This is a genomic window from Liquorilactobacillus ghanensis DSM 18630 (genome assembly GCF_001435235.1).
Classification (GTDB): Bacteria; Bacillota; Bacilli; order Lactobacillales; family Lactobacillaceae; genus Liquorilactobacillus; species Liquorilactobacillus ghanensis.
Genome location: NZ_AZGB01000001.1, coordinates 57,672 through 115,342, shown reverse-complemented (window position 1 = coordinate 115,342; position 57,671 = coordinate 57,672). Strand labels below are relative to the sequence as shown.

Here is a 57,671-nt window from a genome sequence, read left to right as displayed (position 1 = left end):
GAAGTTGATGTTAAAACAGTTCATGGTGATGTTAAATTGAAAATTCCAGCGGGGACTCAGTCTGGGACAACATTTAGATTACGTGGTAAAGGTGCCCCGCATTTGCGCAGTCAAACAAGAGGCGATGAGGAAGTTACTGTTGAAGTGGTTACTCCTAAGAGTTTAAATGCTCGGCAAAGGGCAGCTTTGAAAGATTTTGCAGCAGCTAGCGGAGAAAACGTTAGTGGTGAAACATCGATTTTTGAACGTTTTAAAAAGCGTAATAAACGCTAGTAGTTTTGAAAAAAGTGTAATCTAGGTTGATTTTAACCTCTGAGTTAAGCGGCAAAAGCAATGAATTTGATTGTTTTTGCCGCTTTTATATAGCTGGAAATCGTTCTGATCGGTGGTGTGATTGTATTCAAGAAACACGACTGGTATAATTTTAATAGATAAACGTGGAAGAAAGCAGGCACAAACATGAATTTAACAGAGATGCAGGAACGACAACGGCGAATTCGCAATTTTTCAATTGTAGCGCATATCGATCATGGAAAATCGACTTTGGCTGATCGAATTCTAGAACTGACGGACACCGTTTCTAAACGCGAGATGCAAGATCAGCTGCTGGATTCAATGGACCTTGAACGAGAACGAGGAATCACTATCAAATTGAATGCAGTGGAATTGCATTATCATGCTGATGATGGTGAAACTTATATTTTTCATTTAATTGATACACCAGGGCATGTTGATTTTTCCTATGAAGTTTCTCGCAGTTTGGCAGCTTGTGAAGGAGCAGTATTGGTAGTTGATGCGGCACAGGGAGTTGAAGCTCAGACGCTGGCTAATGTTTACCTGGCAATTGATGATGACTTAGAAATTGTTCCCGTAATTAATAAAATTGATCTGCCTTCCGCTCAACCAGAAGTTGTGCGCCAGCAAATCGAGGATGTTATTGGAATCGATGCTTCTGGAGCAGTTTTGGCAAGTGCAAAACAGGGAATAGGTATTAAAGAAATTTTAGAAAAAATTGTTCATCAAGTTCCAGCCCCAACTGGAGATCTAACCGCCCCACTGAAGGCACTGATTTTTGATTCGATTTATGATGACTATCGTGGAGTAGTTTTAAGTATTCGAGTGGTTGATGGAACTGTCAAACCTGGTGATCGGATCAAATTGATGAACGGCCAAACGGAATATGAGGTTACTGAAGTGGGTGTTAATTCACCTAAACCACTTAAACGCGACTTGCTAATGGCAGGTGATGTTGGTTATTTAACCGCCAGTATCAAAGACATTCAAGATACACGGGTCGGTGATACGGTGACACTGGCTGCCAATCCTGCTGATAAGGCTTTGGTAGGCTATCGAGTAATGAATCCAATGGTCTATTCTGGATTGTATCCAACTGATAATGCTAAATATAATGATTTGCGGGAAGCTTTGGAAAAATTAAAACTTAATGATGCAGCCTTGGAGTTTGAACCGGAAACTTCGCAAGCTTTAGGTTTTGGATTTCGTTGCGGTTTTTTGGGCTTATTGCACATGGATGTGGTGCAGGAACGCTTAGAACGTGAATTTAATATGGATTTAATTACGACTGCACCAACTGTTACCTATGATGTTGAATTGACAGACGGAAAGCATATTAAGGTTTCCAATCCATCTGAATTACCGGAAAGTTCACAGATCAAACAAATTAATGAGCCGTTTGTCAAAGCGACGATTATGGTTCCAAATGATTATGTTGGTGCTGTAATGGAACTTTGTCAGCGCAAGCGCGGTCAGTTTGTGACGATGAATTATCTTGATGATTATCGAGTTGATGTTATTTATCAAATGCCGTTAGCTGAAATAATTTTTGACTTTTTTGATCGTTTGAAGTCTAGTACACGTGGCTATGCATCATTGGATTACGAGGTTAGTGGGCAGCAGCCAAGTGATCTAGTTAAAATTGATATTTTACTAAATACCAAAAAAATTGATGCATTGAGCTTTATTACCCATCGGCAAACAGCCCAACAACGGGGGCGAGAAATTACAAATAAACTTAAAAAGATTATCCCACGGCAGAATTTTGAAATTCCAATTCAAGCTGCAATTGGAGCTAAAATTATTGCTCGTACCAATATTAAAGCTTATCGTAAAGATGTTACTTCCCGGATTCATACTGGTGATCCGGATCGACGGGCAAAATTATTGGAAAAGCAAAAACGTGGAAAGAAACGGATGAAATCAGTTGGCAATGTTGTTGTTCCGCAAGAGGCATTTATGGCTATTTTAAAAACAGATGAAGAAGAATAATCTAGTCATCAAAAAAGATCAGCAAAGATTTATTTGCCGATCTTTTTCCATACATAACTATAATTGCTTATAAATGGTATAAAATAGCACTGCTGACAGCAGCTAATAAGATACCAACCAGACTTAGTGCAGCAACACTATAAAAATTTCGTAGTTTAAAATGTTTGATTAGTCCGCAAAATAGGATTAATAGCAGGCCACTGATCAAAACCAGCAGATAAAAGGTTTTAAGATCTAAAGTTATTTCGCAAAGCAGTATTGCTAAGATCAATATCCAATTTCGAGAATTACGGTACCAAGGGAGATTACCAAAAAAGAGCTCTTTGTAAGATAGCTGTTTAGTTTTAACTGCATGCCGCAGTTTGAAAAAAAGCAAAATTATCCAAATTAAATATAATACTAAACCAGTAATTTTCAGCATCAACTATTTCCTCCCTAGGACATAGAAATAAATAGGAGTTATTTTCTTTCCCCAATTAAATTTTAATTTAATTCTAGCAAAGTTTTTACTGATTTTCCAGTAGTTAAATAAATTATGGCTTTGTGTCTGAAAAGATTGTCAGGATCGCTACGAAATATTAATATGTAATTAGCAACAATTTATTCAGGAGGTGGCATGGTTGAAGCAGACTTTACCGGATTTTTTAGCAAAAGGGATTGAACAGCTCGATTTTGATGGTGATGTTCAGTTAACTTGGAATGAAAATAAACGGACTTTTAATTTAGAATTAACTTTTTTTGCGCAAAACAATTTACACGATGCAATTTTTGATTTGACTGGGGTTGAATCAGATGAGCCGATTGTTACCTTTGTAGATGCAATTTTAATTTATGATCGAACAAGTTTTGATCCAGCGCAGATAACTAATGATTATTTGGTTTGTCTGCCATTTGCTGGCAAAGAAGGATGGTCGCTGGCAATGGGGCGCGCCTTTTTCCGTTATTTGCAGATTGTATTAGATAACGGCGAGTCTGATTTGCTTGACTTTTTAAATGATCAAGAAGTAGCAGTATTTGAATTAGAGTGGTCACCTAGTGAGTTTGAAGAAATTTTGCAACATTATAAACACGAAAGCACACAACGACTGACTATTCCTGAATAAATGGAGGAACATGGTTTGCAGTGGCAAAAATTAACGATTAAAGTAAATAATCAAGCACAGCCTGCAGTTGAGAATATTTTAGTTGAAGCCGGCAGTTTAGGCAATCAATTAGTTACCATCCAACCGGCAAAAAGGGTAGCAGTAATTGGTTATTTTGATGAGAATGAGAAACTGACGGAAAAATTAGCTGCAATTAAAAGAAAGGTAATTGCATTAAAAAATTTTGGTCTTGATCCCGGCTCAGTCCAATTGCAGCTGGAACAAGTAGACGAAACGAGTTGGGCACATCAGTGGGAAAAATATTATCATGTTCAGCATATAAGTCGTTTTTTGACGATCGTTCCACGCTGGCAAGATTATCAAGCGCGCGATCAGCGGGAAATTATTATGCGGTTGGATCCCGGCAAATCTTTTGGTACTGGAATGCATCCCACGACCGTTTTGGCATTGCATCAGCTGGAATTTCTGCTGTCTCCCGGGGCTAGTGTTTTTGATGTGGGAGCTGGTTCGGGTATTTTGAGTATTGCGGCCAGTTTGTTTGGTGCCGGCCGGACAGCAGCATTTGAAAATGATTTGGCGGCTTTGCAGGCTGCCAAACGCAATCTGCAGTTAAATCCGGCAGCGCAAGCCGTTACTTTCCAACGAAGTGATTTATTGGCAGCAGCTAGCGGCAAAGCAGATTTGTTGTTGGCAAATATTTTGCCGGAAGTTTTATTACGATTGATTCCGACTGCTAAGCAGTATTTGCAGCTAAATGGTCGTTTTATATTATCGGGGATTAATCTAGCTAAACGAGAATTAATTATCCAAACTTTAAATGCCAACGGTTTTTTAATTGAAAATTGCAGTCAAATGGGCGATTGGTGTGCATTGGTTGCTAAAATTAATCAGGACTAAAGGAGTTTTAAATGCAGCGTTATTTCATTCAACAGACAAGCGTTCCGCAAGACTATCAGTTGGAACCGGAAGTTTTTAAACATGCAATCAGAGTATTGCGGCTTAAAGTCGGTGATCATTTTGAATTGACAGATCAGCAGCAGCAAGTTGCTGAAATGGAATTAGTTGAAATCAATGCTTCACAAGCCCGAGCCAAGCGGCTTAAAACGACTAGGCCGCAAGTTGAATTGCCGATAGCAGTGACGATCGCCTGTGGCTTATCTAAAAATGCCAAGCCAGAGATAATTGTTCAAAAAGCAACTGAATTAGGGGCAGCTCGAATTGTTTTTTTTAATAGTGCGTATTCGATTGCTCAGTGGCAGGCAGGAAAGGTTCCTAAAAAATTGCAACGGCTGCAAAAAATAGCTCAAGCAGCAGCCGAACAGTCACATCGGACACAAATTCCAACGATTGACTTTTACCCGCAATTGGCAGCTGTACCATTTGCAGATTATAACGTTAAATTAGTTGCATATGAAGAAGCAGCTAAGCAAGGTGAAAAGCAAACACTATATCAAGTTGCACAAAAATTGCAGCAGCTGATCGAACTCGGTTCTAATAACTTGTTGGCGGTATTTGGACCAGAAGGGGGAATTTCTGCAGCCGAAATTGATTTTTTGCAGCAGCAGGGATGTCAGCCAGCCGGACTGGGTCCACGGATTTTACGAGCAGAGACAGCTCCGTGGTATTTACTTTCGGTGCTTTCTTTTGTTCTAGAATTAGGTTAAAATAGTAGCAATCATGAGTAATGGAAATTGGAGAGTTCTTTATGAATAAAAGCAGTTTTTTTTCGTTAACAACTTTATGGTATGCGGCATTTGCTGCTGCACTTTCATTTGTAGTTCCGATTATTTTTATTGAATTAGATATAACTGATATTCAGCGGATGGGAATTATTCTTTTCGGAATTAATGTTTTGTATGCTTTGGCGAGCGGTTTACTTGTCGGTTTTAAGTCACAACCACTAGTTTATCTGATCTTTTTCCCACTACTTTTTTTAATCGGGGTTCATTTCTTTTTTGCTAGTTTTGCTTATTACTTTGCAGCAATTTATGCAATTTTTGCTTTTTTAGCTTGTGGAATGGTTCGCCGATAATTTAGCAGATTGAAGCGGCAACTAGCAGCCGCTTTTTTATTTAGTTGGGGGAGTGGAATAATTGGAAAAAGAGACAATTTGGACAGCTGAAGATGTTTTTAAGATGGTTCGGCATTATATGAATGACGAACATGTTGAGTTGGTAAAGAAAGCTTATAGCTTTGCGGCATATGTTCATCATGATCAGCGCCGCCAGTCTGGTGAACCTTATATTATCCATCCGATTCAAGTAGCGGGAATTTTAGCTGATTTGAAGATGGATCCGGCAACTGTTTGTGCTGGCTTTTTGCATGATGTAGTTGAAGATACCAATGTAACTTTAGGCGATGTCAAAGAACTTTTTGGCAGAGAAGTAGAAGTGATCGTTGACGGAGTTACCAAACTTAGTAAAATCAGGTATAAGTCGCACCGCGAACAATTGGCTGAGAATCATCGCAAACTACTGTTGGCCATGTCAAAAGATTTGCGGGTAATTATCGTTAAATTGGCGGATCGACTGCATAATATGCGGACATTAAATCATTTACGGCCGGATAAGCAACGGCGAATTGCCAATGAAACTTTGGAAATTTATGCTCCGTTGGCAGACCGTTTAGGAATTAGTACAATTAAATGGGAACTGGAAGATGTTTCATTGCGCTACTTGAATCCCCAACAGTACTATCGTATTGTGCATTTGATGAATTCTAAGCGGACAGAACGAGTCGAATATATTGAACATGCAATTGTTGAAATTAAAGCAGCCATAGCTGATCTTGACTTGGATTGCGAAATTTATGGTCGTCCGAAACATATTTATTCGATTTATCGAAAAATGAAGGATCAGCATAAACAATTCAGTCAAATTTATGATTTGCTGGCGGTTAGAGTAATTGTTCATTCAATTAAAGATTGCTACGCTGTTTTAGGGGCAATTCATACCAAATGGAAACCAATGCCCGGTCGGTTTAAAGATTACATCGCCATGCCGAAAGCAAATATGTACCAATCCTTGCATACCACAGTTATTGGACCAAACGGCAAACCATTTGAAGTGCAGATTCGGACTAAAGAAATGCATCGGGTAGCTGAATATGGGGTTGCTGCACATTGGGCCTATAAAGAAGGCAAGACGGATGGCATTAAACAAGATGAAACCGGCAATAAACTGAATTGGTTTAAAGAAATTGTTGAATTGCAGGATGAAAGCGATGATGCGGCTGAATTTATGGAAAGTGTCAAAGGCGATTTATTCGGAGACCGGGTTTATGTATTTACTCCTAAAGGCGATGTTTTGGAATTGCCTAAAGGAGCTGGTCCATTGGATATGGCGTATTCAATTCATACTGAAATCGGCAACCAAACTGTGGGGGCTAAAGTCAATGGCAAAATTGTACCACTGGATTATCAAATCAAAAATGGTGAAATTGTTGATATTTTAACTTCAACCAATTCAGCTGGACCTAGTCGGGATTGGTTAAAATTAGTTCATACTAATAAGGCACGCAATAAAATAAGACGCTTTTTCAAGCAGCGTGATCGGGTTGAAAATATTGAAAAAGGCAAGGAAATTTTAAATACTAATTTAATTGAAATGGGTTATGAGCCCAAAAAAGTTTTACTTGCAGAAAATTTACAGAAAGTTCTGCAGAAAAAGAAATTTTCGGCCGTCGATGATTTGTATGCAGCGTTGGGCTTTGGCGAACTGGCCCCACTAGGTGTAATCAACATTTTAACCGAAAAGATTCGGCAAAAAATTGAGGTCAATCGCAAGCGTGAAGCGGAAAAAGCTTTATTGGAGGATCACCAAGAAATTTCTCATGAACCGGCACCAACTGAAGAAAAAGGCAAGAAAGCAGCTGTAATAATTGCTGGGGTCGACAATTTACTGGTGCGGTTAAGCCATTGCTGCAATCCGATTCCTGGTGACAAAATTGTTGGCTATATCACCAAGGGACGAGGAGTTTCAATTCATCGGCTTGATTGTCCAAATGTTAAACATGCTGAAAAAAATGGCGATCGGCTGATTGAAGTTGCTTGGAATTCGGTTTCTGACAATCAGAGCTATTATAATACCGATTTACAAATTCAAGGCTACAATCGTTCGGGGCTATTAAATGATATATTGCAGGCTTTAAACAACAGCACGCGCCAGTTGAATTCGGTCAATGGCCGGGTCGATCACAATAAGTTGGCAACGATGGATGTGACAGTTGGTATCCGTGATCGTGTTCATTTACAGCGGGTAGTTGATAATATTAAAAAAGTTCCTGATGTTTATGTAGTTAAACGGGTAATTCATTAGAAGGCAGGTTGAATTTATGCGAGTAGTTTTACAACGGGTTAAACGGGCCAGTGTCAGCGTTGACCAGCAGACAGTCGGCAAGATTGATCAGGGATATTTGCTGTTAGTCGGTTTTGCACCAGCAGATGGTCAAAAAGAAATTGATTATTTAGTGCATAAGATCAGTAATTTACGAATCTTTTCCGATGATGAAGGTAAATTGAATTTTGATATTCATCAAATTGGCGGTCAAATTCTGTCGGTTTCGCAGTTTACTTTATACGCGGCTTTGCGTAAAGGAAATCGACCGGGATTTTCCTTAGCGCAGGATCCGGCCGTTGCTAAAATTAATTATCAAAAGTTCAATCAGGCTTTGCGTGCAGAAAAAATTACCGTTGCAGAAGGAATTTTTGGCGCTGATATGCAAGTCTCATTAGTAAATGATGGCCCGGTGACGCTGATTTATGATACAGAGCATATGCTTTAGTTTTAAAATTAATGTTGAATGAAGAAGGTGAGGTAATGCAGTTAATTTCACTTGAACCGACAGCAAAGCGTTTTTGTGCGCAAAGACAAAATATTTTTGTACCGACGACAATTGGTTTAACGGTTCTACGGCAACAATTGGTGATGGATCAACGAACGCCGGTCTATCTTCATTCAGTAATTTTTCATGATCGAACGATTGATCTGGGTGAAAAACTAGGAAAATTACCAATTAGAATTTTATTGCCTGATAATTTGAAACCGCAAGAAAAAATTCCCACCTTACTCTATTTTCATGGAGGACAGTTTGTAACTGGAGGAATAAATTCATATGATAAATTATTGCGAGAGCTGGTCAAACGGGCCCGAGTAGGAATTATTTTTCCGCAGTATGCTTTGGCACCTGAGAAACGGGCTCCATTTCAATTAGAGCAGCTGCAGCAGCTATTTAAGCAACTGCCACAAATTATCGCTACGGAACCGTTGACGCTTAAACGGTTGCTGCTGGCTGGAGATGACACCGGAGCTGCACTGGGATTGGGTTTGGTTTTACGTGAAGCGAGTGCTCAAGCAGCAATTTATAAAATGCTGTTTTTCTGTCCGGTAGTCAATGCAAACTTTGATACGAATTCATATCATCAATTTGCCGGCGGCTATGATTTGACGCGCGAACAGATGAAATTTTGTTGGCAGCAATATTTAACAGCTGAGCAGCTGGCTAAGCACGACAGCAGTTTGCTGCCGCTACAAGCATCGCTAAAAGAACTAAAATCTCTTCCCGAGACATTGATTATTACGGCAGAAGCTGATCCAGTGCGGGATGAAGGCGAAGCAATGGGCCGAAAACTGCGGGATGCCGGGGTAGAGATCGCTCAGATTCGTTTTCAGGGAACAATACATGATTTTACTGTGAAGAACCAGCTTGATCAGTCGAATGCTTGTCGATTGGCGATGAATGTCGCCGTTGATTGGTTAAAAAAGAGGAGATGACTTACAAATATGCAGCCAGTTTTAAAAAACTTTTGTTGGGATTTTGATGGAACTTTATTTGATACTTATCCGGAAATGACCGTCAGTTTTCAAGAAGCTGCCGCCCAGCTTGGTCTGACTTTGGCTTCTGAAGAGGTTTATCGGCATTTACGGCAAACTTCAGTCAGTGAGACCATTGAATTTTTTACGGGACAAGGACCGCAGACAACTTTAATGAAACAAAAATTTCATGCAATTGAGGCTAAAAATTGTTTACAGGCACGCCCGTTTCCTGATGTTAAAGATTTTTGTAGCTCCTTGGCCGCCCAGGGTTGTCGGCAATTTTTACTGACACATCGGAATAAGTTTGCTTGGGAACTTTTACAGCGAGCCGATTTAACGGCATATTTTACGGGCGGGGTAACGGCTGAGATGGGTTTTGCCCGCAAACCGGATCCGCAATCTTTAAATTATCTCTGTCAAAAGTTTGCGCTTGATCCAACAGCTTCCGTTATGATCGGTGATCGACCGCTTGATATAATTGCCGGGCAGCGGGCCGGTTTTCAAGGTTGGCTGTTTGATTCCGATGGGCTGATTCCGACAGGCAGTGAAAATCAGCGCTTTACCAGTTATCGCGAACTGCAATTGGAACTGGCTGGTCGCTGATCTAATTGCCATCAAAGTATTTGCTTAAGCCAGCGACAACATCTTTTGCTACCGTAGTACGATAATGGGCATTGTTGATTTGCTGGAAGTCACGGTCAGTGTTAATATAGCCCATCTCTAATAAAATGGCTGGAAAATCATTATCGCGGATCACTTCAAAATTTCCAAACTCGATACCGCGGTTCTCCAAACTGATATTGTTGAAACGGTGATTGATGGAGCTGGCTAGCCGATAAGATAACTGGCGATGATAATAGTAAGTCGTGACCCCGGAAGCTGAATTTTCAATTGGTGATGAATCAAAGTGGAAACTAATAAAGGCGTCGGCGTGGACTTGGTTGGAGAGTGCCGGTCGTGCTGCCAGACTGACAAAATGATCACTGCTGCGCGTTAGGTAGACTTTAGTTCCGCGCGAGCGCAGCCGGCGAGCAACATCTTTAGCCAGCTTCAACGTATAAGTTTTCTCCATCTTTCCATTACTTGAGAGCGCACCAGAATCTGAACCACCATGTCCCGGATCGAGTACAATAGTGGCATCGCTTAAATGATGGACTTTTTTGGGACCTTGAGGCTGTAGATTCCAGTTAGCTACCCAGCCGAAGTTATTCTGACTGGTGCGGACATAGTACCAATGGTATTTGCTGCGAATAACTGTTAAACGGCTTCCATGTTTTAGCTGTTTAATTTTTTGGTATTCGACTCCGGGACCTTTGCGCAAAGTGGTTTGATTGACGTTAACTTTGACTTGTTTGAAATAAGCGAAAGTCCGACTGATAATAATTCCCATCAGTGCAGCAATAATTAAGATGAGAATTGCTAAATTAGTGAATTTGAATGATGAATGTTGTTTTTTGCTTCTTCTCATAATTAAATTAGACTCCAATAAACTTTTTTTAACCAGTTTATTATACCAAATAAATGTTGCCAGCGTTTAACAACTGTGAATTGAAACTTGATTATTTTGCTGAGCTTGACTTGAAGACAAATATCGGGTATCTTTACTACAGTGTCTAAAAACCGAACGGAAGAAGAGTAGCTTGTTTTCTCAGTCAGCGAAGGGAGTTTTGGTGCGAGTCCCATTGAGTGTTGCAAGTGAAAGACACTTTCGAGGTGTACGGGCGACCGTACCGCTGCTGGGGCGTTATCCAAAAGCATAAATAAAGGTGGTACCGTGCTCTTTAAGCGCCCTTGTCGAAATTCGGCAGGGCTTTTTTTATTTTATTTTTAGGGGGAAACAAACAATGAAGTATCAGCGTCCAAAAGGTACGAATGATATTATTCCGGGCGAGTCGGAAAAGTGGCAGCAAATTGAAGAAACTGCCCGCAAAGTTTTTCAAAAATATCGTTATCAGGAAATCAGAACGCCGATTTTTGAAAATTTTGAAGTTTTTTCACGAACATCGGGAGAAACTTCAGATATTGTTACCAAAGAAATGTATGATTTTTATGATAAAGGTGAGCGCCATATTACATTGCGACCGGAAGGAACGGCCGGAGTTGTACGGGCATATGTTGAAAATAAACTTTATGGGCCAGAAATTCCCCGTCCATTCAAAACTTATTACATGGGCCCAATGTTTCGCTATGAGCGACCACAATCAGGCCGGTTACGGCAATTTCATCAAATTGGAGTTGAAGCTTTCGGTGTTGACAGCCCGGCTTTAGATGTTGAAGTGATTGCCATGGCGATGAATTTGCTGAATGATCTGGGAATCAAGCAAGTAAAATTAACTTTAAATACTTTGGGAGATCAAGCAACGCGGCAAGCTTATCATCAAGCCTTGGTTGATTACTTGACCCCATATGCGGCGGAACTGAGCAAGGATTCACAAACTAGATTGAAGAAAAATCCCTTGCGGGTACTTGACAGCAAAGATCCACATGATCAAGAAATTGTAGCAGCGGCTCCGCAGATCGTTGATTATCTGACACCGGCTGCACAAGAGCATTTTGCTGCTGTGCAGCAATTGCTGACCGATTTAAAGTTGCCATTTGAACTTGATGCGACCATGGTTCGCGGCTTGGATTACTATAATCATACGATTTTTGAAATTATGAGTAATTCAACTGCTTTTGCTGGCAAATGGACGACAGTTTGTGCCGGTGGCCGGTATAACGGCTTAGTTGAACAACTTGGTGGTCCGGAAGTTCCGGGGATCGGTTTCGGCTTAGGTGTTGAGCGGCTGTTATTGATTTTGGCTGCCGAAAAATATCAGCAATGGCAAGCAGCACCGTTGGATGTTTATGTAGTCGGAATTGGTGCGGAAACAAATTCGGCGGCTTTAAAATTGGTCCAAGCAATTCGCCAAGCCGGCTTTACTGCTGATCGGGATTATTTACAGCGCAAGCCTAAAAGCCAGTTCAAAACGGCCAGCCGGTTAAAAGCTAAGTATACTTTGATAATTGGTGAAAGTGAATTGGCTAGTCAGACAGCTAAATTAAAACAGATGGCAACTGGAACGGAAAAAACGGTCAGTTTGACTGATGTTTTCCAAAATTTTGCTAAAATTTGGCAACAATTTGAATAAGAGGGAGTAACAAAAAAATGAAAAGAACAACCTATTGTGGCTTAGTTAATGAGAGCTTTTTGGATCAGCGAGTTTGTCTGCAGGGCTGGGTACAAAAACGGCGTGATCTTGGTAAATTGATTTTTATTGATTTACGCGATCGGACTGGAATTGTGCAGTTGGTTTTCAGTCATGAATTTGATCCAGAAGCCTTGGCAATTGCTGATCAGCTGCGTAGTGAATATGTAATTGAAATTGCCGGCGCGGTGGTTCGTCGTTCGGATGCTGAAATCAATCCTAAGATGAAAACCGGTACGATCGAGGTAGAAGTTCACCAAGTTAAGATCTTAAATAAAGCTAAGACGCCGCCATTTTATATTGAAAATAACATCAATGTAACGGATGATTTGCGTTTGAAGTATCGTTATTTGGATCTACGCCGGCCAGAAATGCAACAGGCGATTATTTTGCGCAGCAAGATCACCCAAGCGGTTCATCGTTATTTAGATGAACAGGATTTCATTAATATTGAAACGCCTTATCTGACCAAATCAACACCTGAAGGCGCGCGTGATTATTTGGTACCTTCACGCGTTTATCCGGGGCATTTCTATGCTTTGCCGCAATCACCGCAGTTATTCAAACAGTTATTAATGGGAGCTGGTTTTGATCGTTATTATCAAATTGCTCGTTGCTTCCGTGATGAAGATCTGCGTGGCGATCGGCAGCCGGAATTTACACAAATTGATTTAGAAACATCATTTTTGACGGCAGAAGACATTCAAAAAATTACTGAAGGCTTGTTGCAGCGTGTAATGAAAGATGTTTTGGGTATTGATATCAAATTCCCGTTACCACGAATTACTTGGGATGAAGCAATGGATCGTTTTGGTTCAGATAAACCGGATACACGCTTTGGAATGGAATTAACAGATATGGCACCAGCCGTTAAGGATGTTGATTTCAAGGTCTTCCAGACAGTCTTGGAAAAAGGCGGTCAGGTTAAAGCAATTGTGGTTCCCGGTGGTGCTGAGAAATATTCACGCAAGGAAATTGATGCAAAACAAGATTATATTAAACGCTTCGGTGCCAAGGGCTTAGCTTGGCTGAAAGTAACGGATGACGGTTTCTCAGGTCCGGTAGCGAAGTTCTTTAAAGATTCAGTTGAAGTGATCAGACAAACGGCTCATGCTAAAACTGGCGATTTAATTTTGTTTGTAGCTGATACACGCAAAGTGGTAGCCGATGCCTTGGGGTATTTACGAATCAGCATTGCACATGAAATGGATATGATCGATAAATCAAAATTCAATTTCTTGTGGGTAGTTGATTGGCCATTATTTGAATATAGTGAAGAATTCCATCGCTATATCGCAGCTCATCATCCATTTACAATGCCGAATGAAGAAGATATTGGCTTGTTGGATACTGATCCGCATCAGGCTCATGCACAAAGCTATGATATTGTTTTAAATGGTTTTGAATTGGGCGGCGGTTCGATTCGTATTCACCAGCGCGATATTCAAGAGAAAATGTTTAAGGCACTTGGATTCACTAAAGAACGTGCAGAAAAACAATTTGGTTTCTTCTTAGATGCTTTGGATTATGGTTTTCCACCACATGGCGGCTTGGCAATTGGTTTGGACCGTTTTGCAATGCTGTTATCCGGCAAAGAAAATATTCGTGAGGTAATTGCCTTTCCGAAGAACTCGAAAGCTTCTGAGCCGTTGACCAATGCACCATCAACTGTTGTTCAAAAACAGTTGGATGAATTAGGCTTGGAGATTCAAGATAACTAAGCATCAGGATTAAAATCTAGAGAAAGTTAATTCTCTGGATTTTTTTTTGCTTGCGCAACTAGAAATTTTAAGTTATCTTTATCAGTGATTAAGAAACGGAGGGTATTAATATGGATAAACAAATTGAAACGGCAATTTTTGCTGGCGGCTGTTTTTGGTGTATGGTACATCCCTTTGATCAACAACCGGGAATTATCAGTGTTGTCTCGGGTTACACGGGTGGTCATGTTCCTAATCCAACTTATGAGCAAGTTTGTTCGCAGACTACAGGTCATACCGAAGCAGTCAAAATTACTTTTGATCCGACAATTATTTCATATGCCCAATTAGTTGAAATTTATTGGCAGCAAACTGATCCAACCGATGAGATGGGGCAGTTTCAAGATCGTGGCGATAGCTATCGGCCAGTAATTTTTACCAATAGTGAGCAGCAAAAGAAAATTGCGCTGGCATCACGGGCTAAATTGGCTGCAAGTGGTCGTTTTACTAAGCCAATTGTAACTAAAATTGAAGCTGCTGGTCCATTTTATCCAGCAGAAGATTATCATCAGGATTTTTATCGCAAAGATCCGACTCGATATGCAGCTGAAACAGGTCAGCGGCACCAGTTTAGTCAGCAGCATTGGCAAGGTTGAGTAATTAAAATTGAAATGGTTTGGGAGGAAGAAAGATGGATGAGCTTCAGCGGATCTGGAAGCGACATCAGTATGTAGCACGGGCTTCAACGGCATTTATTTATGGAATTTTAGTTTCTATCGCAATGAATTTTTTTTGGACACCAGGTAAAATATATTCATCAGGAATTACTGGATTGGCACAGTTATTAACGTCGCTGGGAAATCGGTATCTAGCGCATACTTTTCATCCATCAGTTGCTTTATTGCTGTTTCTTTTGAATTTACCATTGTTTGTCTTAGCTTGGAAACAAATTGGACACCGCTTTACTTTCTTTACAATTTTGGCAGTTGTTTGTTCAAGTATAATGATTAAATCATTATCGGCAGTTACGCTGACTAAAGATCCGATTATTTGTGCGATCTTTGGGGCAGCAATCAATGGTTTCGGAACAGGATTGGCTTTAAAAAATGGAATTTCGACCGGTGGTTTGGATATTTTGGGGTTAACTTTGCGCAAGAGAACTGGCAAAAGTATCGGTACGATCAATTTGTGTTTTAATTTCTTTATTATCTTAGCTGCAGGAGCTGTTTATGGTTGGCCATATGCTTTTTATTCAGCATTGGGAATTTTTATCAATGCTCGTGTTATGGATATGGTTTATACTCGTCAGCAAAAAATGCAGGTTATGATCGTTACGAACAAGCCGCGAAGTGTGATTGATTGTATTCAAAGCCGATTGCCGCGCGGAATTACCATTGTTCATGGTGCAGAAGGTGCTTATCGTCATGATCAAAAAACAATTCTGTTTACGGTTATTTCACGCTATGAGCAATCGGAACTGAAAGCAGCTATGGAAGAGTCTGATCCATATGCCTTTGTCAGTATTGCTGAAAATGTTGAGATCATGGGCCGCTTCTATGAACCAGAACCATAAGTCAAGTGAAAGGTTGATTGTTAAGCAGCATGAAAAATTATGTAATCGGAATGTATGATAAAAGTCAAAATGAAGCCGGTCCAAAGGCTAAACGTGATATTGAAAAATTTTTGGGTGAACTTGATTTTCAGGCAATTGATTTTTATTTTCAAGGAGCTCGCAAAGCTGAGCTGCTAAGTTATAAACAAAGCTGGTGGGATATTCCTCGGCGATTAAAGCATTTACCGGCGGCTAATATTTTTTTTCAATACCCGGCTTTTAATCAGCGGACGAATCAGGCAATCTTAATGAATGCTAAGAAAAACACAGCAGCAAAAGTTTATTTGATTATTCATGATGTAGAATCGTTGCGCGCATTTAGTCATGATCCAGCTTTTATTGCTTGGGAGATTGCTTTTTTTAATCAAAGTGACGGTTTGATTGTTCATAACGCTAAAATGCGGGATTGGCTGCAAAAAAATGGGGTTCACGTGCCAATGGTAGAGCTGCAAATTTTTGATTATGACAATCCGCAGCCAATGATTGAAACAGCCGATTATCAGGGGAGTTTGTGTTACGCCGGTAATTTGGCTAAAGCTGATTTTTTACAGGAATTACACCTGCAGCATCAATTGCACTTATTTGGACCGAATCCGGCGGCTGAGCTAAAACAGCAGGCCGCTTACCATGGTTCATTTACGCCGGAAGAACTGCCGGCTCACTTGCAAGGAAACTTTGGCTTAGTTTGGGATGGCAGCCGTTTAGATCAGACAGCTGGAAAGTTCGGAGCATATTTGAAATATAATGATCCGCATAAGACATCATTATATTTGAGTTCGGGATTGCCAGTAGTTATCGCTCAAGAAGCAGCTTTAGCTGATTTTATTACTTCTCAGGGCTTGGGAATCGCTGTTGCGTCACTGCAGGATCTTGATGCCAAATTAGCCGCTGTCAGCAAGGAAGAATATCAGCAAATGCAATATCAAGTCCAACAAGTTGGAAATAAAATGCGTCGTGGAGCGTATATCAAGACGGCCGTCAAAAAAATGATTAATTGACAGTGAATGGAGAAAACGATGATACCTAAAATAATACATTATTGTTGGTTCGGTTCTAAAGAACTGCCTGCCGAGTATCAGCGATATTTACACAGTTGGCAGGAAAAATGCCCAGATTATCAAATAATTCGCTGGGATGAAAGCAATTATGATATTCAGCAGAATCGTTATATGGCTCAAGCAGCAGCCAAGAAAAAATGGGGTTTTGTTTCTGATTATCTCAGCTTTGATGTTGTTTATCGTTATGGTGGTATTTATCTGGATACTGATGTTGAACTTTTGCGGAATTTTGATGATGTCTTGTCTTGTCAAGCTTTTATGGGTTTTGAGGAAAATGAAAAGGGGTATTCAGTTGCTCCGGGATTGGGCTTTGGTGCTCAAAAAAATAACCCAACAATTTTAAAATTACGTCAGATGTACGACGGAATAGATTTTATTACACCGGAAGGCAAACTCAATACTTTGACGATCCCAGTTTACACAACTGATTTTTTGCTCAAACATGGATTACAGCCTAATAATCAAATGCAAACAACCGCCGGAGTCAAAATCTTCCCGACGGACTATTTTGCGCCAATGGATTTCTTGACCGGTGAAATCAAAACAACGTCCAATTCGCATAGCATTCATCATTATGGTGCTACTTGGCAGAATGCAACGAATCTCCGGCATATTCAAATCATTCGACAGGTTAATCGAAAATTCGGGAAAAAATGGGGGATGCGTTTTAATTGGGTATTACGTGCCAATTGGGCGCTGGCACGCAGAATGCGCGCATTGTTTAAGCATTAAGGAGGTAGCAGGCAAGATGAAAAAAATCAGTATTGTGGTTCCTGTTTATAATGTAGCTGAATTTTTACCAGCCTGCCTTGATAGTCTGGTTCAGCAAACCTTTAGGCTGCAAGACTATGAGGTTATTTTAGTAAATGATGGCAGTACCGATAATTCAGCGCAAATTTGTCAAGATTATGTGAAACGTTATCCGGCGCTGCTGCAGCTACTGACTAAAGAAAATGGTGGTTTGTCGGATGCACGCAATTATGGTTTAGCCCGCTGCCAGGGACAGTATGTTTTATTTATTGATTCTGATGATTATGTTGAAAGAAAAATGTTGGAACGCATGTATGACTTGACTAACCAAGGAACAAAGCGGCTGGTAGAGTGCAACTTTGTTTGGGAATATGCTGATCACCAGCGTTTGGATCAGCGTAGCGGCTATTCATCGCTGCAAGATTATTTAGTTAACGGGCGAGTTGTGGCTTGGAATAAAATGTATCAGCGTGAATGGCTATTGCAGACGAAAGTCGAGTTTCCCAAAGGTAAATTGTATGAGGATCAAAATTTCTTTTTCAAGCTGGTTTTGTTTCTAAAAGATATCAATGAAATAGCAGTTGATACACAAGCGGAAGTTCATTATCGCCAGCGCAGTGATTCGATTTCTTACGCTCAAGCCAGCAAGATTTCGGATATTTTTTGGATTTATCAAGATATTATTGATTATTATCAGCAGCATGATGGTGAACGCTACTATTCCGAAATTCAATATCGTTTTTGCCGTAACTTGCTGGGGAATGTTTTATTGCGAAAAGTTCGACCGTTATCGGACCGGCAGCAAAAAAAGATGCTGGTTGCTCAAGTCTGGCAAAAAATTGACCAATGGTTTCCTGACTGGAAAAAAAATCATTATTTGCGCCAACCTGGAAAAGTAAATTGGTATTTGCGTTTGGTTCGGCCACGTTTAACACAAATATTACTGGCTATTTGATAAGAAGGAGTGATAATTTATGCTGATTGGTTCACATGTTAGTATGAAAAGCCCAGATATGCTTTTAGGCGCTGCAAAAGAGGCGGCCGGCTACCAAGCTGATACATTTATGATTTACACGGGAGCACCGCAAAATACGCGTCGTAAGCCAACAAGTGAGATGAAGATCGCTGCGGGACAAAAATTTATGCAGCAGCATGGGATTACACAACTGGTAGTACACGCACCATACATCATTAACTTAGGCAACACTAAAAAACCGCAAAATTTTGCTTTTGCGGTTGAATTTTTGCGGGCTGAAGTTGCGCGGGCCGAGGCACTGGGAGCTAAGCAAATGACTTTTCATCCCGGAGCCCACGTTGGTGCTGGAGCGTCGGCTGCGATCGCTAATATCATTCGCGGCTTGAATGAGGTCATTACTCCACAGCAGCAGCTGCAAATTGCAATTGAAACCATGGCCGGCAAAGGTACTGAGGTTGGTCGGACCTTTGAAGAGTTAGCCCAGATCATTGACGGCGTAACTTATAATGAAAAGTTATCAGTTACTTTCGATACCTGCCACACCAGTGATGCCGGTTATGATATTAAAAATGATTTCGATGGTGTATTAAATGAGTTTGATCACGTAATTGGTTTGCAGCGGCTGCAAGTACTGCATCTGAATGATTCTAAAAATCCTTGCGGCAGCCATAAAGATCGGCATGAAAACTTGGGCTTTGGGACGATCGGCTTTGCAGCTTTGAATAAAATCGCTCATCATCCGAGTTTGCAGCATATACCTAAAATCATGGAAACACCGTATGTTGGATTGGATAAAAATCACCAATTTCCACCGTATGCTTTTGAAATAAAAATGTTGCAGGAACAAAAATTTGATCCAGCGATGAAAGACCAAGTAATTGCTCAGGCGGGTAAACTCGACTAAGACTGTTTTTAATCGAGTTTGCCTAGCTGTTCGACAATAATTGTAGCAGTTTCTTCGATTGACTTGCTGGCAACATTAATGATCGTACAGCCAAGTTTTTGGTATAAATCTTGCGCATAAGCTAACTCAGCTTCGATATTATCGACGTTGGAATAAGTAGTATCAGGATCCAAGCCATAGGTAATCATCCGTTCACGGCGAATATTGTTTAAAACTTGTGGGTCATTAGTTAGACCGAAAATCTTTTTCCGCGGGACTTGCCAAATTTCTTTAGGCAATTGTGCTTGTGGAACCAGCGGTAAATTGGCAACACGATAATTTTTATTGGCTAGATAAAGCGAAAGCGGAGTTTTAGATGTCCGTGAAACCCCCAGTAAAACGATGTCAGCTTTCAAAAAGCCGCTGGGATCTTTTCCATCGTCATAGGTTACTGCAAATTCAAGGGCGTCGATTCGCTTGAAATAGGTTTGATTCAGTTTATGATTGCGGCCAGGCTGTCCTAACGGCTGGTCACCGCTTTTTTGTTGCATTGCATGAATCAGATTGGACATTCCGTCAAGAATTGTCAGCGAATGCTGCTCGCCAAATTGATTAACATAAGCTGAAAAATCCGGATTGACGAAAGTGTGAACAATCAAAGCGTTATCATTTTCTGCCGCTTGCAAAATCTTTTGCAGTTTTTCTTTGCTGCGGGTTAGCGGAAAACGGCGGTAATTGAATTTTACTCTTGGAAATTGGACAGCGGCAGCAGTAGCTAAACTGTAGCCGGTTTCACCGAGAGAATCGGAAATAATATAAACATTCATGGTAATTGTGTCTGACATTTGATCAGCCCCTTCACTTGATAAATTAATTATAAAAAAATAACTAATTCAGAGCAAGCAGAATTATTTATTGACGGTCTTTGCTACTTTAGGTATAATAGTTAAGAACTGTTAAAAGTTTGTGTATTTATGCAGAATATGACGGTTACATTTAAGCTCGGAGGGAGGGAAACAAAAATGTCAAAGACAATCGTTCGTAAAAACGAATCCCTTGATGACGCTCTTCGTCGCTTCAAACGTTCCGTTTCAAAAACAGGTACTTTACAAGAATACCGTAAACGTGAGTTTTATGAGAAACCTAGCGTGAGACGCAAGAAAAAATCTGAAGCAGCGCGTAAACGAAAAAACAAACGTCGTTTCTAATTCCTAAGGAGGGATAGAACTGATGAGCCTGCTAGATTCCTTGAATAATGACTTGAAGACTGCTTTAAAAGCTCATGATAAAGCGACCCTCAGTACGGTAAGAATGCTGAAGGCAGCTGTAATGAACGAAAAGATTAAAGCGGGTCACGATTTAGATCATTCAGAAGAGATTGCGGTATTGTCACGAGAGCTGAAGCAGCGTAAAGATTCAGCTAAAGAGTTTTCAGCCGCTGGTCGCCAAGATTTGGTACCGGCAGTTGAAACAGAAATTAAGATTGTTGAGCGGTATTTGCCGCAGCAGTTAAGTCAAGATCAGGTTAAAGAGATTGTTGCAACTACTATTAAAGAAATAGGGGCTACTTCTAAAGCTGATTTTGGTAAAGTTATGAAAACAGTCATGCCAAAGCTTAAAGGTCAGGCTGATGGCAAAACAGTGAATACAATTGTAAAATCTTTGTTATCATAGATGACAGTATGGCGGTTTGGAGAAGATAAGTTGCAGATGGCAGCTTATTTTTTTTGCTAATTGAGCAGCCAATGTTTGTAAGGTAATTTTTTATTTTTAGTCATTCAAAAATCATTTAAAATATTTTTGTATCTGTCGATTGGCGATAGCGTTAAAAACATGGGAGGTCGACAGATTGGAACTTTCTTGAATTTATTGAAAGTTTTGCTGATTTGTACTTTAATAGGCGTAGAAGTTTGTTAAATTTAGGGTCATCGACAGAATTATTAGTTTGAAGCATTGATTTAACAGTGTTTTGTCATAGTATGGATTTTATTTAACTTAAGAGGAATGTAAATTTCGTTATCGGCTTTCATCTTCAAATAGTCTTCATGATTTTATTTAACTTAAGAGGAATGTAAATACGGCAAAACCTCAAATGTTAGATTGCACGGTGGAGATTTTATTTAACTTAAGAGGAATGTAAATGAATTTTCTGCTATTGATTTGAACAAATGCAAGGAGGATTTTATTTAACTTAAGAGGAATGTAATGCAGTTTAGGCTAATATTAAATTATTGACATAGAATTTAATGAGGGCACAGTATTTTTTCGTTTGATTGGTTTTAGACACTCCAATCAAATTACAGAATACTGTGCCTTTTTTTATACGTAAAAATGACATTGATTTTTCTTAAAATATATACCAATTTTTATTATTACGCAGCCTTATATTTATTTTAAATATTTTCAAGAAAGCGCTTGACATCTATATGTGATATTGTTTATTATATAAATGTAAGTAAAATTATATAGACGCATTAGTGAATGACATGTAACTTGTAATATAGGCAGGATCAATCGACAATGCACCCAATATAAAATTCGTACTATACGATTTTCTGTATAGCTGGGTTATTTGGTGTAATGTCGAGAGGTTCTGCTTTTTTTGGTACAGATTTAAGGAAGGGATGAATATGTATGGACTATGGTGCAAGCGCAAATGAAATTATTAAGAATGTTGGTAATAAAGGAAATATTGCTAAATTAATTCATTGCTCTACCCGTTTACGTTTTACTCTTGTCAATTATGATAAAGCAAATTTGGATGCTTTAAAAAAAGTTGATGGAGTTTTAGGTGCCGTTATCGCGTCGGGTCAGTGTCAAGTTATCGTTGGAAACGCAGTTGTTGAAATGTTTGATGCCATTAATGCTAAAATTGGTATTATTAATAATGTTAAAAAAGCAGGGGATGCTCCTAAACAAAAATGGTATGAGATATTTCTTGATTTTCTTATTGGAATTTTTCAACCGTTAGTTCCTGCTATTGCTGGAGCTGGTGTTTTAAAATCGTTAATGATTTTATTTTCGTCATTAGGTTGGATAAGTGAAACAAATTCAACCTACCAAATTTTTACATTTATTGGTTCCGCACCACTTTATTTTTTACCATTGTTAGTTGCTATCACTACAGCACAGAAGTTGAATGTAAACGTTTTAGTTTCGGTGTCAATTGCAAGTGTCTTAGTTTATCCTGATTTGATAACTTTATTGACAAAAGGGACAAAATTGTTTGGCTTATCAGTAACAAATATTACTTACTCTTCGCAAGTCTTTCCTACAATTTTAGCAATTCTTTTATACGCGTTTTTAGAAAAATACGTTACTAAGTATTGCCCCAAGCCGGTTCGAATATTTTTGGTTCCGTTGATTTGCATGGCAATCACAGTTCCAGCTACACTTCTTCTTTTAGGCCCTATTGGATACATAATTGGCACATGGATTACTGCCTCCATTCTTTTCTTGTTCAATCATTTAGGATGGGTAGCGACTGGGTTACTTGCGGGTATTTTACCATTAATGGTAGCGACAGGTATGCACAAGGCGTTGATTCCTTATGGTGTTGCTACAATGACTGCAACTGGCAGAGAGTTACTTTACTTGCCGGCTTCATTAGCACACAATCTTTCTGAAGCAGGGACATGTTTTGGGGTTGCAGTTCGTACAAAAAATGAGAAGATGCGGGCAATAGCTATCTCGGCCGCAATTTCAGCTTTGTTTGGCATTACAGAGCCGGCGCTGTATGGGGTTGCATTACAACACAAACGAGCTTTAGGGTCTGTTATGATTTCAAGTGCTATTACCGGTAGTATCGTTGGAATCTTAGGTATCAAAGCATTTGCTTTAGTTGGACCTGGTATAGCAAGTATGACAATGTATGTTGACAAATCAAATGCTAAGAATTTCTTGTTTGCATGGTTATGCCTGGTAATTGCGCTTGTATTATCATTTGTTTTGACGTTGATTTTTTGGAAAGATGATGTAGTTGAATCTGTAGAAAATAATTCTACAGTTGATGATGTTAAATTAGAAGTACCTATTAATGGCACAGTTGTTCCATTAACGGAGGTAAATGATTCAACTTTTTCAAGTGGGGTTTTAGGTGAGGGAATTGCAATCAAACCTAAAGATGGTACATTATTTGCTCCGGCAAAAGCAGAAGTCATAATGACTTACGAAACAGGTCATGCGATTGGTTTGAAGACTCAGGACGGTTCTGAAATTTTAATTCATATTGGTTTAGATACAGTTAAGTTAAATGGTAAATACTTTAACGTCAAGGTTAAAGAACATCAAATGGTTGAGCCTGGTGAAACTTTAATTGAATTTGATTTAGATAAGATCGTTGCAGAGAATTTTGACCCTACAGTTATGATGGTTATTACAAATAAGGGAGTAGCTAACAATATTGAATTGCCTGCGTTGGCTTAATGAAAGAGGTTTAAAAATGGGATTTCGTAAAGATTTTTTATGGGGCGGCGCTGTTGCTGCCAATCAAGTAGAAGGCGGATTTAACGTTGATGGGAAAGGATTATCTGTTGCAGATGTTGCGACTTACAAACCTAACGTGGATGTTAAAGATTATAAAAGAAATGTTCAAGTAACATCAGAAAATATCGCTGAAGCTATTGCAGATAAAACAACAACATTCTATCCAAAACGTCGAGGAATTAATCAATATTATCGTTACAAAGAAGATATTGCTTTGTTTAAGGAATTAGGATTCAAAGTTTATCGATTTTCTATTGCCTGGACACGTATTTTTCCGACGGGTAAAGAAAAATTGCCTAACTCTAAGGGAATAGCTTACTATAAAAAGTTCATCAAAGAATTAAAGGATAATGGCATTGAGCCGCTAGTAACATTATCTCACTATGAAATGCCCCTCGAATTGGCACTTGAATATAATGGATGGGCTGATAAACGCGTTATCAATTTATTTGTTAAATTTTCTAAAGCTTGTTTTGAAAGCTTCCCAGATGTTAAATATTGGCTGACATTTAATGAGATTGACAGTGTAACACGTCACCCATTTACTTCAGCAGGAATTATTGAAGATAAGACCGACAACTTAGAAGAAACTGAGTACCAAGCACTTCATAATCAATTTGTTGCCTCAGCGATGGTTACGAAGTTAGCTCATGAAATTATACCAACTTCTCAAGTTGGATGTATGTTGACAAAATTGACAACATATCCGGCCACGCCTAAACAGGGTGATGTCTTGGCTGCTTTGAACAAGAATCTTATGAACTATTATTGTGCGGATGTTCAATCTAAAGGTGAGTATCCTAAGCTGATTCTGGCCTATTTCAAACGACATAACTTTGACATCAAAATGACGAACGAAGAATTAAAAATTATCAAAGCAAACCCAGTTGACTTTATTTCTTTTAGTTACTATATGTCATTATTAGCTGCTGAAAAGGAAAATGGCTTAGAAATGACAACTGGAAATACAGTGGTTGGTGGGAAAAATCCCTATCTCAAAGCTACTGACTGGGGATGGACTGTTGATCCAGTTGGTTTAAGAATCTCGCTTATCGAACTTTATGATCGTTATCAAAAACCGCTCTTCATCGTTGAAAATGGCATGGGTGCTAAAGATATTCGCGAATCTGATGGAAGTATCCATGATAGTTACAGAATTGAGTATTTCAAGGAACACATAAGCGAAATGAAGAAAGCTGTTGAAAGTGGCGTTGACCTTCTTGGATACACCTCGTGGGCTCCAATTGATCTTGTGAGTGCAAGCACGTCACAGATGTCTAAACGTTATGGATTCATTTATGTTGACCAAGATGATGAAGGAAACGGGACCTTGAATCGTTACAAGAAAGATTCATTTGCTTGGTATCAACATGTAATCGCAACGAACGGTAACGAATTGTAAAATAATGGAGCAGCTCACTAAATTAACAACAGGGGTGCTCCTTTTACCGTAATTATGGAGATGAACACATGGAATATAAAATCAGTAAAGTACTGAATTCAAGTGTTGTTCTTGCCGAAAATGCGGGGAAAAAAGGTGTCATTATCCTAGGTAAGGGTATTGGTTATGGTAAGAAAAAAGGTACTATTATTGATAACAAACAGATTTCTCAAATTTTTCTTCCAGAAACAAATACAGGATTAGAGGACTTATTATCAGAAGTTCCTTCTGAAGTCATTGAAGTGTCATCGCAAATATTGGAAAAGACACGGAAACATTTTCCTGATGTGAACCCTAGTTTATTAGTAAGTTTGATTGACCACATTAATTTTGCTCTGAAAAGAAATGAAGAAGGACTTGTGTTTGAAAATAAGCTCTATTATGATGCCCAAACCTATTATCCCGAAGAATTTGCTTTAGGCAAGGTAGCACTTGAATTAATTAATAAGACATTTAATGTGCAGTTATCTAGGACGGAAGCCGCTAGTATTGCTTTTCATATTGCTGATTCACGTAAAGATGAAGATACTGACTATGACAGTATGAAAATTACTAAACTTACAGATGAAATTGTTAGACTGGTTTCGGTATTGTCTAAAAAGAAACTGAATAATCAGAGTTTAAGCTATCGTCGTATGATAACTCATATTAAATTTTTTGTAGAGCGTTTGATTACCAATGAACAACTAAACGGAAATGACAGAGTAATGTATGAACATGTTCTGGAACAATACCAAGAAGCAACAAGGATTGCAATTAAGATACTGGAATATTTGTATAAGCAATATAAATATAAAGTTACTAGCGAAGAATTGATGTATTTGATTATTCATATTGACCGAAATATGATTGATAAAGGAATTTAATATTATACGGATCTTATTTAACTTCAAATTGAACTGTTTTGACAATCCGTCAGTCTTGATCTTATTTAACTTATGTGGGGATTTAAGAAACAAGGACAGTACTGACATAGAAAATTAATAGATTGAATATATATATTACTGTAAAGTTTATTAGTTCGGTGTTGGAAATATGGGTATTATATGATACAATATTCCCGTAGGAAACTACAATTTTTACGCCTCTAGCAATAAAGACCAGCGAAAGAAGAGAGAGTTTTAATTAACTCGCTCTTTTTTGTCGAGGCTTTTTATTGACACCGTTTACAGTATAAAATAAAATATTAGTTGTAATATATATAGCATAGTTTTTTGAATAAGTCGGTCGGTAAGCTGACTTATTTTTTAGTTTTTTCGTGTGATATATGTGATTCTATCATTCAGATCAGTCAACTACAAAAGAATTATCAAGTACCAGCTAAACCGACACGATCATCAAATGGTAGATCAATGCAAGGTAAAATTTTATTTTCACTATTATTTTTTCAATTAATTGAATTGCTTATTTTAATGAATTAAAGCTGGCAAGCTTTTACAAACAAAGCTTTTATGCTATGATTTAAGCATAATATTGCAGGGTTAAGGAGTCACTCTTTTGACAGATGAACAGATTGTAGAAAAAACATTTCATATTACAGCACAACAAGATGCTGTATCTTTATTAGGTGTCAATGATCAGCACGTTCACTTGCTGGAAACGGCTGAAAATGTCAAGATTCGACCGTTCGGCGATAAAATTCAGCTCAGCGGAACAGCAGAGGCAGTGGAACAAGTCGGCAAAATTTTAAGCGAACTTTCACGATTGCTGCAAGAAGGAATTTTGATTGATAGCTCAGATGTGATCTCAGCGATTAAAATGGCTGATAAAGGAACTTTAAAATATTTTCATGATTTATATACTGAAGTTTTGATTAAAGATCAGAAAAAACGTTCGATTCGCGTAAAAACCAGTGGTCAACGACAATACGTCGCAGCCATCAGAAAAAGTGATCTGGTTTTTGGGATTGGACCAGCAGGAACCGGTAAAACCTTTTTAGCGGCGGTAATGGCGGTTGCAGCTTTAAAGAAGAACCAAGTTGAAAAGATAATTTTGACGCGACCAGCTGTTGAAGCGGGGGAGTCACTCGGCTTTTTACCGGGGGATTTAAAAGAAAAAGTTGATCCATATTTGCGACCGGTTTATGATGCTCTTTATACTATTATGGGTAAAGATCATACAGAGCGTTTATTGGAGCGCGGTACAATTGAGATTGCACCGTTGGCTTATATGCGTGGCCGTACCTTGGAAAATGCGTTTGTTATTTTAGATGAAGCGCAAAATACAACGCGGGCACAAATGAAAATGTTCTTGACGCGGTTGGGTTTTGGCTCAAAAATGGTAGTTAACGGTGATCAGACACAGATTGATTTGCCACGCGGTCACAGTCAAAGCGGCTTGATCGATGCTTGGCATGTTTTGCAGGGATTACCGCGAATTGCTTTTGTTGAATTTATGGCTGCCGATGTTGTCCGGCATCCCGTAGTTGCAGAAATTATTAACGCTTATGCAAAGCAAGCACAAGAAGAGGAGCAGTAGTTTTGGATTTAGAAATTTATGATGATACTAAACAAGCCGCGGCTGAATGGCTGGATTTGATTAAAAAAGTATTGGAATTTGCCGGAGCTTATTTAAAGTTACCGGAAAATACTGAAATGTCGGTCACACTGATGGATAATGAGCACATTCATCAAATCAATAAGCAATATCGTGGTGTTGACAAGCCGACTGATGTTATCAGTTTTGCGATTGAAGAGTCTGGTGATGAAGATCCAATTATTATTCCGGAAGAAGCCGAGTTTACTGAACCGAAGAACTTGGGCGATATTATGGTTTCTGTTGATAAAGTTAAAGAACAAGCAGCTTATTTGCATCACTCTGAAGAAAGAGAACTGGGTTTTTTGGTGCTCCATGGTTTTTTGCATTTAAATGGCTATGATCATATGAAGGCAGAAGACGAAAAGGTGATGTTTGCGCTGCAACGAAAGATTTTGGATGCCTATGGACTTAAAAGATAAAAAGCAAGTACGAAATTGCTGGAAAAATCATAATTTTAAAGAATCGTTACGGCATGCACTGGCTGGTTTGGCTTGCGTTTGGCGGGATGAGCGCAATTTCCGCTTTGATGTGTGGGCAGCAGCCGGGGTAATCATTTTGGGTGCTCTCTTACGGCTGCAGCTGATTGAATGGCTGTGGCTGGGTTGGGCAATTATGAGTGTCTTGGCTAGTGAACTATGGAATACGGTGTTGGAGAATGTAGTTGACCTTGTAACAGATTATCAGCGTCACCCACTAGCTAAAAAAGCTAAGGATATGGCATCAGCTGCTGTTTTGCTGAATGCTATTTTTGCAGCTTTTGTCGGGATAAGTGTATTAGGTGTTAGATTATGGCAATTATTGATGAGATAGAGGAGAAAACATGGATTTAAAGAAGCATTCTGGGTTTGTAGCAATTATCGGCCGGCCAAATGTCGGCAAATCGACATTCTTAAATCGAATTGTTGGTCAAAAGATAGCCATTATGAGCGATAAAGCCCAGACGACCCGCAACAAAATTCAGGGGATTTACACAACCCCTGATAGTCAGGTTGTTTTTATTGATACGCCGGGAATCCATAAACCACAAAGCCGACTGGGAGATTATATGGTTCAGTCGGCTCTGTCAACTTTAAATGAAGTTGATGCAGTTTTATTTATGGTCAATGCTACGCAAAAACGTGGTCGCGGCGATGATTTTATTATTGAGCGTCTAAAACAGGTTAAAAAACCGATTTTTTTAATTGTTAATAAGATCGATCAGGTTCATCCTGACGACTTATTGCCGTTTGTGGCTGATTTTCAGCACACTTTGGATTTTCAAGAAGTTTATCCGATTTCAGCTTTAGAAGGAATCAATTGTGACGAATTGCTGTCAGCAGTTGTTAAGCAGCTGCCAGAGGGCCCACAGTATTATCCAGAAGATCAGGTAACCGATCATCCAGAGCGCTTCATTATCGGCGAATTAGTTCGTGAACAAGTGCTAGCATTAACACGGCAAGAAGTTCCGCATTCAGTCGCCGTCGTGGTTGAACAAATAAATCGCCGAGACGAACAAAAGATCTTGATTCAAGCTTCAATTATTGTGGAGCGTTCATCGCAAAAGGGAATTTTAATCGGTCATGGCGGTCAAATGCTGAAACGAATCGGAACACAGGCACGCAAGCAGATTGAACGGTTGTTGGGAGATCGAGTGTATTTGGAGTTGTGGGTCAAAGTACAGCAGAATTGGCGCGATAAAAAAGTAGATTTGCAAGCTTTAGGCTATCAGCCAGAAGATGATGATTAGTTGCTGGCTGTCCTGAAGGTTTTAGAATGGGCTGCGGGGTGAAATTATGAGTCAGACCAAACAAACCGAATTTGAAGGAATTGTTTTTTTTCGGCGTAATTATCGTGAACGCGATATGCTGGTCAAAATTTTGACTGATCATTTTGGTTTTAAAATGTTCTTTATCCGCGGTGCCCGCAAGCGCGGTTTTCGTTTGAGTGCGGCTATTTTGCCCTTTACGCAGGCGTCTTATGTCGGGGCGGTCAGTGAAGACGGATTATCATTTATTAATGCCGTCAAAGAAAGTACACAATATCGACAGATTCTAAATAACATTGAACTTAATGCCTATGTTTCATATATTTTTGAATTGGCGAATGCGGCTTTTGGGGAATCTAAGCCGTTGGGTGCTTGGTTTAACCAGTTGCAGCAGGCAGCTGTATTGATTGATCAGGGAATTGATCCAGCGATTATTACTAATATTATTGAGATCCGATTATTAACATATTTTGGTGTTCAACCTAATCTCCATGATTGTGTTATCTGCCATCGGACAGATCGGGTATTTGATTTTTCGGAAAGTTATGGTGGTTTGTTGTGCCAGCAGCATTGGTCTGTTGATCCGCATCGACTGCAACTGGATCGGCGAACGATTTATTTTCTACAAGTCTTTTCGCAGCTGAATTTATTTAATATTCACTCTATCAAGGTCAGCCAAGCAACTAAAATCAAATTACGCCGGACACTGAATCGAATTTATGATAATCAGGTCGGATTGAAATTAAAATCACGCCGCTTTTTAGAAGAAATGAAAATTTGGCCGGCTTAACGTTGACAAATAGCGTTGAGTCGGCTATTCTTAACAGCGTGTAAGCTATGATGAAAAAAGGTTATGCAAGTTGATCTCAGCGAGTTGGGGAAAGTGCGAGCCCGATATAACAGCTGTATAATTGGCGTTTTCGGAGCTGCCATTCTTAATTAAGCTGCCGATAGTTTATCGGAAATAGGGTGGAACCGCGGTTGAATGATCGTCCCTATGTAACCGGCAAGGGGGTTGCATAGGCTTTTTTTGTGCCCTGAGCTAAACTTTGAGGAGGAGCAAGATGGAAAAAAAGTTAACAGTTCAAGAAATAATTTTAAAACTGCAGCAGTTCTGGTCTAAGCAAGGCTGTATGCTGATGCAGGCCTATGATACTGAAAAAGGTGCTGGGACAATGAGCCCGTACACCTTTTTACGTTCAGTCGGACCGGAACCATGGAATGCGGCTTATGTTGAGCCTTCACGGCGGCCAGCTGATGGGCGTTATGGCGAAAATCCCAACCGTTTATTTCAGCATCATCAATTTCAGGTTATTATGAAACCTTCTCCAGCCAACATTCAAGATTTATATTTAGATAGTCTGCGGGCGTTGGGGATCGATCCATTAGAACATGATATTCGTTTTGTTGAAGATAACTGGGAGAACCCTTCAATGGGTTGTGCCGGTGTTGGTTGGGAAGTATGGTTGGACGGGATGGAAATCACCCAATTTACCTATTTCCAGCAAGTTGGCGGTTTAGAAGTTCGGCCGGTTGCTTCAGAAGTAACCTATGGCTTGGAGCGGCTGTCATCTTATATTCAGGATGTTAACTCGGTTTTTGATTTGGAATGGTCAGCTGGCGTTCGCTACGGGGACATCTTCAGTGAACCAGAATACGAGCATTCCAAGTACGCATTTGAAACTAGCAATCAGGAAATGTTATTTGAATTATTTGATACTTATGAAAAAGAAGCTAAAAAACAAATTGCCCTCGGTTTGATTCATCCGGCATATGACTATGTTTTAAAATGCAGTCACACCTTCAACCTGCTGGATGCCCGCGGAGCTGTTTCAGTTACCGAACGTGCCGGCTACCTAGCACGGATTCGCAATTTAGCGAAATCAATTGCGAAAGCTTTTGTAGCTGAACGCAAGAAACTTGGATTCCCGTTAATTAAAGATGATCAGGTCCGAGCAAAATTGTTGAAGGAGGACAAGTAAGATGACACATACAATGTTACTTGAAATTGGTTTAGAAGAAATTCCGGCACATGTTGTAACTCCCAGTGTTCAGCAATTAGCACAACGCGTAAAGGAATTTTTCAAGGCTCAGCGACTGGACTTTGGTCAGCTGCAGGTTTATTCAACTCCGCGGCGGTTAGCTGTTAAAGTTTTAGATTTAGCAGATAAACAGCCGGACATTGAAGAAGAAGTCAAGGGACCGGCTAAAAAAATTGCTCAACAAGCAGATGGCAGCTGGTCAAAAGCGGCGGTTGGTTTTACACGCGGCCAAAAAATGACACCGGATGATATTTACTTTAAAGAACTTAAAGGCACAGAATATGTCTATGTTAAGAAATTTATTGCTGGTAAAACAGCGGCAGCAATTTTACCGGAATTAAAGAGTGTTGTTGCAGCTATGAATTTCCCGACTATGATGCGTTGGGGCAGCAATGATTTCAAGTATATTCGCCCGATTCGCTGGATTACAGCTTTATTGGATCAGCAAGTTATTGATTTTAAACTGTTAAACATTACTACTGGTCGCCAGACGCAAGGACATCGCTTTTTAGGCCATGCGATCGAATTAGCAGCTGCAAGTGATTACCCGCAGGCGTTAGAAACAGTTTATGTGATTGCTGATGCGGCTAAACGCAAGGAGCTTATTAAACAGCAGATTGCGCAATTAGCTCAGCAGCATCAGTGGGATATTGTGGTCGAGCCGGATTTATTGGAAGAAGTAAACAATTTAGTAGAATATCCAACAGTTTTTGCCGGCAGTTTTGCTGATAAATATTTAGCAATTCCGGATGAAGTTTTAATCACATCTATGCGTGATCATCAGCGCTTTTTCTATGTTCGCGATCAACAAGGAAAGTTATTGCCGTATTTTGTTTCTGTCCGCAACGGAAATCAGAAATCTTTAAATAACGTCATTGCCGGCAATGAAAAAGTTTTGACAGCTCGTTTAGAAGATGCAGCTTTCTTCTATCAAGAAGACCAAAAATTGTCCATAGCTCAGTATGTGGCTAAATTAGATCACGTAATGTTCCATGATAAGATTGGTACTATGGCAGAAAAAATGCAGCGTGTCGGCTATCTGTCCCATGCGTTGGCTGGCGAAATTGGCTTGAGTGCAACAGAACAAAAGGATCTAAGCCGAGCAGCTGCTATTTACAAGTTTGATTTGGTAACAGGAATGGTTGGCGAGTTTGCCGAATTACAGGGAGTAATGGGTGAAAAATATGCTTTGCTGCAAGGTGAAACTCCGGCTGTCGCAACAGCTATTCGAGAACATTATTTGCCGACCGAAGCTGGTGGCAAGCTGCCAGCAACTAAAGTCGGAGCAATTTTGGCAATTGCCGATAAACTTGACAGCATTACGGATTTCTTTGCAGCCGATATGCTGCCTTCCGGATCAAATGATCCTTATGCACTGCGTCGGCAAGCGGCTGGAATTATTCGAATTTGTCTAGCCTTTGATTGGCCTTTAGCAATTAAACCATTGCTGGAACTAGTGGCAAAAACTGCACAGCAGCAGCCAGCGTTGTATCAAAAAATTCAACCAGCTCATGTCAATGAAGCGGCTGAATTTATGATGGATCGGATGCGCAAGCAATTGGAAACGCAGCAAAATGCATTTGATATCATCAATGCGGTGACTGCGCAACCGCTCAATTCGTTTACAACAATTGCACAGGCAGCTGAAATTTTGGAAACTCATCGGCATGATGCGGACTTCAAACAAACGATCGAAGCGGCTGGCCGGGTATTGCGGTTGACTCGCAAGGCAGATCTGCCGGATAAGCAGCCAGTTCAGCCTGACTTATTTGAAAATCCAACAGAAAAGCAGTTGAATCAAGCTGTAACTGCTGCTAAAACTACTGGTACGCTGGAAGATTTATACCAGCAGCTGCGCAATCTGCGAGCACCGATTGAAGCGTATTTTGACAAGACAATGGTAATGAGTCCTGATCAAAAGCTGCAGCAAAATCGTCTGGCTCAATTACAGCAATTAGCTGGTTTATTCCAGTCGTTTGGCGATTTGACAGCGATTAATGTTAAATAGTTTCGGCGTAACTGTTGAGTGAGTATTGTTTGCTTTCTTCAACATTATGCAGTATCATTTAAAAGAGTGTTTATTAAAGTCGCACGGGTTTTGTGCGGCTTTTGTTAGCCCGATTGAACGGGGGGTCTTAAAAACGTGAAACGAATCCCGGAAGAAACGATTGAACAAATTCGTTCAAATGTCAATATTGTAGAAATTGTCAGTCAATATGTTCAGTTGCATAAATCAGGCAAAAATTATTTTGGCCTGTGTCCTTTTCATGAGGAAAAAACACCTTCATTTTCAGTAACTGATGAAAAACAGATTTTTCATTGCTTTTCGTGTCATCGCGGCGGTAATGTTTTCAAGTTTATTATGGAAATGGAGAAAATCAGTTTTCCTGAAGCAGTGATCAAGGTTGCTGAGCTGGGGGGTATTGCTTTACCAGCATCGATTACCGAAGACGGCTCAGCCACGGATCAAGCAGATACGCAAACCGGACAGTTGCGGCAGATTTATGCATTATCAGCGGATTTATTTCATCATATACTGATAAACACTGCAATTGGCGAACCGGCTTTGAATTATCTGCATCAACGTGGGTTGAGTGACGAAACGATTGAAACTTTTTATTTGGGATTTGCTCCAACACAACAAGTACTGCTGCCGTTTTTAAAAGACCGTAATTTTTCGCGTGAACTGCTGGTGCGTTCCGGTTTATTTTCGGAAGGCAATGACGGCAGTTTGTATCAACGTTTTAAAGAACGGGTGCTTTTTCCGATTCGTGATCCACAAAAAAGAGTAATTGCTTTTTCGGGCCGGTTGTTGACCAAGAATGATCAGTTGCCTAAGTATTTGAATAGTCCAGAAACAGTTTTATTTAACAAACGTAAGGTGCTCTTTAATTTTGATTTAGCCAAAGGAGAGATCCGCCAACAAGGTTTTGCAATTTTATTTGAAGGTTTCATGGATGTTATTTCTGCTTATCAAGCTGGAGTTCATCAAGGCGTTGCCTCAATGGGAACAAGTTTGACCAACGAACAAATTTATCTGTTGGAAAGGACTACGGAACGGCTATGCCTGTGTTATGATGGAGATTCACCCGGTCAAAAAGCGACTGCTCGTGCATTGCAGTTGTTACAGCCGCTCACTAAGTTGGAACTGGGTGTAATTCCAATTCCCGGTCAGCGTGATCCAGATGAGTATATTAATCAGGAAAGTCCGGCCGCTTTTGTTAAATTGGTGGAAAATGGTCAACAGAATCAGATGTCTTTTTGGTTTTCATTTTTGGCGACCGAGCGTAATTTGACCAATGAGAATGATCAGCTGGCATATATTTCTGATGTATTGGAGAAGATTGCCGGAGTTGCTTCACCAGTCGCCCGTGATTTATATCTTGGTCAATTGGCTAAACGATTTTCACTGGATAAAAAAAGTTTGGCGGGCCAATTGCATAGTTTGCTGCAGCAGCAAGCGCGTAAAAATTTTCAGCAGCAGACTCGGCAACCAGTACCGCTTGCGCGTAAAGCAGCACCGGCAGCTAAAAATTATGATCGCGTTGAAAAAGCAGAGCGCTTATTGCTTTATCGTTTGCTGCATAGCTATGATGTTCGTTTAAAACTGCGTGAAACGACCAATTTTGCTTTTGTGCATGACAGCTACCAGACAATTTATTTGCTGGCAGAAGGGTACTTCAAACAGTACTCTGACTATGACCCGGCGCGTTTTTTAGATTTTTTGGCTGATGAGCATTTACGCCAGCTGATGGTCGAATTAGAGGTTGAAAATCACGCAGCTATTGGTTCGGCTGAAGAAGTTGACGATTGTATGCGACTGATTATGCAGTTGTCGCCGTTAGAAGAACAGTTAGCAGCTTTAAAGCAGCAATTAGAAACCGCTCGCCGAATGAACAATCAAAAATTAGTTGAAGAATTAACGATAAAATTTGTAGAATTATTAAAGCAACGACAGCTGAAAAAATCAGCTTCACTTTAAGGAGGCTGCACTATGGCAGAAGAGAAAATGAATAATGAAAATGCTGGATACGTTAAAGCTTTACGACAAACAATTCGTAAGTACAAGCCCCAAAAGCAAATCAGTTATGATGAACTAACCAAGAAGTTGGCGGTACCTTTCGAACTTAACAGTAAACAAATGGATAAGCTGATTCAGCGGGTAGAAGATGCCGGTATTTCAGTTGTTGATGAAAAAGGCGAACCAAGCGAACACAGCTTGAAAGTTGCTTCAAAAGAAGCTGCTAAAGTAACCAAGGATCGTGATGTTAGTGCACCAGTTGGAGTTAAAATTAATGACCCGGTGCGGATGTATTTAAAAGAAATCGGCCGAGTTGATTTACTGACAGCTGATGAAGAAGTTGCTTTAGCTTTGAGAATCGAGAAAAAAGACGAAGCTGCTAAACAACGCTTGGCAGAAGCTAACTTGCGGTTAGTTGTTTCAATTGCTAAACGTTATGTTGGTCGGGGAATGTCATTTTTGGATTTGATTCAAGAAGGCAATATGGGCTTAATGAAAGCTGTTGAAAAATTTGATTACCGTAAAGGTTTCAAATTCTCAACTTATGCTACTTGGTGGATTCGACAAGCGATTACACGGGCGATTGCTGACCAAGCACGGACTATTCGAATTCCGGTTCATATGGTTGAAACGATCAATAAATTGATTCGAATCCAGCGGCAGATGCTGCAGGATTTAGGCCGGGAACCAACACCGGAAGAAATTGGCGCAGAAATGGATATGCCAACGGATAAAGTTCGGGAAATTCTGAAAATCGCTCAAGAACCGGTGTCATTAGAAACGCCGATTGGTGAAGAAGACGACTCACATCTGGGTGATTTTATTGAAGATCATGATGCAACCAGTCCTGCTGACCATGCCGCTTACGAGTTGTTGAAGGAACAGTTGGAAAGTGTCTTGGATACACTGACTGATCGGGAAGAAAATGTTTTGCGGCTGCGTTTTGGTTTAGATGATGGGCGGACGCGGACTTTAGAAGAAGTTGGTAAAGTGTTTGGCGTTACGCGTGAGCGAATTCGTCAGATCGAAGCCAAAGCTTTACGGAAATTGCGGCATCCATCACGTTCTAAGCAATTACGTGATTTTTTGGAATAAAAGATTGCAATTTTATTAAAAAAGTGTATGATAAAGTTAACTTAAAAAAGGAGATGTGGTTTTTGACAGCATTTAAACTTGCAGCTAAAACATGTTGTTGTCGCAGTTCGCGTTTTGTTACGTGGATGCGACTATTTGACATGCAGGCTTCAAGTGGAAACAACTAATAGTTTTTTAACTCTTAGAAGTTTCGAATTGCATTGTTAAAAGTTAAACATCTTCAGCGGACAAGGCGCAAATCAATTTTGATTTACGCCTTTTTTGTTTGCAAAAATTAGGAGGAATGTTAAATGATTTATCATCAAGTAAGTGAACTGATTGGTCAAACCCCATTGTTTGAATTAAATTTGCCGGTTCCCAAGGGTTCGAAGATTTTTGCTAAGTTAGAAATGTTTAATCCCGGTGGCAGTATCAAAGACCGTTTGGGGAAATATTTAATTGAACAAGCTTTTAAAAATCAGCGAATCAATGCCGAATCGACCATTATTGAGCCAACTGCCGGCAACACTGGAATTGGGTTAGCCTTGGCAGCATTAGAGGCTAAATTAAAAACGATTTTGGTTGTTCCAGAAAAATTCAGCCAGGAAAAGCAAATTTTAATGCAAGCCTTGGGAGCACAGCTGGTGCATACGCCTAGTGAAGACGGAATTGTTGGTGCCATCAAGAAAGCTAAGAGTTTGCAGCAGCAAACACCTAACAGTTATGTGCCGATGCAATTTGAAAATCCGGAAAATCCGGCAGCTTACTATCATTCAATTGCGCCCGAGATTTTGACCGAGTTTACGGCAGCACAGCTGCAGCTGGATGGCTTCGCAGCCGGAGCTGGCAGCGGCGGTACTTTTGTTGGGATGGCGCGCTACTTTAAGGAAAAAGTTCCCACGATTCAAACAGCAATCGTGGAACCCGAAGGCTCGATTTTAAATGGTGGTCCCCAGCATTCTCATCGCACAGAGGGTATCGGTGTCGAATTTGTTCCACCGTTTTTAGATAAAAAAGATGTTGATCATATTTTCACGATCAGCGATCAAGCGGCTTTTCACTGGGTCAAACAATTAGCTAAAGATTTTGGTTTGTTGATCGGTAGCTCAAGCGGTGCAGCATTGGCAGCTAGTTTGAAGTTGGCAGAGCAGCTGCCGGCCGGCAGTAATATTGTGACTGTATTTCCAGACAGCAGTGAACGTTATCTTAGCCAGCATATATATGCTGAAAAATAAAAAAGGGGTCGATAATAATGAAATTCAATACTAAATTAATCCATGGTGGTATCAGTCAAGATCAAACAACCGGAGCAGTCAGTGTTCCGATCTACCAGACATCAACTTTTGCTCAGACAGTTTTGGGCGGAGAACCGGCTTATGAGTATTCGCGGACCGGTAATCCAACGCGTTTGGCGGTTGAAAAATTAATTGCTGAATTGGAAAATGGGGTTGCTGGCTATGCGTTTGCATCTGGTTCCGCTGCAATTCATACCGTCTTTTCATTATTTTCGGCTGGTGATCATATTATTGTTGGAAATGATGTGTATGGTGGGACATTCAGATTACTGAATACAGTGCTGAAACGCCAAGGTCTTGATTTTACGGCAGTTGATACCCGTGATTTGAAAGCTGTTGCCGCCGCAGTTACTCCAGCGACTAAAGCCATTTATTTAGAAACACCGACAAACCCGTTGATGCATATTTCTGATATTGCTGCTTTGGCTAAATTAGCTCATAACAATAACTTGTTGACGATTGTTGATAATACCTTTGCTTCACCTTATGTTCAACGTCCGCTTGATTTGGGAGCAGATATTGTTTTGCATAGTGCTTCAAAGTATTTGGGCGGTCATAGTGATTTGATTGCTGGTTTAGTTGTTACCAAAAATCAAGCTGTCGGCGACCAGATCGGGTATTTGCAAAATGCTATTGGTGGAATTTTGGCACCGCAGGACAGTTGGTTATTACAGCGTGGGATAAAAACTTTGGCGGTTCGGATGGAAGCTCATCAAAAAAATACTCAGCAGATTTTTGAGTTTTTGCAGCAGGATCCGCGAATCAGTAAGATTTTTTATCCGGGCGATCCAACTGGTCCCGACTACCAAGTTGCTCAGCGGCAAATGCATGGTTTTGGTGGGATGATTTCTTTTGAGCTGACTGAAAATCTGTCTGTTAAAAAATTTATTGAGAGTTTAAAAATTATCACTTTGGCGGAAAGCTTAGGTTCAGTTGAAAGCCTGATTGAGGTTCCGGCAATTATGACTCATGGCTCAATTCCAGAAAAAATTCGCTTGGCAAATGGCATTTCTAACCGTTTGATCCGTTTGTCAGTCGGAATTGAACAAATAACTGATTTATTAGCAGATCTAAAAGAAGCATTGCAAGCTGCTCAAACAAAGTAATAATATTATACTTTAAAATAACGTCGATAATTTTGGTCCACTACAAATTACTCATAGTAAATTAGCCTCTACTTGTAATTTGTGGTTAGAATTTCAAGATTATCGACTTTTTTGTGTAATGAAATTGGTCTGATTCATGATTAAAAAAGCTATTTTGAGCTTAATCAGCAACTGGAATTTATTTGTTATCCGCCTTTTGGCATTTATCAGTTGGAAAAGGTTTTTTTCAGGTTTCAAGTCAGCTATAATTTATAATAAGGATTTTAAAGGGAGTTGGACAGTTGATATGGATGCCTATCATTTATCACAACGGTTGCAAACGGTGGCCGGATATGTTTTACCAGGAGCGCGGTTAGCCGACATTGGTTCGGATCATGCTTATTTACCGGCAAATTTAGCACTTAACGGGAAAATTGCAACAGCGATTGCTGGAGAGGTGGTCACTGGGCCGTTTGAAAATGCTGTCCAAGAGATTCATGGGCTGCAATTAGAAAAAAAGATTCACGTACGGCAAGCGGATGGATTGGCAGCAATTCATTCTGGGGAAATAATTGATGTGATCACGATCTGTGGCATGGGCGGCAGTTTGATTTGCCAGATATTAGCAGCTGGTTTTGAGCAGTTGGGGAAGCGACCACGCCTGATTTTACAGCCCAATGTCAATGAAGCTGGTGTCCGTAAGTGGTTGGAAATCAATTGCTATCAGATCGTTGCCGAAGAAATTATTGCAGAAGCCGGGCATATTTACGAAATCATCGTAGCTGACCCAACAGCAACGGCAATTGCTTTAAGTGAAAAGGCAAAAATGTTTGGGCCATTACTTTTGCAGGAACGTTCGGCCGTTTTTTTGGAAAAATGGCAACAAGAACAAATAAAATTACAGCACGTTTTGAAACAAATGCAACAAGCACAAACGGAACCTTTGACTAAGGAACGTCTGTTGCAGCAAAAAATTAATATGATCGAGGAGGTATTGCATGACTAAAGTAGCAGCAGTTGTAACACGATTTGAACAATTTGCTCCAAAATTTATTGCAGAAAAAGGTGATCCTGTTGGCTTACAACTAGGCAGCTTGGAAACCGATGTAAAAAAGATGATGGTTACCTTAGATGTACGGCCGGAAATTGTTGCCGAAGCAATTAACAATGATGTTAATTTTATTTTTGCTCATCATCCGGCAATGTTTCATCCAGTTAAGCAATTTGATTTGGCAGTTCCGCAAAATCGCATGTATGCAGAATTGATTAAGCACCAGATCACCGTTTATGGCGCTCATACCAATTTGGATAATGCTAATGGTGGCATGAATGATTGGCTAGCGGCTGCTTTGAATTTGCAGCAGATCAAGCCATTATTACCATCTAAAGAACTACCGCTGCAACAACTGGCGGTTTATGTCCCACAAGCGGCAGCGGCAACAGTGCGGCAGGCTTTAGCAGCTGCCGGAGCGGGAACAATTGGTGATTATCAGGGATGTTCATTTTCAGCCGCTGGAACTGGTCGATTTGTACCAGGTGAAAAAACGCATCCCACGATTGGTCAACCGTTGGAACCAACAGCAACAGCTGAAGAAAAACTTGAAGTGATAATCAAGCCGCAACAGGCAGCCGCAGTGATTAAAGCGCTGCGTGCGGCTCATCCGTATGAAGAACCGGTTTATTACCTGACGCCGATTCATGGTTTAAATGCAAAATATGGAATGGGCAGAGTCGGAACTTTAACCAAGAAACTTACTGTTAAAGAGCTGGCAGCCGTTTGCAAGCAGGTATTTGGTTTAACCGGAGTACGTGTTGTTGCGCAGGATCTGCAGCAGCCACTTAAGCGGGTTGCTGTTTTAGGCGGCAGCGGCGGGCAATTTTATCCGGCAGCTGTAAAAGCTGGAGCAGATGTTTATTTGACCGGTGACTTATCTTATCATACTGCTCATGACATTTTGGCTTCAGGGATGGCTGCAATTGATTTTGGTCATCATGTCGAAAGTATCTGCAAACCGCAACTTGCCAAGCTCTTTACTACTTGGAAACAGGAAAATAATTGGCAATTTCCAATCATTCAATCCCAAATTGCGACCGATCCATTTCAATTTCTATAATTAAATCAGTCTTTAACCTGTAGCAGCAAACTGATATAGGTAAATTAAAGTCAAAGATTGATAATACGAGGAGTGTTTTAATGTCATATCAAAATCTAGTACCGCGTTTTATTAAATATGCTAAACAAACGACCCGTTCCGATGAAAATTCAGCAACGATTCCTTCAACAAAGAGTCAATCGGTATTTGCACACCAATTGGTAGCGGAACTGCAGCAAATCGGTTTGAGTCAAGTGCATATTTCTACCAAAAGTGCTTATGTCTTAGCAACTTTACCGACTAATTTACCGGCAACTGCTGAGGTTCCTAAAATCGGCTTGATTGCCCATATGGATACGGCTGATTTTAATGCTGAGAATGTTCAACCACAAATTCAAAAAAATTATGATGGCAAAGCAACGATTCCATTGGCTAAGAGCGGCTATTATCTTGATCCGGCAGAATTTCCCAATTTGAAGAATTATGCCGGTGAAGATTTGATTACAACCGATGGAACTACCTTGCTGGGGGCTGATGATAAAGCTGGGATAGCTGAAATCATTACAGCTGCAGAATATCTGTTGGCTCATCCGGAAATCAAACATGGTACTATTCAGATTGGAATCGGTCCAGATGAAGAAATCGGCAAAGGGGCGGATAATTTTGATGTTACGGAATTCCCTGCCGACTTTGCTTATACCGTTGACGGTGGACCGCTAGGCGAATTAGAGTACGAGACTTTTAATGCTGCTCAAGCCAAGATAAAATTGATCGGCAAAAATGTTCATCCGGGAACAGCTAAAGATGTCATGGTCAATGCACTACAACTGGCGTTTGACTTTCAGGCACAATTACCGGCAGACGAGGTTCCTGAAAAAACCGCTGGCAGACAGGGATTCTTTCATTTAATTGATTTGAATGGGACAGTTGATCAAGCCGAGATGACCTATATTATTCGCGATCATGACCGGTCTAAATTTGAATCCCGCAAGGAGTTATTGCAGCAGATTGCGGCACGGATGAATGCTGAATATGGCGAAGAGCGAGTAGTTTTAGAAGTGACAGATCAGTATTATAATATGCGTGAAGTAATCGAAAAGGACATGACCTCGGTTAAATTGGCGCAAACAGCCATGGAAAAATTGAAAATCAAACCAATTATTTATCCAGTTCGTGGTGGTACAGATGGCTCAAAGATTTCGTTTATGGGTTTGCCGACACCGAACTTATTTGCTGGTGGCGAGAATATGCATTCGCGTTTCGAGTTCGTTTCAGTTCAAGTGATGGAACGAGCAGTCGATGTAATTTTACAGATTATTAAATCAGCTGTTCACAAAGCTAAATAGTTAACACGAACACACGTTTGTTATATAATATAGGCGTAAGCAAGTTAAGAAAGGCCAGGTGGTTAAACAGCTAGTTAATAGGTGTTGCTATCTGGGCTTTTTGACGTTTAATTAGAAAATAAAGCGAGGTTAAAAAATGCAAGAGGATCAAATGACAACAGCCGTTCAAGAAGCTTTGGCTCAGGCGCAGCAGATTGCACAGGTGCGGCATCATCAAGAAATTGATATTCCACATTTATTTAAATTTTTGGTTCAACCAGGGGAGTTTGGAGCTGAATTATTTCAGCAAGCTGGCTTGGATCTGCCAGCTTTGGAAAGTGAACTTGATCGTCAATTAGATGAGATTTCAATTGTTGAAGGCAGTGTTCAATATGGTCAGACGCTTAGTCAGCCAATGTATCGTTTGCTGCAAGAAGCTGATGAGCTGAGGAAAAAACAAGACGATGAATATATTGCTTTGGATACAATTATTTTGGCATTACTGCGGTTGGAAGCCAATCCACTGGCAATTTATTTAAAAAAGCAGGGTTTGACTTTTAAAAAATTAGCGGAAATTGTTAAAAAATTACGAGGGGGAGAAAGAGTGACTTCTAAGAATCAAGAGACTCAATATAAAGCACTTGAAAAATACGGGATCGATCTGGTAAAACAAGTTCGGGATAATCAAGTTGATCCAATTATCGGTCGAGATGATGAGATTCGGGATGTTATTCGAATTTTATCACGGAAGACTAAAAATAATCCGATTTTGATCGGTGAACCAGGCGTGGGGAAAACAGCAATTGTTGAAGGCTTAGCCCAGCGGATCGTTCGCCGGGATGTCCCTGATAATCTAAAAGACAAAACTATTTTCTCGTTGGATATGGGTTCGCTGATTGCCGGAGCTAAATACCGGGGGGAATTTGAGGAACGGTTGAAGGCTGTTTTAAAAGCCGTTAAAAAAAGTGACGGTAAAATTTTATTGTTTATTGATGAAGTTCATAATATTGTCGGTGCCGGTAAAACTGAAGGCAGCATGGATGCTGGTAATTTGTTGAAACCAATGCTGGCTCGTGGCGAGCTGCATTTGATTGGGGCAACCACACTTGATGAATATCGTGAATCTGTCGAAAAAGATAAAGCATTGGCGCGGCGTTTCCAACGAGTATTGGTTCACGAACCAAGCGTTGAAGATACGATTTCAATTTTGCGTGGTTTAAAAGAACGGTTTGAAATTCATCATGGAGTACGGATTCATGATAATGCTTTGGTAGCGGCAGCAACTTTATCTAATCGTTATATTACTGATCGCTTTTTACCGGATAAAGCGATCGATTTGATCGATGAAGCTTGTGCGACTATTCGTGTTGAAATGAACTCGATGCCGACTGAATTGGATGAAGCCACTCGGCAATTGATGCGGCAAGAAGTTGAAGAAGCAGCTTTGAAAAAAGAAACCGATACGGCTTCAAAAAAACGGTTAAGCGAATTGCAAACTGATTTGGCCGAAATGCGAGAAAAGGTTAATACGCTGAAAATGCGTTGGGAAAATGAAAAAGAAGACATTAAGAAACTCAGCGATAAAAAGGGCGAACTTGATCAGGCACGCCATGAATTAGAAGAAGCGGAAAATAATTATGATTTAGAAAAAGCAGCTAAGTTACAACACGGCACTATTCCACAATTAGAAAAAGAACTTAAAGATTTGGAAGCTGCCAAACGGCCTGATAATTGGCTGGTTGAAGAATCAGTTACTGAAAATGAAATTGCTCAGGTTGTCAGCCGAACGACTGGGATTCCGGTTGCTAAATTGGTTCAAGGCGAACGGCAAAAACTTTTGCAGCTGCCGCAAGCTTTGCACCAGCGGGTCATTGGACAAGACGAAGCAGTTGATGCCGTAGCTAATGCAGTTTTGCGGGCTCGGGCCGGATTACAGGATCCTAATCAGCCACTAGGGACATTTTTATTCCTAGGTCCGACAGGTGTTGGTAAAACAGAACTAGCCAAAGCTTTGGCGGAAAATTTGTTCGATTCGGAAAAACACATGGTTCGCATTGATATGAGCGAGTATATGGAGAAGCAATCTGTTTCGCGGTTAGTCGGAGCAGCACCTGGTTATATCGGCTACGAAGAAGGCGGTCAATTAACAGAAGCGGTTCGGCGCAATCCGTATACGATTGTTTTGCTTGATGAGGTTGAAAAGGCACATCCGGATGTCTTTAATATATTGCTGCAAGTCTTTGATGACGGTCGCTTGACGGATGGACAAGGCCGAACTGTTGACTTTAAAAATACAATTATCATTATGACATCCAATTTGGGTTCAAGTATTTTATTGGACAAGGTTAAAGATGGTGAAATTTCAGCTGAGGTCAAGCAGGAAGTAATGCAATTGGCACAAGCGCATTTTAAGCCGGAATTTTTGAACCGGATTGATGATATCATTATGTTTACACCGTTGAATTTAGCAGCAATTGAAAAAATCGTTGATAAATTTATTCAGCAGCTGTCACACCGCTTGGAAGCACAAGAAATTCAGTTGCAAATTTCTTCATCAGCGCGGAAACACTTGGCTCAGCAAGGCTATGATCCAGCTTATGGCGCTCGGCCGCTGCAGCGGTATATTACCGAGTATGTTGAGACACCACTGGCAAAACAGATCATTAGTGGGAAAGTAATGCCGCATTCAACGGTAACAGTTGATTTAGGTCAACAAGACAATTTGGTCTTTACAGCTGAAGAACACTCGGAAGACGAATAAAAAAGAGCGGAGATAAAACTCCGCTCTTTTTTTTAGGGCATTATTTATCAGTTGTTGGATCTTTGATAAACAAAGTTAACAAGTTGATAGCAATGAGGCCAATGACCATGGCAGTCAAGCCGTCAGCTAAAGGTGAGAAAGTTACACCAGTCAAAGCTGCCCCGATATAACCGATTACTTCACCATAAATGAAGCCCCAAAACAAAATAGTTAATTGCTTTACCATTGTTAACACCTCACAATACAACAGTAGTTTAGCATAAAAAAACAGTTTGTGACACTTTTATTTATTAACAACTATTTTTTTTAAGCTTCGAAAATTGGTATAATTAAAACTGAAAAGAGGTGACACCGATGTTTGGTGCGATCCAAGTTATCAGTTGTTATAGTTTATTACAAAGTCCGCTACGTTTGGAAGAATTAGTTACCGCGGCTAAAGAACGCGGTTACCAAGCACTTGCTTTGACTGATCGCAATGTAATGTATGGCACGGCAGCTTTTTATCAATTATGCCGGCAACAGCAGCTTAAACCGTTGATTGGGATGACCTTAGAATTAGCGGTTGGCAATGAAATCATTTTAATCGCGGAAAATCAGATCGGTTATCAGAATCTGCTGCAGCTTTCGACGCAAAAAAATCAATTATTGGCAGAAAATAAAACTGAATTTCCATTAGAAAAAGTCCAAGCTTTTCTGCAAGGACTGCTGGTAATTACGCCATTAACCAACTCTTTAGTGATTAATTGCTTGCAAAATGGCAAGCAGGCAACCGCGGCTGAATTTGTTGCGGCATTACGTCAGCAGGTTGGTCGATCAAAACTATTTTTGGGAACCAGTCCGCAATTAAGTGCGCCGCTACGCCAAGCGATTAAAACGTTAGCAGATCAGAATCAAGTTGCGCTGACGGCTTTGGAACCGGTCAATTATCTTGATCCGGCTGATGAAGCGTATTTGAAAGTTTTACGGGCTATTCGCCAAGGCAGCCGACTGGAAACTTTTGAATTGCAGGAAAAATCACCAGTTAAAGCTTGGCTGCAGCCAGTTGCCAAAATTACCGCGGCTTATCAAGTAGCTGGGATGACAACTGCTTTGCAGCAAACAGCCGAGATTTGTCGGACCGCCACTTTTAATTTGCAGTTTAGGCAGCCGAAACTACCGCATTATCCTGTCCCTAAGCAGCAAACAGCCGCAAAATATTTGCAGCAATTGTGTTTGCAGGGGTTAAGTCAGCGCGGAATTGATCTAAAAGCAGCTGTTAATGAAAAGTACCGGCAGCGTTTGTCACACGAGTTAGCGGTAATTCAGCGCATGGGCTTTGCTGATTATTTCTTGATCGTTTGGGATGTTACCAATTATGCTCATCGGGCTAAAATTGTTATCGGTCCAGGACGTGGTTCAGCTGCCGGGTCATTGGTTGCCTACGCTCTGGCAATTACCGATGTTGATCCGCTGTACTATGATTTGCTGTTTGAACGTTTTTTGAATGAGGAACGAATCCAAATGCCGGATATTGATCTGGATATTCCTGATAATCGCCGACAAGAGGTGATCGAGTATGTCCAGCAGCGTTATGGCAAAGAACATGTTGCTCAGATTATTACCTTTGGGACATTAGGAGCGCGGCAGGCATTAAGGGATGTTGGACGAGCATTAGGTTTCAGCCAGTTTGAATTAAACTCGTTCAGTCATTTGATTCCACATCAATTGAAAATAACACTGGCTTCTGCTTTTGAGCAGTCACCGCGGTTACGCGATAAAGTAGCAGCTAATGAAAAAAATCAATGGCTGTTTAAAACGGCACGTTACTTGGAAGGCCTGCCACGGCACTTTTCAGTCCACGCTGCCGGTGTTATTTTGAGTGATCAGGATCTAAAGCAGTTGGTGCCATTGCAAGTCGGCAGTGATGGGATGCCACTGACGCAATATTCAAAAGATTACGTTGAACAATTAGGGTTATTAAAGATCGACTTTTTAGGTTTGCGTAATTTGAGTGTGTTAGATCGAGCTTTGCGACTGGTAAAACGTAATTATCAAACTGATTTTGATATTCATCAGATTCCCTTGGATGATCCGCTGACTTTGAAGTTATTTCAAAGAGCGCAAACGGCTGGTGTTTTTCAATTTGAATCGGCAGGAATTCGTAATGTTTTACGACGCTTGCAGCCGCAGTCATTTGAAGATTTGACAGCTGTAAATGCGTTATTCCGACCAGGACCAATGGAAAATATCGATCATTTTATAGCACGAAAACATGGTCAAGAACCAGTTACCTATCCAGCCCAAGCATTAAAACCAATCTTGAGCAAGACTTATGGTATTTTGGTTTATCAGGAACAAGTCATGCAGGTCGCATCTGTTATGGCAGGCTTTTCTTTGGGGCAAGCGGATATTTTACGGCGGGCAATGAGCAAAAAAAAATTAACGCTGATTGACCAATTACGAACGAAATTCTTAGCTGGAGCTCAAGAGCGCGGCTACTCAGCAGCTACAGCCGGTAAAGTATATGATTATATTGAACGGTTTGCCAACTATGGATTTAATCGTTCACACGCAGTCGCCTATACTAAAATGGCGTTTGAATTAGCTTATCTGAAATGTCATTTTCCAGCAGCTTTTATGGCCGCCTTGTTGAATTCAGTAATTGGAGATAATGAAAAGACCAAAGAGTATCTTTTGGAAGCGCGCCAGCTCAAAACAACAGTCCATAGTCCAGATTTGAATTTAAGTCAATTTGGTTTCAGCTTGTACAAACGACAAATCGTTTTTGGTTTAAATTCGATACGGTCGTTACGACGCGATTTTGTTTGGACGATTTTAAAAGAACGGCAGCAAAATGGACGTTTTAAAAGCTTTCAAGACTTTTTACAACGAATGCCAGAAAAGTATTTGAAAACGGATAGTCTGCAAGCCTTAATTTACAGTGGGGCTGGCGATACTTTTGGTCAAACTAGGGCAACACTTTTGCATAATCTGCCTAAAATTTTGGATAATCGTTTGTTGAGCGGAAACAATGTTGAACTTTTAGCCGTATTAGCTCCCAAATTGGAAGAATTTCCAGAGATAACTTTGAATGAGCGTCTAAGTCAAGAAGAAAAATATTTAGGGACTTTTATATCAGCTCATCCAGTAACCAGATATGCCCGTTTAGCCCAATTGGAAAAAACTACGCCGATTGTTCAACTGCAAGCAGAAAAAACTGGGCGAATTCTGTTGTACCTCAAAGAAAGCAAGATCATTCGTACCAAAAAAGGGGAACAGATGGCGTTTTTGACTGGAGAGGATGAAACCGGTCAAATTGAGGTGATTGTTTTTCCAAACATTTATCGGCAAGCGGCAGCTATTTTAGAAAACGATCAGGTTTATCTGATCGCCGGTAAAGTTCAACTGCGCAATCAGCGGCGGCAGTTAGTTGCTGTGCAAGTGAAAGCAGCTGCAAATATGAAAATACCAATGAAAAAAACATTTTTTATCCGTTTAACCAAATCTTTCACTAGCTTGCAAAAACAACAGCTTTGGCAGTTGATGCGCCGTTATCCTGGTAGCAATCCGGTAATTATTTATGAGGCGGCAACCGCTAAAAAACTAGCTTTAACAAAGGACTATTGGTTAGCCGATCGACCTGAATTGATCAAGGCGCTGGTAGACATGGTTGGGAAAGAAAACCTAGTTTTGAAAAATGAAAATGAATGAAAAGATATTGTGATAAACTGAATTTAATTTCTAAATTTACAAGACAAGAGCTGCTAAAAGTGTTAATATAAGCGGTGGAGAATGTGTTGTTCCATTAAATTTACACGGGGTGAAAAAATGAAACGCATAGGTATTTTAACAAGTGGTGGAGATTCATCTGGTATGAATGCTGCAATCCGTGCTATTGCGCGTTCAGCGATGACAGCAGGCCTAGAAGCTTATGGTATTAATTACGGGTTTGCTGGTCTGGTAGCCGGAGATATCCATCAATTAAGCTCAAGTGATATGGATGGAATTATCGCGCGCGGCGGTACCATTTTATATTCTGCTCGTTTCCCGGAATTTGCTGAAGAAAAAGTTCAGCTGCAGGGAATTGAACAGTTGAAAAAATTTGGTATTGATGCTTTGGTAGTTATCGGCGGCGATGGTTCATATCATGGTGCAGAACGTTTGAGTCAGCATGGCTTTAATTCAGTCGGAATTCCCGGGACAATTGATAATGATATTCCTGGAACTGACTTTACGATCGGCTTTGATACAGCAGTTAATACGGCGCTTGATGCTCTTGATCGCATCAATGATACGGCAACTTCGCATCAGCGGGTGTTTGTTGTTGAAGTAATGGGTCGAGGTGCTGGTGATATTGCATTATGGGCTGGAGTTTCCGCCGGCGCAGATGCAATTGTCATTCCAGAACGCGATTATGACATTAAAGCAATTGCCGATAAGATCAAGTTGAACCGTAAAAAAGGCAAAGATCATGCATTGATCGTTTTAGCTGAAGGTGTTATGTCAGCAGCTGATTTTAAGACGAAGCTTGACCAATATGGCAGTTTTGACAGTCGGGCAATTACTTTAGGACACGTTCAACGCGGCGGTCGTCCGACAGCTAAAGACCGGGTGTTGGCTAGCCGTTTTGGCGATTACGCTGTTAAATTACTGCTTGAAGGCAAAGGCAGTTTGGCGATTGGTATTCGCGACAATAAATTAGTAGCAACTGATATCATCGATACTTTGGAAAATCATAAACATATTACTGATGTTTCATTGCAAGATGTTAATAAACGGTTGCGCTTTTAATTTGCCTAGAGTTTTATTAACTTAGATAAAGATTCGACATTAAAAGTCGGCTTTAAAAATTTTCTATAAGGAGAGATTTTATTCATGAAGAAGACCAAGATTGTAAGTACACTTGGACCAGCTAGTTCCGATTTGGACACAATTGTAAAATTAATTGAGGCCGGTGCAAATGTTTTCCGCTTTAACTTTTCCCATGGGGATCACGAAGAACATTTAGGTCGACTGAATTTAGTTCATCAGGCAGAAAAAATTACCGGCAAGACAGTTGGTATTATGTTAGATACCAAAGGTGCTGAAATTCGGACTACTGTTCAAAAAGAAGGTAAGATCCAGTACAAAATCGGTGATGAAGTACGGATTTCGATGGATGCTTCAATTGAAGGTACTCATGATAAGATTGCCGTTACTTACCCTGGATTGCTTGATGATGTTCATGAAGGCGGTCATGTATTATTTGATGATGGCTTGCTTGATATGCAGGTTGAAAAAATTGATCGTGCTAATAAAGAATTGGTCTGCAAGGTTCTTAATGATGGAGTGTTAGGCTCACGTAAGGGTGTTAATGCACCAGGCGTTGCAATCAATTTACCTGGAATTACTGAAAAAGATTCTGATGATATTCGTTTTGGACTTGACCATGAAATCAACTTCATTGCTGCAAGTTTTGTTCGTAAACCGCAGGATGTTTTGGATATTCGCAAGTTACTTGAGGAAAAGAACATGGAACATGTTCAAATCTTCCCTAAGATCGAATCACAAGAAGGTATCGACAACTTTGATGAAATCATCAAAGTATCTGATGGCTTAATGGTTGCTCGTGGCGATATGGGTGTTGAAATTCCACCGGAAAATGTTCCGTTGGTTCAAAAGAGCTTGATTAAGAAATGTAATGCACTTGGCAAGCCAGTTATTACTGCTACCCAAATGCTTGATTCAATGCAGGAACATCCACGTCCAACTCGTGCTGAAGCTTCTGATGTGGCTAATGCTGTCTTTGATGGCACAGATGCAACAATGCTTTCTGGTGAAAGTGCTAACGGTGAATATCCGGTAGAATCTGTTGCAACAATGGCTCGAATTGATATTAAGGCTGAAAATGCTTTGCGCGAACATCGTCATTTTTCAATCAATGACTTTGATCGGACAGACGTTACCGAAGCAGTTGGTCGTGTTGTAGCTGAAACTGCTGATAACTTAGGTATTAAGACAATTGTAGCTGCAACCAAATCTGGTCATACAGCTAAAATGATTTCGAAGTATCGTCCTGATGCTGATATTTTGGCAATTACCTTTGACGACCGTACTCGCCGCGGCTTAACTGTTAACTGGGGTGTTTATCCAGTGATGGCTGAAGCACCTGCTTCAACTGACGAAATGTTCACTTTGGCAACTGAAAAAGCTAAAGAAGAAGGTTTTGCTAAAGAAGGAGATCTGATTTTGATCACTGCTGGTGTACCAGTTGGTGAAAAAGGTACAACTAACTTGATGAAGATTCAATTAATCGGGACTAAGTTAGTTTCAGGTCAAGGTGTTGGTGATGAAACAGTGATCGGCAAAGCTGTTGTTGCTTCCTCTGCAGAAGAAGCTAACAAAAAGGCTGTCGAAGGTGCTGTTTTGGTAACCAAGACAACTGACAAAGATTACTTGCCAGCTATTGAAAAAGCCAGCGCACTGGTTGTTGAAAATGGTGGTTTAACATCACATGCAGCTGTAGTTGGTATTTCAATGGGAATTCCAGTTGTTGTTGGTGCTGAAAAAGCAACTGAATTAATTTCTGACGGTGAAGTTGTAACAATTGATTCTCGTCGTGGAATTGTTTACCGTGGAGCTTCTAACGCACTTTAAAATAAAACTCTGCGTTTGACTTTTAAGTAAATATTAATATGATTTATAAGAGTTGAGATTAGTTATGATCTCAACTCTTTTTTAAAACAAAATTAGCGGAAAATGGTATTTTTAAAGACTTTCGGTTAAAATAGGTAAGAGGTGAAAAAATGGAGAGTTGGATTTTTTTAGGCGTAATTTTAGCAATTGCTTTAATTGCTAAAAATTCGTCATTGGTAATTGCGACAGCAGTTGTACTAATACTGAAAGCTTTGCCTGCTACCGGTAAATTATTAACGTTGGTTGAAAATAAGGGAATTAACTGGGGCGTAATAATTATTTCAATTGCGATTCTTATTCCGATCGCAACTGGAAAAATCGGTTTTGCCGAGTTGATCAGCGTTTTTAAAAGTCCGACCGGGTTGATCGCTTTGGCCTGCGGAGTCTTGGTCGCAGTTTTATCAAGGCAAGGAGTATCGTTACTGGCAACAACACCGCAAGTAACAGTCGCACTGTTATTTGGAACGATTTTGGGAGTAGTTTTTTTAAATGGTGTTGCTGCTGGTCCAGTGATTGCGTCAGGAATCACTTATTGCATTATTTCAATTTTACATATTGGAATTAATTAATTCTAGTTTTATTTAAGTGGAGGAAATTTAATTGAAAGAAGAAATACTAGGCCGCGTGGTTAAAGCTAAGGTAATTGATGAGAACCAGACGGCGTATTTTGTGCAAGCTGCTGCTTTGACTTGCCGGTTAGCTAAGTCAGAAGTTGAAGCCGATTTAAAATTGGGTGATTCTGTCAGCGGCTTTGTTTATGAAAATGAAGAGCATCATTTACAGATGACACTTAAAGTGCCTGCTGTTGGCATTAATCAATATGCCTTCGGTGAAGTAGTCAGTGTCAGACGAGATTTAGGCGTTTTTGTTGATATTGGATTACCGAATAAAGATTTGGCAGTTTCACTGGATGAGTTGCCGGAACAACATAAGCTCTGGCCTAAAGAACATGACCAGCTAATGATTGCTTTAAAGTTAGATCATAAAGATCGGATGTGGGGAACTTTAGCAACAACCGAAGTTTTTCAGCAATTAGCTGTCAAAGCCGAGCAGTCAATGATGAATCAGGATGTTACGGTAACGGCTTATCGGTTGAAATTGGCTGGAACTTTGGTAGTTACTGCTGATTTTAAGTTAGGATTCATTCATCCCAGTGAACGTGATCGTGAGCCACGATTGGGTGAACAATTGAAAGCACGTGTGATCGGTGTTCGTCCAGATGGCATCTTGAATCTATCATTGCGGCCACGGGCCTATGAAGCGATTGGTGACGATGCGGCAATGTTGATAGCGACTTTGGAGCATCAAGGAGGCAGTTTGCCGTTTTGGGATAAAAGTTCGCCGGCTGAAATTAAAAGTTATTTTGGCATCAGTAAAGGCCAATTCAAGCGAGCAATCGGTCATTTGTTAAAAAATGGACTAATTGAGCAGCAAACTGGCAAAATCTTATTAAAATCACCGACTAATAATCAAGGAAAGAAGTGATCGACTTGGCGCTACAGTCAGAAGAGCTCAGCCGAATCGAAAAACAGCTTCATCAAGCAGGCCTGAAACTGACACCGCAAAGACGGGCAACGGTTAAAACATTACTCCGGCTTCATGAAAGTCATCTGTCTGCTGAAGAATTATTTGCAAAAGTTAAAGAAGCAGAACCAGACATTGGATTGGCAACTGTTTACCGGACTTTGGAAGTCTTAGCTGAATTGCGGATTGTTAATCGCGTTAGTTTCGAAGATGGGATTACTCGTTATGATTTACGGACAGAAGATTCTGGACATTTTCACCATCACTTATTATGTCAGGTTTGTGGTCGGGTCGAAGAAATTCACGAAGATCTTTTGTTGGATGTTGAGCAAAAGGTTGAGCAGGATTATGGTTTTAAAGTAGCCGATCATCGATTAACCTTTTTAGGAATTTGTGCTAAGTGTCGAGCTAAGCAGCACCTGCAATAGAGGGTGATTGATTATTGATAATACAATTAAAGATTATCTACATTATTTAAAAGTTGAACGCGGATTGACTGATAATACGATTGCCAGTTATGGCAGTGATTTAAAGCAGTTTAATAAATATTTAACAGCTCAAAAAATTACTGATTATCAATCGATCAAGCGTGAGCAGATTTTAAATTTCTTGCAACTTCAAATGCAACAGTCCAAGACAGCAAGTTCAATTACGCGTACTGTGACCAGTCTGCGCCAATTTTTCCAATATTTAGCTGAAGAAAATATTATTCAAAAAAATCCGATGTTGTTGATTGATTCACCCAAAAAAAGAGAACATCTGCCAGAGGTTTTATCGGTTTCAGAAGTGGAACAGTTACTAAGGGTTCCTGATACCACCAAAGTTTTGGGATTACGTGATCGTGCAATATTAGAAGTAATGTATGCCACTGGCTTGCGGGTCAGTGAATTAGTTCATCTGAAATTAGCCGATCTGCATTTAAGCCTGGGGTTGTTACAGACGCTGGGAAAAGGTCAGAAAGAAAGAATTGTTCCGCTGGGTTCGCAAGCAGTTAAGTGGGTTGAACGTTATCTGGATGAAGCGCGGCCGAAACTATTAGGGCATCAGCGCTCACAGTTTGTTTTCTTGAATAATCATGGTCATGGATTAACTCGCCAAGGGGTTTGGAAAAACCTTAAGCAACAGGTACGAGCAGCTGGCATTCAAAAGGATGTTACTCCGCATACATTGCGGCATTCATTTGCCACCCATATTTTAGAAAATGGAGCCGATCTGCGAGTTGTCCAAGAATTACTAGGACATGCTGATATTTCGACAACGCAAATTTATACTCACCTTTCAAAGAAAAGACTGCAAGGAGTTTATAATCGATACCATCCGCGGGCGTAATTGTCCGCGTGTTTGTTTCTAAGGGCGTTTTATGGTAAAATATCGTGGATTTACGAATCTGCTAGTTGCAGTTGACCATAGGAGGTCTACAATGCTGTATAAGTATAAGAATGATTATCAAAAAATTGCCATGGGATTACTATCATTTATTCCAGATCTGAAAGAATTGTCACATCTGAAAGCTGAATTACAGTGGTACCAAGGAGAAGAGAACCGAGTACTCTTTTTATGGAAAAATCAAAATGGTGATTTTACCGGAGTTATCGGAGTAGAAATTACAGCGGATATTTTAATGGTACGGCATATTGCGGTTTCACCAGCAGAACGCAATGAAGGTATTAGCTTTCAAATGCTAGACGCTTTGGATCAGTCATATCAAAATCGAAAAATGATGGGCAGTATGGAAACGGCTGGTTTAATATCAAAATGGGAACAGCATCATGGTACTTGCTGATCGAAAGTCAAAGCAGCTGACGTTTAAGTTGGCTGCTTTTGAAGGTCCGCTTGATTTGCTGTTGCATTTGATCAAACAAAATGAGATGGATATTTATGATATTCAAATTTCTGCGATTACTTCGCAATATTTGGCTTATTTGCATCAAATGCAGTCACTTTCTCTTGATGTAGCCGGAGAATATTTAGTAATGGCCGCTACGCTGTTAAGCATTAAGAGCCGATTATTGCTGCCTCAGCACGAAGAATTAGAGTCACCGGATGAACCTGAAGAAGATCCGCGACAAGAATTAGTGGAACAGTTGTTGGCTCACCAATGCTATCAGTTGACAGCAAATAAATTACAAGAGTTGGCTGCAAAACGGCGGCGTAGTTATTCTCGCCCACCGGCTGAAGTTCCATTAGCCAGTCAGAAGCTTTTACTGAAAAAGCAATTGAAAATTACTGATCTTGAACGATATTTTGAACAGGTTTTATTAAGACAGCGTCAACGACTGCAGTTAAAGCGGGTCCGCCACGTTCGCCCGGAAAAATTTACAATTGAAACAGAAATTAAACGTTTGAAAAAAAAGGTATCACAACATGTTGGTTGGTTAGCTTTTGATAAATTGTTTGCACCAGATGATTTGATTTTAGAGCAGGTAGTCACTTCATTTTTAGCTTTGCTTGAATTAATTAAACGTGGTCAAATTGAAGTACAACAAGAAACAGATCTGGGACCAATTAAATTGAGAGGAGTGTAGATTCAAATGACGTCAAATTTGGCTAAAATTGAAGCCTTACTCTTCGTTAGCGGTGATCAGGGAATCACTCCGGGTGAGTTGGCGGAATTAACCGGATTGGCTAAGCCGGCTGTTTTTGCCCAATTAGAACAGTTGAAACAAAAGTACCAGGCAGATGATGCTACCAGTTTAAAATTACAAGCGACAGCTGAGCGGATTCGGCTTACAACTAAAAGCTTGTATGCACCATTACTGGAAAATTATTTTGCTGAACCTAATCAAGTTTCATTGTCGCGTGCAGCAATGGAAACCTTGGCAATTATTGCTTACAAGCAACCGGTTACCCGAGCGGATATAGAGGAGATTCGAGGAGTAGGAGCCAATGGCGCTTTAAAACGATTGTTACTGCTGGATTTAATTGCTGAAGCGGGTCGGCTTGAAGTCCCAGGCCGGCCGATTGTTTATGCAACGACTGAGTATTTTCTCGATCGATTTGGTTTGCATTCATTAAAGGACTTGCCACCGTTTCCGCAAGTTGAACAACTGGATTTGCCATTGGATACGACTGATCTGTTGGCACGGTTTAATGATTTAGTTGAGCCATCTGAAGAAAAAAAGGAGAAATAAGTGAAACCTAAACAAAGATTACAAAAAGTAATAGCAGCGGCTGGCGTTGCTTCAAGGAGAACTGCTGAAAAATTGATTTTAGCTGGTAAGGTTAAAGTTAATGGTCAGATCGTTCGCGAGCTGGGGACTAAGGTTGGAAATAACGATGCAGTTCAAGTTAACGGCAAGTTAGTTGAACAAGAAAAGAAAGAGTATTATTTATTTTACAAACCGCGTGGAGTGATTTCAGCGGTCAGCGATAATCATAAGCGAAAAGTAGTAGTTGATTATTTCCCAGATGTCACGGAAAGAATTTATCCGATTGGACGGTTAGATTATGATACTTCAGGCATTTTGTTGCTGACCAATGATGGTGAGTTAGCAAATCAGTTGATGCATCCACGTTTTAAAGTGGCTAAAACTTATTTGGCTAAAGTCAAAGGAGTACCTACTAAAGAACAATTGCGTCAATTGCAGCAAGGTGTCGTGATTGATGGGCGGAAAACGGCGCCCGCAAAGATAAAAAAAGTTGCAATTAAACGTGAGAATTCGTTGTGGCAACTGACGATTCATGAAGGGCGCAACCATCAAGTGAAGAAGATGTTTGCTGCTATTGGCCATCCGGTAAGTAAATTAAAACGTGAGCGTTATGGTTTCCTTGACCTAGATGGGTTGATCTCTGGTCAATACCGGCGATTGACAACTAGCGAGGTTGAGCGCTTGAAAAATTTAATTAAACAATAAGCTTGTGGTTTGTTATTTTTTATGTTACACTTTCTTTATAAAAATAATAGTAGTTTATCTTCAGGGGCAGGGTGCAACTCCCGACCGGCGGTAATAGGCCGCGACCTACAGTGATGTAGTTGAACTGGTGTGATTCCAGTGCCGACAGTATAGTCTGGATAAAGAAGATAGGGCTTATTTGAAAATAAATAAACTCTGTTGGTCGCTTCTGATCAGCAGAGTTTTTTTTCGATAAGTGCCGTGGAGATGGACTCATCAGGAGGTCATTATGATGGTGGTTACTGCTACTAAAAAATATGTTTTGGCAGCTTGTTTGGCAGGTATTTCGTATTTATTGATGTTTTTGGCATTTTCGATAATTCCGAT

At 40.2% G+C, this 57,671-nt stretch carries 54 protein-coding genes and 1 riboswitch (2 of these 55 cut by a window edge); of the genes, 50 read left to right on the top strand and 4 right to left on the bottom strand.

Features of this window, described 5'->3' with window-relative positions; translation table 11 throughout:
• Together dnaJ and lepA are read left to right on the top strand one after the other, a co-directional pair.
• On the top strand, window positions 1–273 hold the end of the coding sequence (dnaJ, locus tag FC89_RS00560) for a molecular chaperone DnaJ (protein WP_057870598.1). The gene continues 861 nt to the left of window position 1, outside the view; 273 of the gene's 1,134 nt are visible here — the last part of the coding sequence; the start codon falls outside the window, past its left edge; its stop codon occupies window positions 271–273.
• Window positions 274–459: 186 nt separating this feature from the next.
• Complete coding sequence (gene lepA / locus FC89_RS00555; protein ID WP_057870597.1) at window positions 460–2,286, top strand: translation elongation factor 4; 1,827 nt, start codon at window positions 460–462, stop codon at window positions 2,284–2,286.
• A 67-nt stretch (window positions 2,287–2,353) separates the two neighbouring features.
• Here lepA and FC89_RS00550 read toward each other — a convergent pair whose 3' ends face one another.
• Window positions 2,354–2,707 (bottom strand): hypothetical protein, encoded by a 354-nt coding sequence (locus FC89_RS00550; protein WP_057870596.1) that lies wholly within the window; start codon window positions 2,705–2,707, stop codon window positions 2,354–2,356.
• A gap of 199 nt (window positions 2,708–2,906) precedes the next feature.
• Between FC89_RS00550 and FC89_RS00545 the strand changes: the two genes are divergently transcribed.
• The 8 genes from FC89_RS00545 (at window position 2,907) to FC89_RS00510 (ending at window position 9,805) form a co-directional block, all read left to right on the top strand.
• On the top strand, window positions 2,907–3,389 hold the full coding sequence (locus tag FC89_RS00545; RefSeq protein WP_057870595.1) for a DUF3013 family protein: 483 nt from the start codon (window positions 2,907–2,909) through the stop codon (window positions 3,387–3,389).
• Between the two features lie 15 nt (window positions 3,390–3,404).
• Entirely contained in the window at window positions 3,405–4,286 is an 882-nt protein-coding gene (locus FC89_RS00540; RefSeq protein WP_057870594.1) for a 50S ribosomal protein L11 methyltransferase, read from the top strand.
• 11 nt (window positions 4,287–4,297) lie between these two features.
• Window positions 4,298–5,053 (top strand): RsmE family RNA methyltransferase, encoded by a 756-nt coding sequence (locus FC89_RS00535; protein WP_057870593.1) that lies wholly within the window; start codon window positions 4,298–4,300, stop codon window positions 5,051–5,053.
• Window positions 5,054–5,094: 41 nt separating this feature from the next.
• Complete coding sequence (locus FC89_RS00530; RefSeq protein WP_057870592.1) at window positions 5,095–5,421, top strand: hypothetical protein; 327 nt, start codon at window positions 5,095–5,097, stop codon at window positions 5,419–5,421.
• 61 nt (window positions 5,422–5,482) lie between these two features.
• Complete coding sequence (locus FC89_RS00525) at window positions 5,483–7,705, top strand: RelA/SpoT family protein (RefSeq protein ID WP_057870591.1); 2,223 nt, start codon at window positions 5,483–5,485, stop codon at window positions 7,703–7,705.
• 16 nt (window positions 7,706–7,721) lie between these two features.
• Complete coding sequence (gene dtd / locus FC89_RS00520) at window positions 7,722–8,171, top strand: D-aminoacyl-tRNA deacylase (RefSeq protein ID WP_057870590.1); 450 nt, start codon at window positions 7,722–7,724, stop codon at window positions 8,169–8,171.
• A gap of 35 nt (window positions 8,172–8,206) precedes the next feature.
• A complete protein-coding gene (locus FC89_RS00515) occupies window positions 8,207–9,160 on the top strand; it encodes an alpha/beta hydrolase (protein ID WP_057870589.1) in 954 nt (317 codons plus the stop codon).
• Between the two features lie 9 nt (window positions 9,161–9,169).
• Window positions 9,170–9,805, top strand: a complete 636-nt coding sequence (locus tag FC89_RS00510; RefSeq protein ID WP_057870588.1) for an HAD-IA family hydrolase — start codon at window positions 9,170–9,172, stop codon at window positions 9,803–9,805.
• Window position 9,806: 1 nt separating this feature from the next.
• Here FC89_RS00510 and FC89_RS00505 read toward each other — a convergent pair whose 3' ends face one another.
• Window positions 9,807–10,670 carry an N-acetylmuramoyl-L-alanine amidase family protein gene (locus tag FC89_RS00505; protein ID WP_057870587.1) on the bottom strand — a complete coding sequence of 288 codons (864 nt, stop codon included), beginning with the start codon at window positions 10,668–10,670 and terminating at the stop codon, window positions 9,807–9,809.
• Between the two features lie 376 nt (window positions 10,671–11,046).
• On the opposite strand from FC89_RS00505, the gene hisS reads away from it, so the two are divergent.
• The 8 genes from hisS (at window position 11,047) to FC89_RS00465 (ending at window position 19,390) form a co-directional block, all read left to right on the top strand.
• Window positions 11,047–12,333, top strand: a complete 1,287-nt coding sequence (gene hisS / locus FC89_RS00500) for a histidine--tRNA ligase (protein ID WP_057870586.1) — start codon at window positions 11,047–11,049, stop codon at window positions 12,331–12,333.
• A 17-nt stretch (window positions 12,334–12,350) separates the two neighbouring features.
• Window positions 12,351–14,111 carry an aspartate--tRNA ligase gene (aspS, locus tag FC89_RS00495; protein ID WP_057870585.1) on the top strand — a complete coding sequence of 587 codons (1,761 nt, stop codon included), beginning with the start codon at window positions 12,351–12,353 and terminating at the stop codon, window positions 14,109–14,111.
• Between the two features lie 110 nt (window positions 14,112–14,221).
• Window positions 14,222–14,746, top strand: a complete 525-nt coding sequence (gene msrA / locus FC89_RS00490) for a peptide-methionine (S)-S-oxide reductase MsrA (protein WP_057870584.1) — start codon at window positions 14,222–14,224, stop codon at window positions 14,744–14,746.
• Between the two features lie 35 nt (window positions 14,747–14,781).
• The gene (locus FC89_RS00485) at window positions 14,782–15,663 is read left to right on the top strand and encodes a YitT family protein (RefSeq protein ID WP_057870583.1); all 882 of its coding nucleotides are present in this window, start codon (window positions 14,782–14,784) and stop codon (window positions 15,661–15,663) included.
• Window positions 15,664–15,692: 29 nt separating this feature from the next.
• Window positions 15,693–16,700 carry a glycosyltransferase gene (locus tag FC89_RS00480; RefSeq protein ID WP_057870620.1) on the top strand — a complete coding sequence of 336 codons (1,008 nt, stop codon included), beginning with the start codon at window positions 15,693–15,695 and terminating at the stop codon, window positions 16,698–16,700.
• An 18-nt stretch (window positions 16,701–16,718) separates the two neighbouring features.
• Complete coding sequence (locus tag FC89_RS00475; protein WP_057870582.1) at window positions 16,719–17,492, top strand: glycosyltransferase family 32 protein; 774 nt, start codon at window positions 16,719–16,721, stop codon at window positions 17,490–17,492.
• A gap of 16 nt (window positions 17,493–17,508) precedes the next feature.
• Window positions 17,509–18,465 carry a glycosyltransferase family 2 protein gene (locus FC89_RS00470; protein ID WP_057870581.1) on the top strand — a complete coding sequence of 319 codons (957 nt, stop codon included), beginning with the start codon at window positions 17,509–17,511 and terminating at the stop codon, window positions 18,463–18,465.
• A 19-nt stretch (window positions 18,466–18,484) separates the two neighbouring features.
• Complete coding sequence (locus FC89_RS00465; RefSeq protein ID WP_057870580.1) at window positions 18,485–19,390, top strand: deoxyribonuclease IV; 906 nt, start codon at window positions 18,485–18,487, stop codon at window positions 19,388–19,390.
• An 8-nt stretch (window positions 19,391–19,398) separates the two neighbouring features.
• Here the strand turns inward: FC89_RS00465 and FC89_RS00460 are convergent, their stop codons facing one another.
• Window positions 19,399–20,214: a pyruvate, water dikinase regulatory protein gene (locus tag FC89_RS00460; RefSeq protein WP_057870579.1), complete on the bottom strand. Its 816-nt coding sequence runs from the start codon at window positions 20,212–20,214 to the stop codon at window positions 19,399–19,401.
• A gap of 177 nt (window positions 20,215–20,391) precedes the next feature.
• Between FC89_RS00460 and rpsU the strand changes: the two genes are divergently transcribed.
• From rpsU to clpB, 20 genes are all read left to right on the top strand, one after another.
• Entirely contained in the window at window positions 20,392–20,577 is a 186-nt protein-coding gene (gene rpsU / locus FC89_RS00455; RefSeq protein WP_010581058.1) for a 30S ribosomal protein S21, read from the top strand.
• A gap of 22 nt (window positions 20,578–20,599) precedes the next feature.
• Window positions 20,600–21,043, top strand: a complete 444-nt coding sequence (locus FC89_RS00450) for a GatB/YqeY domain-containing protein (RefSeq protein WP_057870578.1) — start codon at window positions 20,600–20,602, stop codon at window positions 21,041–21,043.
• Between the two features lie 960 nt (window positions 21,044–22,003).
• Window positions 22,004–23,794, top strand: coding sequence for a beta-glucoside-specific PTS transporter subunit IIABC (locus tag FC89_RS00445; protein ID WP_057870577.1), 1,791 nt, complete (start codon window positions 22,004–22,006; stop codon window positions 23,792–23,794).
• Between the two features lie 16 nt (window positions 23,795–23,810).
• Window positions 23,811–25,256, top strand: a complete 1,446-nt coding sequence (locus tag FC89_RS00440; RefSeq protein ID WP_057870576.1) for a glycoside hydrolase family 1 protein — start codon at window positions 23,811–23,813, stop codon at window positions 25,254–25,256.
• A 68-nt stretch (window positions 25,257–25,324) separates the two neighbouring features.
• Entirely contained in the window at window positions 25,325–26,161 is an 837-nt protein-coding gene (locus tag FC89_RS00435) for a PRD domain-containing protein (protein ID WP_057870575.1), read from the top strand.
• Between the two features lie 631 nt (window positions 26,162–26,792).
• Window positions 26,793–27,773 carry a PhoH family protein gene (locus tag FC89_RS00430; protein WP_057870574.1) on the top strand — a complete coding sequence of 327 codons (981 nt, stop codon included), beginning with the start codon at window positions 26,793–26,795 and terminating at the stop codon, window positions 27,771–27,773.
• Window positions 27,774–27,775: 2 nt separating this feature from the next.
• Window positions 27,776–28,252 (top strand): rRNA maturation RNase YbeY, encoded by a 477-nt coding sequence (ybeY, locus tag FC89_RS00425; protein ID WP_057870573.1) that lies wholly within the window; start codon window positions 27,776–27,778, stop codon window positions 28,250–28,252.
• Complete coding sequence (locus tag FC89_RS00420; protein ID WP_057870572.1) at window positions 28,236–28,643, top strand: diacylglycerol kinase family protein; 408 nt, start codon at window positions 28,236–28,238, stop codon at window positions 28,641–28,643. The genes ybeY and FC89_RS00420 overlap by 17 nt, the downstream gene beginning before the upstream one ends.
• A gap of 10 nt (window positions 28,644–28,653) precedes the next feature.
• Window positions 28,654–29,559 carry a GTPase Era gene (gene era, locus FC89_RS00415; RefSeq protein ID WP_057870571.1) on the top strand — a complete coding sequence of 302 codons (906 nt, stop codon included), beginning with the start codon at window positions 28,654–28,656 and terminating at the stop codon, window positions 29,557–29,559.
• A 46-nt stretch (window positions 29,560–29,605) separates the two neighbouring features.
• The gene (gene recO, locus FC89_RS00410; protein ID WP_057870570.1) at window positions 29,606–30,367 is read left to right on the top strand and encodes a DNA repair protein RecO; all 762 of its coding nucleotides are present in this window, start codon (window positions 29,606–29,608) and stop codon (window positions 30,365–30,367) included.
• 274 nt (window positions 30,368–30,641) lie between these two features.
• Window positions 30,642–31,559, top strand: a complete 918-nt coding sequence (gene glyQ, locus FC89_RS00405) for a glycine--tRNA ligase subunit alpha (RefSeq protein ID WP_057870569.1) — start codon at window positions 30,642–30,644, stop codon at window positions 31,557–31,559.
• A 1-nt stretch (window position 31,560) separates the two neighbouring features.
• Entirely contained in the window at window positions 31,561–33,627 is a 2,067-nt protein-coding gene (glyS, locus tag FC89_RS00400) for a glycine--tRNA ligase subunit beta (RefSeq protein ID WP_057870568.1), read from the top strand.
• A gap of 135 nt (window positions 33,628–33,762) precedes the next feature.
• On the top strand, window positions 33,763–35,601 hold the full coding sequence (dnaG, locus tag FC89_RS00395; protein ID WP_057870567.1) for a DNA primase: 1,839 nt from the start codon (window positions 33,763–33,765) through the stop codon (window positions 35,599–35,601).
• 27 nt (window positions 35,602–35,628) lie between these two features.
• The gene (gene rpoD, locus FC89_RS00390; RefSeq protein WP_415600742.1) at window positions 35,629–36,735 is read left to right on the top strand and encodes an RNA polymerase sigma factor RpoD; all 1,107 of its coding nucleotides are present in this window, start codon (window positions 35,629–35,631) and stop codon (window positions 36,733–36,735) included.
• Window positions 36,736–37,025: 290 nt separating this feature from the next.
• The gene (locus FC89_RS00385; protein WP_057870565.1) at window positions 37,026–37,949 is read left to right on the top strand and encodes a PLP-dependent cysteine synthase family protein; all 924 of its coding nucleotides are present in this window, start codon (window positions 37,026–37,028) and stop codon (window positions 37,947–37,949) included.
• A gap of 17 nt (window positions 37,950–37,966) precedes the next feature.
• Complete coding sequence (locus FC89_RS00380) at window positions 37,967–39,115, top strand: trans-sulfuration enzyme family protein (RefSeq protein WP_057870564.1); 1,149 nt, start codon at window positions 37,967–37,969, stop codon at window positions 39,113–39,115.
• A gap of 286 nt (window positions 39,116–39,401) precedes the next feature.
• The gene (locus FC89_RS00375; protein ID WP_057870619.1) at window positions 39,402–40,100 is read left to right on the top strand and encodes a tRNA (adenine(22)-N(1))-methyltransferase; all 699 of its coding nucleotides are present in this window, start codon (window positions 39,402–39,404) and stop codon (window positions 40,098–40,100) included.
• Window positions 40,093–41,208, top strand: a complete 1,116-nt coding sequence (locus FC89_RS00370; protein ID WP_057870563.1) for a Nif3-like dinuclear metal center hexameric protein — start codon at window positions 40,093–40,095, stop codon at window positions 41,206–41,208. The genes FC89_RS00375 and FC89_RS00370 overlap by 8 nt, the downstream gene beginning before the upstream one ends.
• Before the next feature lie 80 nt (window positions 41,209–41,288).
• Window positions 41,289–42,533, top strand: coding sequence for a peptidase T (gene pepT / locus FC89_RS00365; protein ID WP_057870562.1), 1,245 nt, complete (start codon window positions 41,289–41,291; stop codon window positions 42,531–42,533).
• Between the two features lie 136 nt (window positions 42,534–42,669).
• Window positions 42,670–45,273 carry an ATP-dependent chaperone ClpB gene (clpB, locus tag FC89_RS00360; protein WP_057870561.1) on the top strand — a complete coding sequence of 868 codons (2,604 nt, stop codon included), beginning with the start codon at window positions 42,670–42,672 and terminating at the stop codon, window positions 45,271–45,273.
• A gap of 40 nt (window positions 45,274–45,313) precedes the next feature.
• Here clpB and FC89_RS00355 read toward each other — a convergent pair whose 3' ends face one another.
• Complete coding sequence (locus tag FC89_RS00355) at window positions 45,314–45,499, bottom strand: YjzD family protein (protein WP_057870560.1); 186 nt, start codon at window positions 45,497–45,499, stop codon at window positions 45,314–45,316.
• A gap of 128 nt (window positions 45,500–45,627) precedes the next feature.
• On the opposite strand from FC89_RS00355, the gene dnaE reads away from it, so the two are divergent.
• From dnaE to FC89_RS00295, 12 genes are all read left to right on the top strand, one after another.
• A complete protein-coding gene (gene dnaE / locus FC89_RS00350; protein ID WP_057870559.1) occupies window positions 45,628–48,963 on the top strand; it encodes a DNA polymerase III subunit alpha in 3,336 nt (1,111 codons plus the stop codon).
• Between the two features lie 117 nt (window positions 48,964–49,080).
• The gene (pfkA, locus tag FC89_RS00345; RefSeq protein WP_057870558.1) at window positions 49,081–50,043 is read left to right on the top strand and encodes a 6-phosphofructokinase; all 963 of its coding nucleotides are present in this window, start codon (window positions 49,081–49,083) and stop codon (window positions 50,041–50,043) included.
• 84 nt (window positions 50,044–50,127) lie between these two features.
• The gene (pyk, locus tag FC89_RS00340) at window positions 50,128–51,888 is read left to right on the top strand and encodes a pyruvate kinase (RefSeq protein ID WP_057870557.1); all 1,761 of its coding nucleotides are present in this window, start codon (window positions 50,128–50,130) and stop codon (window positions 51,886–51,888) included.
• 149 nt (window positions 51,889–52,037) lie between these two features.
• Window positions 52,038–52,496, top strand: a complete 459-nt coding sequence (locus tag FC89_RS00335; RefSeq protein ID WP_057870556.1) for a DUF441 domain-containing protein — start codon at window positions 52,038–52,040, stop codon at window positions 52,494–52,496.
• Window positions 52,497–52,527: 31 nt separating this feature from the next.
• On the top strand, window positions 52,528–53,412 hold the full coding sequence (locus tag FC89_RS00330; RefSeq protein ID WP_057870555.1) for a CvfB family protein: 885 nt from the start codon (window positions 52,528–52,530) through the stop codon (window positions 53,410–53,412).
• A gap of 5 nt (window positions 53,413–53,417) precedes the next feature.
• Window positions 53,418–53,879, top strand: coding sequence for a ferric iron uptake transcriptional regulator (gene fur / locus FC89_RS00325; RefSeq protein WP_057870554.1), 462 nt, complete (start codon window positions 53,418–53,420; stop codon window positions 53,877–53,879).
• Window positions 53,880–53,892: 13 nt separating this feature from the next.
• Window positions 53,893–54,780, top strand: a complete 888-nt coding sequence (gene xerD, locus FC89_RS00320; RefSeq protein ID WP_057870618.1) for a site-specific tyrosine recombinase XerD — start codon at window positions 53,893–53,895, stop codon at window positions 54,778–54,780.
• Between the two features lie 91 nt (window positions 54,781–54,871).
• A complete protein-coding gene (locus FC89_RS00315; protein ID WP_057870553.1) occupies window positions 54,872–55,234 on the top strand; it encodes a GNAT family N-acetyltransferase in 363 nt (120 codons plus the stop codon).
• Window positions 55,221–55,976 (top strand): segregation and condensation protein A, encoded by a 756-nt coding sequence (locus FC89_RS00310; protein WP_057870552.1) that lies wholly within the window; start codon window positions 55,221–55,223, stop codon window positions 55,974–55,976. The genes FC89_RS00315 and FC89_RS00310 overlap by 14 nt, the downstream gene beginning before the upstream one ends.
• Window positions 55,977–55,982: 6 nt before the next feature.
• Window positions 55,983–56,582, top strand: coding sequence for an SMC-Scp complex subunit ScpB (gene scpB, locus FC89_RS12770; RefSeq protein ID WP_057870551.1), 600 nt, complete (start codon window positions 55,983–55,985; stop codon window positions 56,580–56,582).
• A complete protein-coding gene (locus tag FC89_RS12765; protein ID WP_057870550.1) occupies window positions 56,583–57,305 on the top strand; it encodes a pseudouridine synthase in 723 nt (240 codons plus the stop codon).
• Window positions 57,306–57,357: 52 nt separating this feature from the next.
• Window positions 57,358–57,478: riboswitch (FMN riboswitch) on the top strand.
• 98 nt (window positions 57,479–57,576) lie between these two features.
• Window positions 57,577–57,671, top strand: the start of a protein-coding gene (locus tag FC89_RS00295) for an ECF transporter S component (protein ID WP_083485367.1). Its footprint extends 487 nt past the window's final position; 95 of the gene's 582 nt are visible here — the first part of the coding sequence; its start codon is at window positions 57,577–57,579; its stop codon lies beyond the right edge, outside the window.

Coding starts and splice junctions, on each gene's coding strand:
- pfkA (WP_057870558.1), top strand. CDS start 49,081: ATGAAACGCATAGGTATTTTAACAAGTGGTGGAGATTCATCTGGTATG.
- glyS (WP_057870568.1), top strand. CDS start 31,561: ATGACACATACAATGTTACTTGAAATTGGTTTAGAAGAAATTCCGGCA.
- FC89_RS00535 (WP_057870593.1), top strand. CDS start 4,298: ATGCAGCGTTATTTCATTCAACAGACAAGCGTTCCGCAAGACTATCAG.
- hisS (WP_057870586.1), top strand. CDS start 11,047: ATGAAGTATCAGCGTCCAAAAGGTACGAATGATATTATTCCGGGCGAG.
- FC89_RS00460 (WP_057870579.1), bottom strand. CDS start 20,214: ATGTCAGACACAATTACCATGAATGTTTATATTATTTCCGATTCTCTC.
- FC89_RS00510 (WP_057870588.1), top strand. CDS start 9,170: ATGCAGCCAGTTTTAAAAAACTTTTGTTGGGATTTTGATGGAACTTTA.
- lepA (WP_057870597.1), top strand. CDS start 460: ATGAATTTAACAGAGATGCAGGAACGACAACGGCGAATTCGCAATTTT.
- FC89_RS00335 (WP_057870556.1), top strand. CDS start 52,038: ATGGAGAGTTGGATTTTTTTAGGCGTAATTTTAGCAATTGCTTTAATT.
- FC89_RS00515 (WP_057870589.1), top strand. CDS start 8,207: ATGCAGTTAATTTCACTTGAACCGACAGCAAAGCGTTTTTGTGCGCAA.
- FC89_RS00475 (WP_057870582.1), top strand. CDS start 16,719: ATGATACCTAAAATAATACATTATTGTTGGTTCGGTTCTAAAGAACTG.
- msrA (WP_057870584.1), top strand. CDS start 14,222: ATGGATAAACAAATTGAAACGGCAATTTTTGCTGGCGGCTGTTTTTGG.
- FC89_RS00370 (WP_057870563.1), top strand. CDS start 40,093: ATGACTAAAGTAGCAGCAGTTGTAACACGATTTGAACAATTTGCTCCA.
- FC89_RS00445 (WP_057870577.1), top strand. CDS start 22,004: ATGGACTATGGTGCAAGCGCAAATGAAATTATTAAGAATGTTGGTAAT.
- rpoD (WP_415600742.1), top strand. CDS start 35,629: ATGAATAATGAAAATGCTGGATACGTTAAAGCTTTACGACAAACAATT.
- FC89_RS00505 (WP_057870587.1), bottom strand. CDS start 10,670: ATGAGAAGAAGCAAAAAACAACATTCATCATTCAAATTCACTAATTTA.
- pepT (WP_057870562.1), top strand. CDS start 41,289: ATGTCATATCAAAATCTAGTACCGCGTTTTATTAAATATGCTAAACAA.
- FC89_RS00450 (WP_057870578.1), top strand. CDS start 20,600: ATGAGCCTGCTAGATTCCTTGAATAATGACTTGAAGACTGCTTTAAAA.
- dtd (WP_057870590.1), top strand. CDS start 7,722: ATGCGAGTAGTTTTACAACGGGTTAAACGGGCCAGTGTCAGCGTTGAC.
- FC89_RS00550 (WP_057870596.1), bottom strand. CDS start 2,707: ATGCTGAAAATTACTGGTTTAGTATTATATTTAATTTGGATAATTTTG.
- dnaE (WP_057870559.1), top strand. CDS start 45,628: ATGTTTGGTGCGATCCAAGTTATCAGTTGTTATAGTTTATTACAAAGT.
- FC89_RS00480 (WP_057870620.1), top strand. CDS start 15,693: ATGAAAAATTATGTAATCGGAATGTATGATAAAAGTCAAAATGAAGCC.
- recO (WP_057870570.1), top strand. CDS start 29,606: ATGAGTCAGACCAAACAAACCGAATTTGAAGGAATTGTTTTTTTTCGG.
- era (WP_057870571.1), top strand. CDS start 28,654: ATGGATTTAAAGAAGCATTCTGGGTTTGTAGCAATTATCGGCCGGCCA.
- FC89_RS00385 (WP_057870565.1), top strand. CDS start 37,026: ATGATTTATCATCAAGTAAGTGAACTGATTGGTCAAACCCCATTGTTT.
- glyQ (WP_057870569.1), top strand. CDS start 30,642: ATGGAAAAAAAGTTAACAGTTCAAGAAATAATTTTAAAACTGCAGCAG.
- pyk (WP_057870557.1), top strand. CDS start 50,128: ATGAAGAAGACCAAGATTGTAAGTACACTTGGACCAGCTAGTTCCGAT.
- aspS (WP_057870585.1), top strand. CDS start 12,351: ATGAAAAGAACAACCTATTGTGGCTTAGTTAATGAGAGCTTTTTGGAT.
- rpsU (WP_010581058.1), top strand. CDS start 20,392: ATGTCAAAGACAATCGTTCGTAAAAACGAATCCCTTGATGACGCTCTT.
- FC89_RS00315 (WP_057870553.1), top strand. CDS start 54,872: ATGCTGTATAAGTATAAGAATGATTATCAAAAAATTGCCATGGGATTA.
- scpB (WP_057870551.1), top strand. CDS start 55,983: ATGACGTCAAATTTGGCTAAAATTGAAGCCTTACTCTTCGTTAGCGGT.
- FC89_RS00435 (WP_057870575.1), top strand. CDS start 25,325: ATGGAATATAAAATCAGTAAAGTACTGAATTCAAGTGTTGTTCTTGCC.
- FC89_RS00310 (WP_057870552.1), top strand. CDS start 55,221: ATGGTACTTGCTGATCGAAAGTCAAAGCAGCTGACGTTTAAGTTGGCT.
- FC89_RS00355 (WP_057870560.1), bottom strand. CDS start 45,499: ATGGTAAAGCAATTAACTATTTTGTTTTGGGGCTTCATTTATGGTGAA.
- FC89_RS00465 (WP_057870580.1), top strand. CDS start 18,485: ATGCTGATTGGTTCACATGTTAGTATGAAAAGCCCAGATATGCTTTTA.
- FC89_RS00380 (WP_057870564.1), top strand. CDS start 37,967: ATGAAATTCAATACTAAATTAATCCATGGTGGTATCAGTCAAGATCAA.
- clpB (WP_057870561.1), top strand. CDS start 42,670: ATGCAAGAGGATCAAATGACAACAGCCGTTCAAGAAGCTTTGGCTCAG.
- FC89_RS00470 (WP_057870581.1), top strand. CDS start 17,509: ATGAAAAAAATCAGTATTGTGGTTCCTGTTTATAATGTAGCTGAATTT.
- FC89_RS00530 (WP_057870592.1), top strand. CDS start 5,095: ATGAATAAAAGCAGTTTTTTTTCGTTAACAACTTTATGGTATGCGGCA.
- FC89_RS00375 (WP_057870619.1), top strand. CDS start 39,402: ATGGATGCCTATCATTTATCACAACGGTTGCAAACGGTGGCCGGATAT.
- FC89_RS00420 (WP_057870572.1), top strand. CDS start 28,236: ATGGACTTAAAAGATAAAAAGCAAGTACGAAATTGCTGGAAAAATCAT.
- FC89_RS00440 (WP_057870576.1), top strand. CDS start 23,811: ATGGGATTTCGTAAAGATTTTTTATGGGGCGGCGCTGTTGCTGCCAAT.
- FC89_RS00485 (WP_057870583.1), top strand. CDS start 14,782: ATGGATGAGCTTCAGCGGATCTGGAAGCGACATCAGTATGTAGCACGG.